The sequence below is a fragment of the Pseudomonas sp. NFR09 genome, from assembly GCF_900111535.1.
GTDB lineage: Bacteria > Pseudomonadota > Gammaproteobacteria > Pseudomonadales > Pseudomonadaceae > Aquipseudomonas > Aquipseudomonas extremorientalis.
In genome coordinates, this window is sequence record NZ_FOIH01000015.1 from 56722 (window position 1) to 113395 (window position 56674).

Sequence of the window (56674 nt, forward strand, 5' to 3'; positions counted from 1 at the left end):
GAGGGCTGAAAATGAATGGTGCGCAACTGATAGTGAATGCGGCTGCGGCAAGCGGTATCGAGTACTGCTTCGCCAATCCCGGAACCACCGAAATTCCATTGGTGGCGGCGATGGCCAGCGCACCTGCACTCAAGCCGGTGTTGTCGTTGTTTGAAGGGGTCTGCACCGGCGCGGCGGACGGCTATGGCCGGATTGCCGGCAAACCGGCCATGACCCTGACCCATCTGGGGCCCGGGTTCGCCAACGGCATCGCCAACCTGCACAACGCACGGCGCGCCAACACTCCCATCGTCAACGTGATCGGCGATCACGCCTCCTGGCACGTCAACTACGACCCGCCGCTGGCCAGTGACATCCAGGCCCTGGCAGGCGCGGTCTCCGGCTGGGTGCGCACCTCGCGCACGGCGTCGGGGGTGGGCGAGGATCTGCAGGAAGCCATGCGCGCGGCCTGGCAGGCCAAGGGGCAGATCGCCAGTTTGATCCTGCCCATGGACCTGCAAGCCCATGCCGTGACCCACAGCGGTGTATTCGCCCCGATCCGCCCGCCGGTCCGGCGCTTTGCCGGCGACCGCATCGAGAGCGTGGCCAAGGCCCTGCGTGACGGCCTGCGCCTGGTGTTTATCGTCGGCGACGAAGGCTTGTCGGTTGCCGGCCTGGAAGCGGCGGGGCGCCTGGCGCAACTGCCGGGCGTGCGTCTGTTCGCCGAGACCTTTCCACGCCTGAGCTACCGTGGCGGTGGCCTGCCGGACCTGGACCGCCTGCCGTACTTCCCGGAAGTGGCGATTGAAATCCTCGAACAATACGACCTGGTGGTGTGCGCCGGCGTGCCGGAGCCCATCAGCTACTTCGGCTACGAAGGCATCCCGTCGCGCCTGGCCGAACGTGAGCGCCTGCTGGCGTTGGCCGATGTCGGTGACGATGTGGCCGGCGCGCTGACGGCATTGGCCGACGCCCTGGATGCACCCGCTTATGTGCCGACGCCCCAGGGCATCGAACTGCCGCCCGGTCACGCCGAGCTGACCCCACAGTCGGTGGGCCAGTTGCTGGCTGCCGCCCTGCCGGACGACAGCATTGTCTCCGTGGAAGGCGGCACCTGCGGCTATCCGTTCTTCACTGCTTCGGCCCGCGCCGCTCGGCACCGGGTACTGACCAACACCGGTGGCGCGATCGGCCAGGGTATCCCGGTGGGCTTCGGCGCCGCCCTGGCCGAGCGCGGCAACCGCGTGTACTGCCTGCAATCGGACGGCAGTGCCCAGTACACCATTCAAACCCTGTGGAGCATTGCCCGCGAGCAACTGCCAGTGGTGATCCTGATTGCCGCCAACCACCGCTACGCGATTCTGCAGAACGAGTTGCGTCGTTTCGGCATGACCGAACTGGGACCCGAAGCCCTGAAGCTGACGGTGCTCGACAGCCCGCGCATTGACTGGAAAGCCCTGGCCAAAGGCTACGGCGTGCCAGCCAGCACGGTGCACACCAATGCCGAACTGCAACGGGCGCTGGCCAATGCAAATGCCGACGGCGGGCCTTGCCTGATCGAAATGGCGCTGTGAAGGAGTCGACCATGAAGCTGTTTGAAGTACTACCCGCCGTCCAGGCTTTTCTGTCCCAGCCGGGGCGCCTGTTTATCGGTGGCAGTTGGCAGGATGCTGCCGATGGCCGCCGTTTTGCGGTGGAAAACCCGGCCACCGAAGACACCCTGACCGAAGTGGCCCAGGGCGGTGCACGGGACGTGGACGCCGCCGTTGCCGCCGCGCGTTCGGCGTTCAACGGCGCCTGGTCGTTGCAGTCACCGGCCCAGCGCGGCCTGCTGCTGTTCCGCCTGGCGGACCTGTTGGACCAGCACCGCGAAGAACTGGCGCAGCTGATCACCCTGGAAAACGGCAAGCCGATTGCTGCAGCGCGCGGTGAAGCGGCCAGCGCCGCCACCATCCTGCGTTACTTCGCCGGCTGGCCGACCAAGATCGAAGGCAGCACCTTGCCCGTTTCACCGGCCAGCGGCGCGCCGATGCTCAACTACACCCTGCGTGAACCGGTGGGGGTCTGCGCGCTGATCGTGCCGTGGAACTTCCCGCTGAACATGTGCGTGTGGAAGCTCGGCCCGGCGCTGGCCACCGGTTGCGTCGCGGTGCTCAAGCCTGCCGAACAAACGCCGCTGGTTGCGATCCGCCTGGTGCAGTTGATCGAGGCGGCGGGGTTCCCGGCCGGCGTGGTCAACCTGGTCACCGGCCTTGGCGCCGAAACCGGTGCGCCGCTGGCGGAGCATCCCGATGTGGACAAGATCGCCTTTACCGGCTCGACCCAGGTCGGCCGGCTGATCGCGCAAGCGGCCACGCGCAACATGAAAAAGGTCTCGCTGGAACTGGGCGGCAAGTCGCCGAACATCATCCTGCCCGACGCCGATATCGTGCGCGCCGCCAAAGGCGCCGCCGATGGCATTTTCTACAACCAGGGCCAGGTGTGCACCGCCGCTTCGCGGTTGTACGTGCACGCCAGCGTGCTGGACCAGGTCCTCGAAGAACTCGAACGGCACGCCGCCGCCCATGTCCTCGGCAATGGCCTGGACCCGGCCAGCAGCATGGGCCCGCTGGTTTCCGGGCGCCAGCTGGCGACGGTCAAGGGCTACCTGCAACGCGGCCAGGAAGAGGGCGCCGAACTGATCTGCGGTGGCGGGCGTCCGGCCCACCTGGAGCGTGGCCACTTCATTGCGCCCAGTGTGTTCCTGGATCGCGCCGAGGCGGCCTGCGTCGCCCGCGAAGAAATCTTCGGCCCGGTGCTGACGGTAATGAGCTGGACCGAAATCGATGACCTGGTGCTGCGCGCCAACGATTCGCCCTATGGCCTTGCGGCCGGCCTGTGGACCCGCGACCTGCGCTCGGCACACCGCGTGGCGGCGCAACTCAAGGCGGGCTCGGTGTGGGTCAACTGCTGGAACGTGGTCGATGCGGCCTCGCCATTCGGCGGCTACAAGCAATCCGGCTGGGGCCGGGAAATGGGTAAGAACGTGATCGATGCCTACACCGAGACCAAAAGCGTGTTTGTCGATCTGGCCTGAACTGAATAATCACACGAGGTAATTGTTATGGATCTGGAATTGAAAGGCCGCGTGGCCATCGTTACCGGTGGCGGCATGGGCATCGGCAAGGAAGTCGCACGTTTTCTCTCCGAAGAAGGCTGCAAGGTGGTGATCTGCGCGCGCCGCATGGCGTTCCTGCAACTGGCCGCCGAAGAGATCAGCGCCCAGACCGGCAACGAAGTGCTGCCGCTGTTCTGCGACACCAATGAGATGTCCGCCGTGTCGGAAATGGTCGAAGCCGCCTACAAGCACTTCGGCCGCATCGACATCCTGGTCAACGGTGCCGCTGCGCCGTCTGGCGTAGTGCGCAATGACATCGAACACGCCGGTGACGATGAGCTGCTGTCGGACCTCAACACCAAAGTGATCGGCTACTTCCGTTGCGCCAAGGCCGTGACCCCGCACATGAAGGCCGCCGGCTTCGGTCGCATCATCAACATCGGTGGCCTCACCGGACGCAGTAGCAAGGTGCTGTCGGGCATGCGCAACCTGGCCATCGCCCACATGACCAAGACTCTGTCCGACCAGCTTGGCCCCTCGGGCATCACGGTCAACCTGATTCACCCAGGCGTTGTGGATACCCCGCATATCCAGGAGCTGTATGACCGCGAAGCAGTCAAGCAAGGCAAGACCGCGGAGCAGGTCGAGCAGGCTTACATCGACGCGACGCCGATTCGCCGCACCCTCGCCCCGATTGAAATGGGCTGGCTGATTGGTTTCCTGGCGTCGCCCAAGGCCGGCGCGGTGACCGGCGAGTCCATCGGCATCGACGGCGGTTTGACCCGTGGTATCTATATCTGAGGAGCATCTGTGATGAGTAACGGAACCCTTTTGGTGGCCACCGTCGGGCAAGCGGTGATCCGCAGTGCCGACGATGGCCGTACCTGGCATCGCCTGGGCCTGGGGCAGGACCTGGAATTCGATGCGATCACTCGCTCACTGAGCCTGCACCCCGACGCGCCCGAGGTGATTTATGCCGGCACCGACGTGGGCTTGTGCGTCAGCCGTGACACCGGCGGCCATTGGCAGCGCGTCGATTCGCCGTTCAACGGGCAGACGGTGTGGAAAGTTGCGGTGGACCCACGGAACGCACAACGGATTTTCGTCGGCACCGGTGCACCTTCCCGCGCTGTGTTGTGGCGCACCCTGGACGGTGGGCTGAGCTGGGATCGGGCACCGGTGGAAATTCCGGAGTTTTGCGACGGCGTCAGTCGCCCACGCCTGCTGGCGTTTGCCTACGACCCGACCGACCCCGACCAGCTGTGGTTCGGCCTTGAAGAGGGTGGGTTGTTCCACTCCCGCGACGGCGGCGACAGCTGGACCCGCGTCGATGACCGCCTGTTGTGGGAGTTCAACTCGGACGTGCACAACATCCTGGTACTGCCCAACCATGGCCAGAAAGTCATCGTGGTGGTCTGCGTCAACGCGGTCTACCGCAGCCTGGACGAAGGGCTGACCTGGACTGGCATCATCGGCCGCGAAGCCTTCGGCCTGTATTACATCCGCGCCATGAACGCGCCGTTGGGCTCGCAAAGCGACCTGTACCTGAGCATTTCCGATGGCACGCCGGGCACCACCAGCAAGATCCTGGTGTCCCGCGATGCGGCGCTCAGCTGGGAAGTGCTGCCGCTTTCCCAGCAGCCCAATTCCTGCGTGTGGGCGATTGCCTTCAACCCGGCCAACCCCCGGCAGATCGTGGCGGGCACCAAGTACGGGCATCTGTTCACCTCCGACAACGGCGGTGACGGCTGGCAGAAACAGTGGCGCGACTTCAGCGAGATCGCCGATGTGCTGTGGACGCCGGCCGTGGCGCAGATCAAGGCCGGGCATCAATCCATCGTCAAGAAGCACTGAGGTATATCGCCATGAAAGTCGAGATCCTGCGTACTCACTTATCGCTCTGGGTCAGTGACCCGGACGTGTCGGCGCGCTGGTACGCCGACATCCTGGGCATGCACGAAAGTGCCCGGGGCGAGAGCTGGGTCATGATGGCGTTTGGCGGCAAGCACCACGACATCGCCTTGATCCGCGCCGACCCTGGCGCCCATCAGGGTGGGCTGGGGTTGCAACACTACGGCCTGGAAATCGACGGAGACATGACCACCCTGCGCCAGCTCTACGGCATGTTGCTGGGCAAGGGTGTCGAGGTGGTCAAGATCACCGACCACGAAATCGGCCATGGCGTGTACTTCAACGACCCCGACGGCAACCGCATGGAATTCTTCCTCGAGACCGAGCATGACGATGCGCGCGGCAAGGCCCGGTTCAAGGCCGCTGGCGCACCGAGCCGACATTTCAACCTGGACCCACTGGACCCACTTTGAGGCAACCCCGATGAAAACCGCGAATTTTGCTAGCTATCACATCCGCAAATGGTACAGCTTTGTCGAAGAAACCCTGGCCAACGAAACCGGCCAACTGGCCGATGGCGAGCCACTGTTCAAATATGCGATTGCCGCCGTGATCGCCAACCCTTATGCCGGTCGCTACAGCGAGTCGCTCGCCGAACTGGTCGACCCTTCGCCGCTGCTGGGCGAAGAGTTTGGCCGGCGCATCCAGGCACTGGCCGGTGCCCGTGAGATTGTCAGCTATGGCAAGGCGATCCTGGTGGGCAGCGAGGGCGAGTACGAGCACGGTAACGCATTCCTGACCAACCCGGCAGCCGACCCGATCCGCGTCGCGCTGGGCGGCGGCAAATCCTGGGTACCGTCCACCGGCAAGCGTGGCGGGCCGGGGTCGACCATCGACGTACCGCTGGCGCACAAGGATGCCCTGTACGTCCGTTCCCACTACGACAGCATATCGCTGATGTTTGGCGACGGGCCTGCGCCCGACGAGGTCGTGATCATCTGGGCCTTCGCTACGCGTGGACGCTTGCATGCGCGCCTGGGCGGCCTGCAGGCTAAAGACGTCAAAGGCCTGGATGGGCTGCACTGACAGCAGGCGTGCGCCTTGAGCTGTACCGGATTACAACCACAACAAGAAAGCGGTGATGAGCGATGAAGCAGGAGAAGACCCAAGTTGTCATTGTCGGCGGCGGTCCCAATGGGATCACGGCCGCACACTATATGGGGATGTACGGTGTCGACTGCGTCGTCCTTGAACTGGCTGATTGCATCCTGCCTTACCCGCGTGCGGTGGGCATGGACGATGAAGCGCTGCGGGTGTTGCAGGGCATCGGCGTTGCCGAACTGGCCGCGCGGGACATGATCTGCGACGTGCCGTTGCGCTATTACAACGCACGTGGCGTGTGTTTCGCCGAGGTCAAGCCGAGCACCGCCCACTACGGCTGGCCGATGCGCAACATCTTCATGCAGCAGTTGCTCGAAGGCACGCTGCGCGAAACCCTCGGCCGGCATGCCGGCGTCGAGTTGCGCCAAGGCCACGAAATGCTCGAATTGGAGCAGGACGGCGAGGGCGTGACCTTGCAGGTGCGCGATGCCCGGGGCGAGGTCTATGAATTGCGCGCCGATTATGTGATCGGTGCCGACGGCGGCCGCTCCACCGTGCGTAAAAAACTCGGGGTCGAGTTGCTGGGGCTGACCCATGCGCGCAAGTGGGTGGTGGTCGACACCGCCAATGACACGCTGGACGCGCCTTACACTGCCTTGCATGCCGACCCGCAGCGACCGTTCGTGTGCATCTATTTGCCTTACCAGCAGCGGCGTTGGGAGTTCATGCTGATGGAGGGCGAGGACGAGGCGAAGATGTGCGACGAAAGCACCATCCGCGACCTGATCCGTGGGCATATCGGCGATGCGGTCGACCAGTTGGACATCATCCGTATCCGCGCCTACACCCACCATTCACGGGTCGCGGCGCGCTTTGTCCAGGGCCGCGTGGCGCTGGTGGGCGATGCGGCGCACATCTCGCCGCCCTGGGCCGGGCAAGGGCTCAACTCCGGACTGCGCGACGTGGCCAACGTGGCCTGGAAACTCGCGGCGATCATCCAGGGGCGTGCCGCCCATGGGATTCTCGTGAGCTACGACCAAGAGCGTCGCGGGCACGCCACCGAGCTGGTGGCGCTGGCCGACAACATGGGCGCGGTATTGGGCTTGACCAACCCCTTGATGGCCGGCGTGCGCGACTGGTTGTTCCAGGCAGTGAACAGCGTCGACAACCTGCGCTCGCACCTGTTGGAGTTCAAGTTCAAACCCAAGGCCACCATCACCAAGGGCCTGGTCTATCACGAACGTGCCGAACTGCGTGAGGACGACCTGGTCGGCCAGCTGTTTGTGCAGCCCTATATCGAAGACGCCAAGGGTCAGCGTCGGCGCCTGGATGACGTGTTGGGGCATTCCTATGCGGTGTTGGGTTACCGGGTCAACCCGCGCGAGCAACTCAGTGACGAGATGGCGACATTCTGGGCGCGCTGGGACACACGCTTCATCCAGGTCAATCGTTCGCGCAGCGGCCTGGGCCGTCACCAGCCGTTGACGGCGATGGACGCCATCAGCGTGGAAGACGTGGATAACCGCCTGGGCGAGTGGTTCTCCAAGGTGCGCGATTGCATCGTAGTGGTGCGGCCGGACCGTTTTGTCGCCGCGATCACCACGCCCGAGCGACTGGATGGGGTACTGCGCAAACTGGCGGAGCAACTGTCATGAGCCACAACAACGAACTGCTCAACCGCTTGCACCAGGCCACCCTGACCCGGCAGGCCCTGCCGCCGCTGCCCGCCGAGACGCTGGATCCGTATTCCGGTTACGCGCTGCAACGCCTGGGGCTGGACGCCCGCCTGGCGGCCGGCGAGCGCCTGAGCGGGTGGAAGATCGCCTTCGCCGGCAGCGCCGCGCAACAGCGTTTTGGCCTCGATCAGCCGGTGTACGGCGCGTTGACCGAGAACATGAGCGTCAAGCCGGGCACGACGGTGGCCCTGTCACGGTTGATCCAGCCCAAGCTGGAGATTGAAGTGGCGGTGGTCATCGGGCGCACCCTGGCGCCCGGTGACTACAGCGACGAGGACATCCTGGCGGCCATCCGTGACGTCGCGCCTGCCTTCGAAATCGCCGACTGCCGCTGGCAAGCCTGGACCTTTGGCGCCGGCGCGTTCCTGGCCGACAACGCCGCGGCGGGGCTTTATTGCATCGGGCCACGGACGCCGTTTGATCCAGCCCTGCACCTCAATGCAACCTACCGCCTGGAGTGCGCCGGTGCGCTGTACGGCGACGGCAATACCCTGGAGCGCGAAGACACACCGCTGGCCAACCTGTGCTGGCTGATCCGGCGCCTGCTGGCCGACGGTCAACCGGTGGAGGCGGGACAGGTCGTGCTGTCCGGGGCGTTGCTGGCGCCCATGAGCATCCAGCCGACCACCTATCGCCTGCAGATGTTTGGCACGGAACTGGCTTTGGTTTTCACCGCTGACACCGTGCCGGTGTAAACCCACGTGCGGTCAAGGATGACAGCGTCCCTTTCAGGTCGATGAAGACACCAGGCCACCGAGGAACGACAACCATGCTCGCTGAAGCGCGAACCTTCAATGACCCTCAACAACACGCCGGGTCTATCCACGGCTGGCGCCAAGTGTATGACCAGCTTGGCCGTGGTTGCCTGACGAGTGAGCTGCGGCAATTGTCCGCCGATCGCTTCCAGGTGTTCCAGGAGGTGTTGGACAAACGCGTGGTCCAGCGCGGTTACGCCCCGAAAGGGCGGCTGTGCGCAGCCATGTCGCTGGGCCCCACGCCGGTGGTGCAAGGCCAACAGGTGGGCACCCACAGCGTGGTGCTGTTGCGCGATGGCGAGGAGTTTGTGTTGCATGCGCCCGAGGGCACGCACTTTTTTGCGTTCAATATCGACGCGGTGCGCTTCGCCAAACTGGCGGCCTTCGAATTGTCCAACGAGCAGCTCAAGCGGCTGAAGACCACTTCTCAGTTGAGCGTGGACGATGCGTTACTCTTGCGCATTCGCCAGCGTATCCATCCCCTGTTCTGTCACCTGGTGGAACAGTCCGAGGCGGTCAGCCCAGCGGCTGAAAAAATGCTTGAAGACGAATTGCTCAACGCCTTCCTCGATCTGTTCAGCAACGCCACCGATGAGGTGCGTTGCCGGCGTGGCAATGTCACTGTCAGTGCTTACCTGGTCAAGCGTTGCCAGGAGTTGATCGACGCCAGTGGCGACACGCCCCTGAGCATTCTTGATCTGTGCGAACACCTGCGGGTCAGTCGGCGCACCCTGCAGAACAGTTTCCAGGCCGTGACCGGCATGCGCCCGGTCGAATACTTGCGCAACCTGCGTCTGAATGCCGTGCGCCGCCGCTTGAACAGCACCTCTGCCTGCTCCCAGAACGTTGGCGAAATTGCCGTGGCGATGGGCTTTTTTCATCTGAGCCATTTTGCCGGGCATTACCGGGAACTGTTTGGCGAGTCACCCTCCGAAACCCTCAGGGCGACCCGCTAGGGCGCCCTTTCTCAGGCGTAGCTGATCCGCTCGGCGTAGGCGTTCTGCAGCATTTTGCGCTGGTAGTCGCAGGGCGTGGTGCTGACCAGTTGCTTGAAGTCGCGCAGGAAGTGCGACTGGTCGGCAAAACCCAGGTCGAGCGCCAACGCCGAGAACGACACGTCCCGGCAGGTATTGAGGGTGTCCAGGGCGGCCTGGCAGCGGATGATCCGGCAAAAGGCCTTGGGCGACATGCCGGTATCCTGGCTGAACTGGCGGTGCAGCGTGCGGCTGGTGTAGCCGCTGAGGTCTTCAAGCTGGTGGATGCGAATAGACCCGCGATGTCGCATGGCTTGTTGAATGACCAGGGCGGTCAGCGGTGATGCCTTGCCCATCAGGCGGGGTGCAAGATAATCATTGAACAGGCGCATTTGCTCGCTCAACTGCGGCGCCTGCACGATGTTGTCGAAGATGCGCCGGGCAAACGTCGAAACCTCCAGCAAGTCGAGCTCCCGCTCGGTCAATTCTTCCGCCAGCACATTGATGAAACCGGGAATGACGCCGGGTGAAAAACGCACGCCGAAGTAATGGTGGTTCGGGTTCAATTCGACCGCCTTGGCGGCGAGCGGCGTCCCGCAGATCTTGGCGCTCGGACGCACGGCATCACAGTCGAAGACGATGTCCACGCACCCATCCGGAACGGCCAGTACCTGAGTCGATTGAGCCGCATCGAACGCATAGAAGTGCGAGATCGCCGGGTGGTCGGAGGGCATGACCGAATACCGTGACGAATTGAGAACGAACCAGGGTTGTTCGTTTGCCGTGTGGTGCCGTGGAGTCGAGATCATAGGTGCACTGTCGAGAGGCTCAGAGGCGCGATTTTTCACGCAGGATTCGCGCCAACTCTGGCGGTAACACAAGGCCTGGCGTGTCCGAAAACTACAATACGACCCGGCCCCGTGCCCTCGATACTCGACCTCGACAGCGTGGCGCTGCGCCTACCGCAGCGGTATCACCTTCGACCCGAGAATAACTATGTCTACGACTACAAAAATCGACTTTATCTACCTCTCCGAGCCGGACATGATCCGCGCGGGCGTGACCGACATGCTGGCGTGCGTGAATACCATGGAAGAGATGTTCAGCCTGCTGTACGCCGGCGACTACCGCATGGCCGGGCCGAACAATGATTCCCATGGTGCGATGGTGATTTTCCCCAAGGATTCGCCGTTCCCGAACATGCCCAAGCCCACGGCCGACCGGCGCATGATGGCCATGCCGGCCTACCTGGGCGGCAGCTTCTGCACCGCTGGCGTGAAGTGGTACGGCTCCAATATCGCCAACCGCGAAAAGGGTCTGCCGCGCTCGATCCTGATGTTCACCCTGAATGATCCCGACACCGGTGCGCCGTTGGCACACATGTCGGCCAACCTGCTGTCGGCGTATCGCACCGGGGCCATTCCCGGTGTGGGCGCACGCCACCTGGCGCGCAAGGACTCGAAAGTCGTGGGCCTGCTGGGGCCGGGCGTGATGGGCAAGACCACCTTGGCGGCGTTCATCGCGGTCTGCCCGCACATCGATACGCTGAAAATCAAAGGCCGTGGCCAGAAGAGCCTGACCGATTTTATTGCGTGGGTTGAAGCGACCTATCCGCAAATCACCACGATAAAGGTGGTGGACACCCTGGAAGAGGTGGTCCGCGATTCGGACCTTGTTACTTATTGTAGCTCCGGCGAAACGGGCGACCCCTCGAACTACCCAATTGTGCGGCGTGAATGGGTCAAGCCGGGCGCATTTCTGGCGATGCCGGCGGCCTGCTCGCTCGATGAAGGCATGGAGCAGGCGGACGTGCGCAAGGTGCTGGATAACACCGGTCTTTACCAGGCCTGGTTTGAAGAGTTGCCCAAGCCTGCGCATCACTGCGTGCCGGTGATTGGCGTGCGCTTCATGGACATGATTGCCGAAGGCACCTTGCGCCTGGAAGACGTCGAGGACATCGGCAAGATCATCGCCGGCGCCGCCCCTGGCCGCAGGACCGATGAGGAAATCATCATCATGTCGGTCGGCGGCATGCCCGTGGAAGACGTGGCCTGGGGCACGGTGGTGTACCGCAATGCGATCAGGCGAGGCATCGGCGTCAGCCTGAACCTGTGGGAAACCCCGGTACTGCGTTAAGTCACTCAACCCCTATTCTGACGAGGCATTCGACATGACAAACATCATCAAGCTCAAGACCGGCTCGCCGTTCGAAGACCAGGCCAGCTATTCGCGCCTGGTGGTCGTCGACAACTGGATCTACGTGTCCAACACCGCAGGTCGCAACCCACAGACCAAACTGATCCCGGAAGACGTCCTGGAGCAGGCCCACCAGGTCTTCGCCAACATCGAAACCGCCCTGGCGGCGGTGGATGCAAGCCTGGCCGATGTGGTGTGTTCGCGGGTGTTCATCCAGGACCCCAAGGACGTGCCGGCGGTGATGGGCCTGATCGGCGAGAAGTTTCGCGGCGTCGACCCGGCCAGCACCGTCACGTGCCCGCCACTGGGGTCGACGGTCTACAAGGTGGAGCTGGAAGTGACGGCCTATCGCAACGCCTCCAAGGCGCAGGTCGAAGTCATTCGTCTGTCGCAGTGACCGCCAGCGGTTGCTCCTATTTGCCCATCAGCGAGTCTTGATCATGGCACCGACTATTGCGCCTGTGAACACATCCGCCGCGTTTCCTGCCGCCACCAGCGTTGTCATCATTGGTGGCGGAATTATTGGCTTGACGGCGGCATTGACCCTGGCCGAACGCAACATCGCGGTGGTGGTGCTGGAAAAAGGCCGCATCGCCGCCGAGCAGTCGTCGCGCAACCTGGGCTGGGTACGCAAGACCAGCCGCCACGCCGCCGATATTCCCCTGGCCCTCGCGGCCGACCGGTTATGGGCCAAGATGCCCGAGCGGGTTGGCGCGGATGTCGGCTATCGCCAGGAAGGCATTATGTTTGTCGGCCGCACCCCGGCGCAGATGGCGATGCATGAAGGCTGGCTCAAGTCCGTGGAGCATCTGTCCCTGGATTCACGGCTGCTCAGCAAGCGTGAGATCGATGGGTTGGTGCCCGGCGGCGTGGGCGATTGGGCGGGTGGCATCTTTACGCCGTCTGACGCCCGCGCCGAACCGACCCTGGCCAGCAGCGCCATCGCCAAGGCGGCCATGGCGCTGGGCGTGGTGATTGTCGAGCAGTGTGCGGTGCGTACGTTGCAAATGTCTGCCGGGGCCGTGAGTGGCGTGGTCACCGAGCGAGGTGAAATCCGCTGCGACCACGTATTGCTGGCGGGTGGCATGTGGTCGCGGCGCTTCCTGGGTAACCTGGGGGTGTCGTTGCCGACCCTGCCGTTGACCTGCTCGGTACTGCGCACCCACCCCATGGAAGGGCCGACGCAGATTGCCGTCGGCGCGCCGGACTTTTCGTTCCGCAAGCACAAGGACGGCGGTTTCATCGTCACCCAGCGCGGCAAGCTGGACGCCTTCCTGACCCTTGATCACCTGTTGCTCGCCAAGCAGTACATGCCGCAGTTCCGGGCGCAGCGCCATGTGCTCGATGTATCGCTGGGCAAGCCGTTCCTGCACGATCTGAAGCTTGCACGGCGTTGGCACTCCAGCAGTGTGAGCCCGTTCGAGCGCGTCCGGGTGCAGGACCCTCCGGCCAACCCACGGCTGAACGGCGATGCGATGAACAACCTCATCGCCGCCTGGCCGGTGTTCGAGCAGGCGCGCATCGCCCAGGCCTGGGCCGGTACGATTGATGTCACGCCGGATTCGAACCCGGTGATCGGGCCGGTTGCGCAGATCCCCGGGCTGACCGTGGCCACGGGTTTCTCCGGGCATGGCTTTGGTACGTCCCCTGCAGCGGGTCATCTCGCGGCAGACCTGGTCAGCGGGCATACACCGATCATCGACCCAAGCCCTTATCGCTTCGATCGTTTCTAGAGGAACACACCGATGCTTGCTGACAGTTGTTTCTTCACCAACCGTTGCGGCCTGCGCCTGCATTTTTTGCACTGGGGCAAGCCGGGTGGCCTGCCGCTGGTGCTGCTGCATGGCTTGCGCGCTTATGCGCAAACCTGGGATTCGCTGGTGCAGTCCCTGGGCGCAGGCTATTGCATCTATGCCCTGGACCAACGCGGGCGGGGCCTGAGTGATTGGGCCGCGCCCGACACCTACCACACGCAGTCCTATGTCGAAGACCTCGCTGACTTCGTCGCCCATGTGGGCTTGCAGCGGTTTGTCTTGCTGGGGCATTCATTGGGCGGCGCCAACGCCCTTGAATATGCGCGGCAGCACCCTGGTCGGCTGATGGGGCTGATGATTGAAGACATCGGCCCTGGTTCTTCAAGCCAGGGCGATGGCGCTGCGCGCATCCGTCGCGAGATGAGCCAGACACCGTTGCAGTTCGAGAACTGGGAGCTGGCCCGTGCGTTCTGGCAGGCGTCACGCCCCGGTCTGTCGGAGCAGGGCCTGAACTCCAGGCTGGCGCATTCGATGAAAGAAAACGACGCAGGGATCACCTGGCGCCATGATCAGCAGGGGATTGCCCAGGCGCGCCTGAGCATCGAGCCGACGGATTTGTGGCCGGCGGTGCGTGCATTGGATTGCCCGACCCTGTTTATTCGCGGCGGCCGCTCGGACTTCCTGCCGGCAGCAACATTGGAAGCAATGACCGCGAGCAACCCGCATATTCGGACCGTGGAGGTGGCCGACGCGAGTCACTATGTGCATGACGACCAGGGCGAGGTGTTCAACGCATTGGTTTGGGCATTCCTCAGGGAACTTGCGCCTGAGTGTTCCTAGGGAACTCGTTGGCCGCGTTGATCTTCAAGGCTGCTTGCTGCCGAATGCCCGGGGCCTGGCCTGCTACCTCAGGCTGCCGGCCTCACCCGGAAGGCCAGGAACACCGGGCCGCCTGGAAACGTGCTGAGCTCCAGCTCATCCAGGGGGCTCAGCGTGCGTGTACGGCTTCCCGCATTACTGTAGAGCGTGTGGTCGCCCGATGCGACGATGTTGATCTTGCCTGCCGCCGCCTGGATCAACGTGGCCCTGAACCCTTCCGTCACATCATCACCCAGCGTCAGGGTCACGTCCGTGTTGCTCAGGACCAGAATCGACTTGCCTGAATCCGCCATGCTCAGGGCCCTGCTGCCGGTGATCGAGATATTGGTGTGTACATGGCCCCCGGCGTGATAACTGACCATCCTGGGGTCGGCGAAGACACGGGCGAAGGCCCCGACGTAGTTGACGCTGGCACGCATGTCATCGAACTGTTCCACGACGTAGGTGCCGATGCTGCCGGTATTCGCTGTGTCGGCGTCCATTGCCCATTTGCGTCCTACCATCAGCCCTATCTGGGTATTGGCGCCTACGCCCGCACGCACCTCTTCGAGAAACAGCGTGCCGATCTGGCCACCCCCATTCCCCTGGACGTAGGTCAGCCGTGCAATGGAGTGGCTGTCACCGGCGGGGCTGCCCCGGGAGGTATCGACCCGATAGTCGACACAATCCGCCGAGACGATGGTGTTCGTCGTGTTGGCGTCAGGCGCCCAGGTGAAATCCAGTGCTCGACCGGTCTTAGCCTGCTCGAATGAGGTGGTCGGCTGTGCGGTGGTGGTAGAACCTGCCTGCTTCAAATCTTCATTCATGATGCTCATCCTCAACTACGTTGCTGTATGTATGTACAGTAGTCTGGATTTTTTCTTTGTGCGGTTTTACCGACGAACTGCACGCAGGGAAGGGGGCGTGTAAAGTGACCGGCATTTCCCAGGCAAAGGTGACCCCCCCGATGGCTCAATCGGCAAAACCGAGAGGCAAGAACCAGGACACGGGCTGGCGAGGCTCGGTCGATGTGTGGCTGGACGCCGCCTACGCGGCGTTGAAAGAGTCCGGCATCGACGCCGTGCGCGTGATGCCGCTGGCCAAGCAGCTGGGCTTGTCGCGTACCAGTTTCTATTGGTTTTTCGAGGACCGCGAGCAACTGCTCGCCGCCTTGCTGGCCCGCTGGCGCGACAAGAACACCGGCAACCTGGTGTTCCAGTGCGAGCGTTACGCCGAAAGCATTTCCGAGGCGATTCTCAACGTCTTTGAATGCTGGCTGAACCCGGAGCTGTTCGACTCGCAGTTCGAATTTGCCGTGCGCAGTTGGGCCATGCAGTCGGCAGAAGTCAGCGCGGAAATCGCCCTGGCCGATGACACCCGTATCAACGCCCTGACCGGCATGTTCCGGCGCTTTGGCTACGATGAGGAGGCTGCCGATGTGCGCGCGCGGACCATCTACCTGACGCAGATCGGCTACATCTCGATGAACACCAGCGAGGACGTGGTGGTGCGCTTCCGGCGCATTCCTCAGTACGTCAGCGTGTTCACCGGCAAGGCCTTGAAGCGGCGCGAACTGGACCGCTTCTTTGGGGCGTTTGGCTACGCCGAGACCGCACCGGGGGTGTTCGAGCCGCTTTAGAGATCCTTGACCAACCGCAGCGCGTCGTAGATCGCCGCATGGGTGTTGCGTGCGGCCACCGCATCGCCGATGCGGAACAGTTGGAAGCGGCCCTCGGGGTTGGTCACCAGGTGCTGCGCGTTGCCGGCGATCAAGTCGTGCTGCTCGACCGCGCCGCCGTTGCTGGAATGCCCCCGCAGGTCGAAGTACAGGTCATCCAGGGGCAGGGTGCCGTGGTTGACCACCACCTGGTCCACCACCCGCTGCTTGTGCACCGCGCCGTAGTCACTGCCGAAAGTGACCAGCAGCCGACCGTCGCGTTTCTCCACCGTTTCGACCCGATAGGTCACGGTAAAGGTCACGTCCAGGTCCTGCAGGCTGCGCATGTAGGGCACCAGGTTCATGGCCATGACTTCCGGCGCGAACGAGCGGTCCGGCGTGACGATTTCCACGCTGGCACCACTCTGCGCAATCACCTCGGCCGCTTGCAGGGCGGCGTGGTCACCGGCGTCGTCGAAGATCAGCACATGGCGCCCCGGCTTGACGTCGCCGGAAATGATGTCCCAGGTCGACACCACCAACTCATTGCCCTGGGCCAGCACCTCGGTATGCGGCAGGCCGCCGGTCGCCACGATCACCACATCCGGCTCCAGCGCCAGCACGGCCTCGGCCTCGGCCCAGGTGTTGAAGTGGAACTTGACACCCAGGCGTTCGCACTGGCTCATGCGCCAGTCGATGATGCCGATCATTTCGCGGCGCCGCTCGCTCAGGGCGGTCAGGCGGATCTGCCCACCGGGCCGGTCCGCCGCTTCCAGCACCGTTACATCATGCCCGCGCTCACCGGCGACCCGCGCCGCTTCCAGCCCGGCAGGTCCCGTGCCGACAATCAGCACTTTGCGCGGCACCGCTGCCTTGGGAATGTCATGGGGCATGCTGGTTTCGCGACCGGTGGCGGGGTTTTGGATGCAGTACGCCGCACCGCCCTGGTAGATGCGGTCCAGGCAGTAATTGGCGCCGACGCAGGGCCGAATGTCTTCTTCACGCCGCTCGATGATCTTGCGCACGATATGCGGGTCGGTCATGTGGGCGCGGGTCATGCCGACCATGTCCACCTTGCCTGATGTGATGGCGTAGCGCGCCGTGGCGACATCGGGGATTTTTGCCGCATGGAAGGTGGGGAACCCGGTAGACGCACGGATCTCACCGGCAAACTCCAGGTGCGGCGAGTTGCGCATGCCCTGGATCGGGATCACATCGGTGAGGCCCGCATCCGTATCGATATGCCCGCGCACCACGTTGAGGAAGTCCACCAGGCCGCTGTCCTTGAGCAGGTGCGACACCTGCAAACCTTCGCTGGCATTGAACCCGCCCGGCAGCGCCTCGTCGCCGGTGTAGCGCACGCCCAGCAGGAAGTCTTCACCGACCCGCTGGCGAATGCCGCGCAGGACATCGAAGGTAAAGCGCATGCGGTTTTCCAGCGGGCCGCCGTACGGGCCATCCAACGCGTTGGTGAGCGGCGACCAGAATTGGTCCATCAAATGCCCGTAGGCTTGCAGCTCCAGGCCATCCAGCCCGGCGGCCTGCATGCGCTCGGCCGCGTCGACGTAGTCTTTGATGATTCGCTCGATGTCCCAGTCTTCCAGCTTCTTCGGGAAGGAGCGGTGCGAGGCCTCGCGCCGGTGCGAAGGCGACACCACCGGCAGCCAGTCGGCCTTGTCCCAGCGTGTGCGACGGCCCAGGTGCGTCAACTGGATCATCACCGCCGCGCCATGTTCGTGGCACTCGTCGGTCAAATCCTTCAGCCAGCCGACCACTTCATCCTTGTACGCCAGCACATTGTTGAACACCGGCGGGCTGTCCCGCGACACCGCGGCGGAGCCTGCGGTCATGGTCAAGGCCACGCCAGCCTTGGCGCGTTCGACGTGGTAGGCGCGGTACAGCGCCTGCGGCATGCCGTCCACCGGGTAGGCCGGTTCGTGGGCCGTGGTCATGATCCGATTGCGCAGGGTCAGGTGCTTGATCTTATAGGGCTGCAGCAGGGGATCGCTGGACATCAGAGTGTGCTCCGTCGTGGGCATCATCAGGCTTGGCGATTTGAAATTAGGATAAATGTACATATACGTCAACAAATCTCGACATGCATGTACATTTTAATTTCGACCTGCTGATGTTCTCCAAATGATGCAGGCGCGCGGGAGCACGGTGGACAACACGCGGTTTGAGGGAATGTTCAGGCTGTGTGCTGAGTGGACGTGCTGTGGTGAGCAGGCTCAGCAGCAGCGACCACGGGCTGTATTCAATAAATCGCGCACGGCATCGGTGCGCAACAGCAGGGTCATCTGCGCCTCGTCGATCACGATTTCCGCGATGATCAACGCACAGATCAGCGGCGCGGTCACGAACCAATGGCACCAGCATTGAGTCGCCAGCGACACGGCTACGCCGATGATCCATAGCGCCAATACCCATTTGGGCGCGCGCTGTTGCAACGGCACCCAGTAACGCTGCAGCCGTTTCAGCCGGGCAGTGTGCAGTTTCAACGACTCTTCAAGGGGTGATAAGGACGAATTCATTTCTCACGCTCGCTGAGCTATCCGGGCGCGGCTGGGAAAGGGGTTGCCCAGCCACGACAAGTTGATGCATTCAACTTCGATCCAGTGCCCGTTTCCGGGCAGTGCTGCACAGCTTTTGAATGCAACGCACGTACCCTCGGCGTCCAATAAGACAAAGCATCGATAGCGCCGGGTTGTTCTGAACATCATGGAAAAGATGCGCATGGTGGGGCCTGGGTTACTTAAAGATTCCAACTGAGTTCAAACAGCGTTCCGCCGTTTTCCATTTTCCGGCACGTCACCGCACCGCCGTGGGCGAGGGCAATCGCGCGCACCACCGCCAGGCCCAGGCCGCTGCCGCCCTGGGCGCGGGAACGTGAGTTTTCGCCGCGCTGGAAGGCATCGAACAGGTGCGTGGCCAGGTCCTCATCGATGCCGGGGCCGTCGTCGCGTACCCTCAGGTAATGCATGCCATCGCGGGTGCTCAGGTGCACGTTGACGTTGCCGGGCGTGGCGTGCCGACGCACGTTGTCGAGCAGGGCCAGCAGGGCCTGGCGTATCCGGGCGGGGTCGCAGCGCAGGGTCCGGCGTTGCAGGTCCAGTTGCAGGGTAAAACCGGCGGCGACCAGGCTCGGTTCGAACAGCCGCACATCCTCTTCAATGCCGGCGGCCAGGTCGGCGTCCTGCACATTGAGTTCGAGGTAGCCGCTGTCGCCCAGGCCGACTACCCGCAGGTCCTCGATCATCCGCGCCAGCCCTTCGACCTGACCGAGCAGGCTGTAGAACTGCGCCGTGTCCGGTTCGAATACACCCTCGGCCAAGCCTTGCAGGCGGCCGCGCAGGATGGTCAGCGGCGTGCGCAGTTCATGGGCAATCGCCGCATTCCAGAATGCCTGCTCCTGTGCCATGCGCTTCAAGCGCTGGGCCATGCTGTTGAAATCATCCACCAGGATCGCCGCTTCGCCGATGGACTGGTCAGCGGCGACGGCTTGCACATCGAGGTCGCCATCCGCCAGTTTGCGCAGGTTCTCGGCCACCGAGTTCAGCGGCATCAGGATCCGCCGCGACAGCCGCGTGGCCACGAAGGCACCCACCGCCAGGCTGGCGCAGGTGGTCAAGGCCATCCACGCCCACTCGACATTGGCCGGCAGCCAGGCATCGGCCTGCTCGTCCGAGAGCGGCCAATAGGTCCATAACAGCGCATAAAACACGTAGGAGCCGATCACGGCCAGGGCGATCACGCAGAGCACCACCGCCGACATGGCGGCAATGATCTGGCGGCTCAAGCCATTGAGCTTCTTCACACGCCACTCCCGAACCGGTAGCCCACGCCGCGAATGCTCGCCGGCACGCCTTGCAGCCCCAGGTCTTCGATCTTGCGGCGCAACTTGCTGATATGGCTGTCGACCGTGCGTTCCAGGCTGTCGCTTTCCGGTGAGCACAGCGCCAGCAATTCGGCGCGGCTGAACACGCGTTTCGGAGCCCGGGCCAATTGCGCGAGCAGTTTGAATTCGGTGACGGTCAGCAGCAGCGGCAGGACCTTGCCCTCGATATTCACCGTGACCTGATGGCTTTCGATGTCGATTTCAAAACCTTCGACCCGCAACACATTGGCGCCGGCGGCATATTTGTAGGCGATGGAGCGTCGCAGCACGGCCTGGGTACGCGCCACCACCTCGGCCGGGTTGAACGGCTTGACGATATAGTCGTCGGCACCGATGCGCAGGCCCATCAGCTTGTCCATGTCCTGGTCCTGGGCGGTCAGCATGATCACCGGCGTATTGCCGCGATGACGCACCTCGGCCAGGACTTTCCAGCCATCGACCTGGGGCATCAGTACATCCAGCAGCATCAGGTCGGGCTTGAGGGCCTGGTGCAATTCCAGGGCGCGCCGGCCGTCGAGGGCGTGGGCGGTACGAAAGCCGCTGCGCTTGAGATAGGCAATCAGGATGTCGGCGATCTCGGGCTCGTCTTCGGCGATCAGGATCAGCGCCTGGGTGTCTCGGACGCTGTTCGGAAGGGGCGAGGATGCAACGGGAAAATCGTTCATAGTCTGCTCGGTGAATAAGCCTTGTCGTGTTTGCCGCTCCCTGGCCACGCTTGCAAGTGTTGATCATAGCTTCTGGGTGAGGGCGCCCAACATCTGGTTGGCGGTGGAAATCACTTTGGAGTTCATTTCATAGGCCCGTTGCGTGGTGATCATGTTGACCATCTCTTCAACGGTGCTCACGTTGGAGGTCTCCAGGGACCGTTGCAGGGTGGTGCCAAACCCGTTGAGCCCCGGCGTGCCGACCTGGGGCGCGCCGCTGGAGGCGGTTTCCAGGAACAGGTTGTTGCCGATTGCCTGCAAGCCGGCGGGGTTGATGAAGTCGGCGGTTTGCAGGTTGCCGATCACTTGCGCAGCGGGGTTGCCGGCCACGGTGATCGACACCGTGCCATCCTGGCCCACGGTAAAGGTCTTGGCGTTATCCGGCACCACGATGGCCGGTTCCAGTGCAAAGCCGCTGGCCGTCACCACCTGGCCATTGGCATTCAGGTGAAAGGTGCCGTCGCGGGTATAGCCGGTAGTGCCGTCCGGCTGCAACACCTGGAAAAAACCGCGCCCGTTCACCGCCAGGTCCAGCGGTTGCCCGGTGGTTTGCAGGCTGCCGGCGCTGAAGTTTTTCTGGGTGCCGACGATCTGTACGCCGGTGCCCAGTTGCAACCCCGACGGCAGCGCACTGTCCTGTGTCGACTGCGCGCCCGGCTGGCGCTTGATCTGGTAGAGCAAGTCCTGGAACTCGGCGCGATCACGTTTGAAACCGGTGGTCGAGACGTTCGCCAGGTTGTTGGAAATTGTCGTCAGCTGCGTGTCCTGCGCCGACAAGCCGGTTTTTACGACGTACAGGGCTGGAATCATGCCGTTCTCCGTGTGAACCCGGTCGACCGGGCACTCTGATGAAAGCCATTGTGCGCAACGAACGTGCGCATTCAGGGGAGGTTTTGTGGAGGAATGATGGAGAGCGGCATTTTTTGTTGGCCCTGATCACTTCAATCCGGGTTCGATCAGGCCGGCTACGCCACGTCCGATGACTTCCGGGTAGCTGTGTTCGGCATCCAGGTTGGTCAGCACCACCACCGTCAACCGGTCGTCGAGGTAGCGCGAGATGGACGAGGTAAAGCCTTGCCAGGAGCCGCCGTGCTCGATCACGGGGTGGCCGTTGACTGTGCGGATTTCCCAGCCGAACCCGTAGCCTTGCGCCCGTTGTTTGCCGGCGTAGGGGTAGGGCGTCCACATCCGTTGCAGCGAGGCTTGTGTCAGCAGGGTTTCATCGTAGAGGGCGCGGTCCCAGCGCTCCAGGTCGCGGACGCTGAAATAGAGCGTGCCGTCGGCCGTGGCATTGAAGGTTGGCGACACCCATTCCTGGTTCCTCAGCTCACCGTCGACCCTTTCGTAGCCCGACGCCCGGTTGGGCACAATCGCGAGGTCCGAGATGACCCGTGTCGAGCGCATGCCCAGCGGTGTGAAGATACGCTGCTGGAGAAACTCGCCATAAGGTATCCCGCTGACACGCTGGATCAGGATGCCGAGCAGCACGAAATTGGTGTTTTCGTAGGCCCAGTTCTGCCCGGCCTTGAAGTCCAGCGGCAGCTTGGCAATCGCCTTGGCCAGCTGCGCTTCGGTGAAGTCGCGGCGTATATCCAATGGGCCACCAGGCTTTTGCAGCGCTGGCGTGTCGTAGGCCGACAAGCCGGACGTGTGGGACAACAGATGGGCGACCGTGATCGGCGCCCAACTTGCCGGCGCCTCGGGGAAGTACTGGCGGATGCTGTCGTCCAGGCCGACCTTGCCTTGCTCCACCAGCATCATGACGGCCGTTGCGGTAAAGGATTTACCCACCGAGCCGGACTGCAACACGCTGTCGGCGCTCATGGGCACGTTGAGTTCCACATTCGCCAGGCCATAGCCCTTGGCGAGCACGGCCTGGCCGTTTCGGAAGATACCGAGGGCCAGGCCCGGCAACTGCTGACGGGTTATTTCTGCGTTGACATAGCGGTCGATGGCCGAGCGTTGTTCGTCCGTGAGCGGGGTGGCTATAGCCAGGGGCGCGGACATCAGCAGGACACTCGCCGCAAGGGTTCGGAACATGGGCACCTCTGAAGCGTTTTTGCGGTTTCAGGAGGTGCCAGTGTGCGCGAGGGGGGTGGATGTTTGCGGGAGGTTCGATGGAGGCGGCGTGGAGCTGATGAGGCCAGCACTCACAGGGGGTGGATGAATTTCACATACACCCGCTCAGGGTCGTGATCGTCAAGGTTTTCGATGTGCCCGCTCGGCACGAACCCGGCCTTTGCAAACAGCGCCTGGGCGGCGGTGTTCGACGCATTGGTTGAAGTAAACAGCTTGGGCGTCTTGCACGCTGCTTGTGCCGCCGTCAGCAACCGCAGCGCAACACCTTGGTGCTGATAAACCGGCGACACAACCACCAGTGCCACGAAGCCATGATCGAAAAAATCATGGGTCAGCACCAGGTATCCCACACACCGGCCAGCGCTATCGACGGCGACGAGGCAGTGTTGGCGAACCACCGCATCATGGATGAATACGCGGCGGTGGGTATGGGCCGTGGCGTAAGCATCCAGTTCGATCAGGGCGTGCACGTCGTCGGGCGTGGCCTGGCGGATGTTTATCGAGCGTGTAGGCAAGTGATTACCTCAGCGGAGTGGGTTTAGCCTTTGGTTTGGTCGGTTTTGGTGTGACTAATACTCGATTCAACTCTCCGGCGAGCGCGATCAGCTGCTGTTCCAGCGCTTCGACTTCGCAAAGGCTGATTCCCTCCTTGATGACTTGCAGGGTTTTGGCTTTTCTCGTCAGTGCGGATCCGAGGTTATGCGCGTCTTGGGAAACCAACACTTGGCGCAGTAGGTTGTTGATCACGGTTTGATAACCGGTACCTGCATTTTCCGCTCGCTCGCGGGCGGCTGCAATCACCGCATCATCCAGCATGATAGTGATTCGGGTTTTGCCTTTGTTGCTGGCGACTGCACCGCGCTTGCCGGAGCTGAAGTCGTATTCGTCTTTCATGGTTCAAGCCTCCAAGTACTGGCGCCGTTCATTTTTGGATGCGCGCCTGGCACTGATAATCCGTACAAAATTTGGATCGCGGTAGGTGTAGGCCACTACCAATACGCGTCCCTTTGCGTCCGTACCCATGATTATCCAACGCTCTTCGTCGTGATCATTGTCTTGTATGGTTAGAGCGGTCTCGTCGTAAAACACCGGTTCTGCATCGGCAAGGCTCACGCCCTTGTGCTTTTGCTGATTAGTGATGCTTTTTGCTTTGTCGTATTGAATCCTGAAAGTTCTCATTATGCATATTTTATATGTATATAAAAGCAATTGGACAAAGCGACAGTCAGGGCATTGGTTCAGCGTCTGCGGGTCCCGATTCGGGTACGCACATCCCTACCTATCAGTGAGGGATCGATTTTGAGGAGGGTGCCCGCGTATGTCCGTGCGTAACCGGTGATCCGTTAAGTAGTCAGATTCCGATTCCATAGCCAGATAAGGTCTTATGTCGATATCAGACCAACCCCCGCCGTTTTCAGGCTATTTTCGCGCCAGTCAGCCCGCGTAAGGTGACCCATCATTCAAAAATGACGATCGCCTGACCCTCCAGTCAGTCCTCACGCCGGTCACCGAGAACAACAAAAACAATGAATAGCCTCAATTCCAACGACTCGAACGGCCAGTTGGCGCAAGGCTTCAAGCCGCGCCATGTCACCATGCTTTCCATTGCGGGGATTATCGGCGCGGGGTTGTTTGTCGGGTCCGGGCATGCGATTGCGGCGGCGGGGCCGGCGGTGCTGCTGGCCTATCTGTTTTCCGGCCTGCTGGTGGTGCTGGTCATGCGCATGCTGGGGGAGATGGCGGTGGCCAACCCGGACACCGGCTCATTCTCGACCTACGCCGACCAAGCCATCGGCCGCTGGGCCGGCTTTACCATCGGCTGGCTGTACTGGTGGTTCTGGGTGCTGGTGATCCCCATCGAGGCCCTGGCCGCCGGGCATATCCTCAACCAGTGGTTCCCGCAGATCGACGCTTGGCTGTTTGCCTTGTTGTCGATCTTTTTGTTGGTGGTCACCAACCTGTTCAGCGTGTCCAAGTACGGCGAGTTCGAGTTCTGGTTCGCCATGGCCAAGGTGATCGCGATCATCGGTTTTATCGGCGTGGGCTTTGCGGTGCTGATGGGCTGGGTGCCGGAACGCGAGGCCAGTGGGCTTGGCCAGTTGATGCAGGACCATGGCGGGTTTGCGCCCAACGGGCTGTCGGCGGTGGTCGGCGCCTTTATCACCATCATGTTCAGTTTTATCGGCACGGAGGCCGTCACCATTGCGGCGGCCGAGTCCAGCAACCCGGTGCAGAACATCGCCCGGGCCACGCGCTCGGTGATGTGGCGCATCGGGGTGTTCTACCTGCTGTCAATCTTCGTGGTGATCTCCGTGGTGCCATGGGATGACCCGTTGCTGGCCTCGGTCGGCTCTTATCAGCGTGCACTGGAATTGATGAACATTCCCCACGCCAAGCTGTTGGTGGATGGGGTGGTACTGATCGCCGTGGCCAGTTGCATGAACTCTTCGATCTACATTGCCTCGCGCATGCTGTTTTCCCTCGGCAAGCGTGGAGATGCACCCGCACTGATGAAAAAGACCTCGGCGGCGAGTGTGCCGAGGGCGGCGGTGATCGCCAGCACCATCCTGGGCGCGGGCGTGACCCTGCTCAGCTACTTCATGCCGGCCGGGCTGTTCCAGTTCCTGCTGGCCAGTTCGGGGGCCATCGCCTTGCTGGTGTACCTGGTGATCGCGGTTTCGCAGTTGCGCATGCGCAAGACCCTGCGCCAGCGCAAGGTCACGCTGAGCTTCCAGATGTGGCTGTTTCCGTGGCTGACCTGGCTGGTCATCGCGTTCATCTGCGCGGCCTTGACGGTGATGCTGGTCACGCCCGAACACCGTTTCGAAGTCTCTTCGACCCTCGTCCTGGCCCTGATGATTTCCTTGATCGGCTTGCTCACCGCCCGGCACCCGGAACCCACGCAAAAACCGGTGGCCGCAGTTTCGCAATCATGAGTGGCCGCCCGGTCGGCAGTATTGTTTTCCTGCTGCTGGACCAGTTCACCCTGATGTCGCTGGCGGCAGCGGTCGAGCCGTTGCGCATGGCCAACCAGTTGTCGGGCCAGGAGCTTTACAAGTGGCACACGGCAAGCCCGGACGGCAACCCGGTGTGGGCCAGTGACGGTGTGCCGATCACGCCCGACGGTTCGATCCTCAGCGTGCCGCCCGCCGACATTGTGATGGTGTGCGGCGGCATCGGCATCCAGGGCACCGTGACCGGCGAACTGGTCAAGTGGCTGCGCAGCCAGGCGCGTTATGCCAAGCGACTGGGTGGGATTTGCACCGGCAGCGTTGTGTTGGCGCGGGCTGGCTTGCTCGACGGGTATGAATGCAGCGTGCATTGGGAATGGTTGGCGGCGATGCAGGAGGCGTTTCCACGGGTGACCGTCAGTTCCAGCCTGTTCACCCTCGACCGCGACCGGCTCACCAGTTCAGGCGGCACGGCGCCCCTGGACATGATGCTGCACCTGATCGGCCGTGAGCACGGGCACGAATTGTCGGCGGCCATCTCGGACATGTTTGTCTACGAGCGCATCCGCAACGAGCAGGACCACCAGCGCGTACCGCTCAAGCACATGCTCGGCACCCAGCAGCCCAAGCTGCAGGAAGTCGTGGCATTGATGGAGGCCAACCTGGAAGAGCCGATCAACCTGGATGAACTGGCGGCGTATGTCGCGCTGTCGCGTCGCCAGCTTGAGCGCATGTTCCAGAAGTACCTGCACTGTTCGCCCTCGCGCTACTACCTGCGGCTGCGGCTGATCCGCGCGCGGCAGTTGCTCAAGCAGACACCCATTTCAATCGTCGAATTGGCCGTGCTCTGCGGCTTTGTGTCCACGCCGCATTTCTCCAAATGCTATCGCGAGTACTTCGGCGTGCCCCCCAGTGACGAGCGTTCCGTCACGGACAGCGAGCGGTCCATCATGCTCAAGCCAGCGTTGCACACATTGCCGGCGCCCGCACCAATGAATGTATTGGAGCAGGCGCGGGGCGAGGCAACATTTGCCAGTGTGAAAAACCTGAAGTCCTGAACTCAGCGCATATGCAAGATGATCGGACTGCTGCTCGCCGGGTCGGTATGCCCGCGCAACTTGCCCACCGCCTCCACATCCACCGCACCGCCGTTGTTACCCCAGGTGCCGCGCACGTAGCTGAGCACCTCGGCGATTTGCTGGTCGGTCAGTTGCTCGCGGAACGCCGGCATGCGATAGGCGTCCGGCACGCCGGCGGCTACCACGCGTTGCGAACCGTTGAGGGTGATGTTGATCGCCGAGGCGCTTTCCTTGGCCAGGGCCGAGGTGGCGCCGGCCAGGGGCGGCATCCATTCGGGCTGGCCCTTGCCGTCGAGGCCATGGCAGGAGGCGCAGCGGGTGGCGTAGGTGTGGGCGCCGGGGGCGTCCGGGTTGGTGGCGGCCGCCTGATACTGCCAGGAAGTGCCGTCGCGCTGCGGGTCACCGGGCAGTGACTTGAGGTAGCGGGCGATGGCGGCCAGGTCGTCGTCCTGCATGAACTGCGTAGAGTTGTTGAACGCTTCGGTCATCGAGCCGTAGACCACCGCATGGGCATTGCGCCCGGTCTTGAGGAACTGCACGATCTGCGCCTCTTCCCAGCGGCCCAGCCCGGTGTTGGGGTCCTGGCGCAGGCTCGGTGCATACCAGCCGTCGAGCAGGGCACCGGCGAGGAACGGCGCACCGGATTCGTCCAGCGCCTTCTCGTTGAAGGCCAGCCCGCGCGGCGTGTGGCAACTGCCGCAGTGGCCGGGGCCTTGGACGATGTAGGCGCCGCGGTTCCACAGCGCATCCTGGTTGGGTTTGGCTGCATAAGTTGCAGTGGGCGCGAACACGCCGTTCCACAGCGCGATGGGCCAGCGCATATTCAGCGGCCAGGGAATATCACTGGGGATATTCGCCTGGTTGGCCGGTTGCACGCCTTGCATGAAGAACGCGTACAGCGCTTTCACGTCATCGTCGCTGAGCTTGACGTAGGACGGGTAGGGCATCGCCGGGTACAGCCGTCGACCACCCGGCGCCACGCCGTGGCGTACCGCACGGTCGAAGTCGGCCAGGCTGTAGCTGCCGATCCCGGTGGTTTTGTCCGGCGTGATGTTGGTGGCATGGATTGCCCCCAACGGCGTGGCCATTTCCAGGCCACCGGCGAACGGCGCCTTGCCCGGCAAACTGTGGCAGGCCACGCAGTCGCTGAGACGCGCGACATATTCGCCGCGGCTGACCAGGGCCGGCTCGAAGGTGGCGGTGGCCGGCGCTTGTGCAAACGGTGTGGCGGGCTCACGGGTGACGTACCAGGCCAGCAGGCCTGCCGCGACCAGGCAGGGCAGCGCCAGCCAGCCTGCGGTTCTTGCGAATCGACGGTTGTTCATGGGCATTTCCTGAAAGTCAGCTGAAGGTGTGTCGGCTCAAGGGCAGGCTGCGAACACGCTGGCCGGTCAATTGCGCCACCGCATTCGCCACGGCCGGTGCCACGGCAGGCAACGGCGGCTCGCCGATACCACCCATCTTTTCGCCACTCTCGACGACCCGCACATGCACCCGCGCCATCTGCGCCGGCGCCAGGATCGGGTACAGGTCGTAGTTGCGCGCCCGTGGCTTGCCGTCCACGTACACCGCTTCTTCCAGCAAGGTCTGTGACAAGCCCAGCGCCACCGCGCCATTCACCTGAGCCTCGACAATCGCCGGGTTGACGATGCTGCCCGGGTCGATGGCCTGCCAGATATCGTGCACCCTGACCTTGCCATTCTCGATGGACACCTCGGCAATCGCCGCCGTGTGGGAACCGAACGGCGAGGCCATGGCCACGCCGCGTGCACGCCGGCTGCCGTCTTCGGCGGTAAAGGGGCCGCGCTTCCAGCCGCCGGACAGTTCAACCGCCGCTTGCAGCAAGGTGGTCAGCCGTGGGTTGTCGCGCAGCAGGTGCAGGCGCAGTTCATAGGGGTCGTGTTTGCCCTTGTCCGCCAGTTCGTCGAGGAACGACTCGTAGAAAAAGTCATTCAGCGAATTACCCACCGAACGCCAGTAACCGAGCATGGGCGCGCCTTTGACGTAGATCTGTGCGATGCGTTTGTTGGGGATGGCGTAGGACTTGCCCGACAATCCTTCCAGTGCCGTAGGGTCGATCTTGTCGCCCTGTTTGCCGGCGAGGGCTTCGGTCGGGCCTTCGGTGGCGCTTACCGCTTCGATGGCCACCGGCAGGCCTTTGTCATCCAGTGCGGCGCGGAACTTGACCACGGCCACCGGGCGCAATACATCGCGCAGGAACTCTTCTTCTCGGCTCCAGATCAGCTTGACCGGACGACCCACCGCCTTGGCGAGCGCGATGGCCTGCGGGTAGGGGTTGGCTGAGTCATACAGGAAATGCCGGCCGAAAAAACCGCCGAGCAACGGTGAATGCAGGTTGATCTGCGCAGGGTCCAGGCCGGTGCGCTTGGCGATATCGGCGCGGAACATGTCCGGCGCCTGGTTGGGCAGCCAGATATCCAGGGTGCCATCCGGGTTGAAGCGGGCCAGGGCGGAGGGCGGCTCCAACTGGCCGTGGTTGAGGTACTGGTTGTGATACGTCGCTTCGACCTGGGTCTTGGCGCCTTTCAGCGCGGCGGCCACGTCGCCTTCGTTTTCGTCATCACGGGCCGGGCCCTGCTGGGCGGCGAGGAACTCGAAATGCTTGTCGCTGGAGAAGTCCGCCGGCATCACGCGCAGCGTCGAGCCGGCCGCCGCTTCCTGCCAGTCGACCTGGACCGCTTCCACCGCACGCTTGGCGTGCCACCAGCGTTCAGCCACCACCGCCACCGCGCCCGGCAGCACGTGTACCGAATGCACGCCCTTCATGCCTTCGACCTGCGCCTGGTTGCGCAGGCTGCCCACAGTCATGCCCAGACGTGGCGCATGCTGGACGGCGGCGTGGAGCATGGTGTCGACTTTCAGGTCGATGCTGTAGAGCGCCTTGCCGGTGGATTTGTCGTAGGCGTCCAGGCGCTTGACCGGCTTGCCGATCCAGCGGAACTGGCTCGGGTCGCGCAGGGTAATGCTGGCAGGATCGGGCACTGGCATGTCGAGGGCGCTGCTGGCCAGTTCGCCATACCCCAGCGAACGGCCGGATGCCGCGTGCACGACTCGGCCAGGTTGGGTGGTCAGTTCGCCCACCGGCACGCCCAATTGTTTGGCGCCGGCCTGCAGCAACATGGCGCGGCCGAGGGCACCGAGACGGCGCATGGTCGGGTAGCTCATGCGCACCGACATGCTGCCGCCGGTGATGCGCATACCGTTTTCCATCACCACATAGGCTTCGCCAGGCGGGGCGGCCTCGACGATGAAGGTGGCGGGGTCGGCATCCAGCTCTTCGCCGACGATCTGCGCCATGGCGGTATGGGTGCCTTGCCCGCCTTCCATGAACGGGCTGAGCAGGCGCACCGTGCCGTCCGGGCGAATCTCCAGAAACGCCGGCACCTGGGTGCCGCGTTCAGCGGTAGTGGCGGCTTGTACCCGGCCCGAGCCCAATGGCAGGCCGAAACCGATGACCAGCGCACCTACGGCGGTACTCGCCAGAAAGCGGCGGCGTGACAGGTTGACCGGTGCGTCGAGCAGTTCGTCGAGGATGTTCATCACGCGCCCTCCTGCTTGGCCAGGGCGTCGACGGCCGCATGGATGGCGTTGTAGGTGCCGCAGCGGCACAGGTTGACCATGGCGGCGTCGATCTGCGCCTTGCTCGGCGCGGGGGTGTGCTTGAGCAGCGCAGTGGCCGCCATCACCTGCCCGGACTGGCAGTAGCCGCATTGCGCCACCTGTTGCTCGACCCAGGTCGCGACCACACGCTTGCCGACCTCGTCGTCTTCAATCGCCTCGATGGTGGTGATTTCACGCCCGACCACCCCGGCCACCGGCGTGACGCAGGAGCGCACCACATTGCCGTCCACCAGCACCGAACAGGCGCCGCACTGGGCCAGGCCGCAGCCGTACTTGGTGCCGGTCAGGCCCAGGTCATCGCGGATCACCCACAGCAATGGCGTGTCCGCGTCGGCATCGACCTGATAGGCCTTTTGGTTGATTCGTAATTCCATGGCTCACCTGCTGATCATCGGTAGGTGCGGCCTGTTTTAGATGTGAACGCAGTGGCCGCTTATTGTCGAACTCTAGACCAGCGCGCAAGGGCTATCTATCCGTTAATCGATAAGTCGGAGGATCAGGCAAGTATTCAAGAGAAATGAGCCAATCTGGTGTTATCGAAGCGGCGATTGACCCAGGTCAATACAAGCTCGAATCGGGGGCCACGAATGGGCATGGCGAGCGTAGAGCGGTGTGTAGCGGTGATATCATGGCGCCACTATTCTGGCGCGGTGCGTCATTGCGATCCATGGAAATGAGGCTTTAGGCAAATGCTCAAGAATGCACCACTGCGTCTGAAACTGTTGTTGATCCTGCTGCTGCCCATGCTCGGGTTCCTGACATTGGCCGGCGTGTTCGTGGTGGACAACTACAAGACGCTGCGCGACATGGACGCCACGGTGACGGCCAGCGCCACCGCGCAGAAGCTGAGCCGACTCATCACCACGCTACAACGTGAGCGTGGTGCCAGCGGGGTTTTCCTGGGCAGTGGTGGCCAGTCGATGGGCGACAGGATGTTGCAGATGCGCCAGGACTCCAGCGCGGCGGTCGAGGTGGTACGCGGCTTGAGGGCGTCGGGTGGTGCGAGCCTGGATGGCGTGCAGCGTGCCTTGGACCAACTGCCGGCGACCCGTGCACAGATCGACAAGCTGGGCATCAATAGCACCGAATCCGGCGCGCGCTACACCGAGATCATCCAGGCCCTGGTGGGGTATACCCATTCCCTGGAGGCCAGCGTCAACAACGCAACCCTGGTCTATGCCCTCGGCGCGTTGAACCAATTCATCGAAATGAAAGAGCGCGCCGGACGCGAGCGCGTGATACTGGGGCTGGTATTCAATCAGGATCGCTTTGATGCGACGCTGCTGTCACGCTTCAGCCGTAACCTGGGTGAGTTCAATGCCTACTACGATGCGTTCCGCCGCAAGGCACCGGTAGCCACGCTTCAACAGTTCGATGAGCAGATGCAAAAACCCGCCGCCGTGGAAGTCGGCAAACTGCAACGCCTGGCATTTGAGGTGCCGATGGGGCAGGCGCTGGGCATCAAGCCAGAGGCGTGGTTTGAAACCTCCACTCGACGCATCGACCTGATGAGCCAAGTGGAAGAAACCCTGGGCCAAAGTGTCAGCGACCTGGCGAAGCATGAACGCGATGCCGCCAGTCGTGCCCTGTGGTTGACCCTGGGCGCGGTGGTGGTGGCGCTGTTGGCGGTTGTGGTGTTGTCCTGGCTGATTATCCGCATGATCGGCTCGGCGGTGCGCGACCTGAACCGGGTGCTGAACGACCTGGCGCAGCGCGACCTCACGGCACGGGCGACGTACCAGAGCCGCGACGAATTCGGCCAGATCTCACACAACCTCAACCGCATGGCGCAAGAGATCAGTGGCGTCGTGCAGGAAATCGGCAACGCCACCGCCCAAGTGGCGACGGCGGCGGAGGAGTCCTCCACGGTCACGATCCAGACCAGCCAGAGCGTCGAGCAGCAACGCCAGAGCACCGAGCTGGTGGCGACGGCGATCAACCAGATGAGTGCCACCGTGCGCGAAGTGGCGCACAGCACCAACGATGCGGCGCAGATGTCGCAACGGGTCAATACCAGCACCGCACAAGGGCGTGCCGAAATAGAAAGCACCATCGCACTGATCCGCCAGCTCTCGGGGCAGGCCGAGGAAACCGCGCTGATCATTGGCGATCTCAAGCAGGAAAGCGACGGCATTTCCACTGTGCTTGACGTTATTCGGGGCATCGCCGAGCAAACCAATCTGCTGGCCTTGAATGCGGCGATCGAAGCGGCGCGGGCCGGGGATCACGGCCGTGGGTTCGCGGTGGTGGCGTCCGAAGTCCGTGTGCTTGCGCAGAAGACCCAGGAGTCCACGGGCAGTATTCAACAGATGATCAGCAACCTGCAGACCGGCTCCGACCGTGCGGCCACGTCCATGCAAGAAACCCTGGGCAAGGCGCAGGACGGTGCGAGCAAGGTGGAACGAGCGGGTGAGTTGCTGCAAGAGATCGCCGAAGGGGTGTCGGGGATCAGTGATCGCAACATGCAGATCGCATCGGCCGCCGAAGAGCAGAGTGCGGTCTCGGAGGACATCAACCGCAACGTCAACGAGATCAATGACCTGGTGATCCAGGTCAGTGCCGGGGCTGAACAGACGGCCGCTACCAGCCAGGAGCTGGCGCGCCTGGCCGAGCAGCAGCAACGCCTGGTCAATCGTTTCAAGGTGGCCTGATCGACTGGCGTGCAGCGCGCCCCGCCGAGTGCAGCCACCTGCATCACGGGGCTTTGGTTAAGCGAAATCTTCCTCGAAGTGTTCCCGCTCGCCACGCGTATCGCCCTGGCGCCGCACCACCTCCATCTGGCGCAACTCCACGCGGCGGATCTTGCCGGAGATGGTCTTGGGCAGTTCGCTGACGAACTCGATACGCCGCACCCGTTTGTACGGCGCCAGGTGCTCGCGGGCAAAAGCCAGGATGTGCCGGGCCAGCTCGGCGTCGCCCGCAGCATCGTGGGCCAGGATCAGGAACGCCTTGGGCACCGCCAGGCGCAGCGGGTCTGGGCTCGGCACCACGGCCACTTCCATGACCGCCGGGTGTTCGATCAAGGCGCTTTCCAGCTCGAACGGGCTGATGCGGTAGTCGGAGGCCTTGAACACATCGTCGGCGCGACCGACGAAGGTGATGTAGCCGTCGGCGTCGACCTGCGCGGTGTCGCCGGTGCGGTAGTAGCCGTCACGCATGACCTCGGCGGTTTTCTCCGGGCTGTCTTCGTAGCAGAGCATCAGCCCGAGAGGGCGCACGTCCAGGGGCAGGGCGACTTCGCCTTCGCTGCCGGGATTGCCATCCGGGTCGAGCAAGGCCACCTTGTAGCCCGGCAGCGGACGGCCCATGGAACCGGGCTTGAGCACCTGGCCTGGGGTATTGCCCACCAGCGCGGTGGTTTCCGATTGGCCGAAACCGTCGCGCAACGGCAGGCCCCAGGCGTGCTGGATCTGCTCGATGATTTCCGGGTTCAGCGGCTCACCGGCGCCTACCAATTCGCGCAGGCTCAGGCGCGATTTATAGCTGGCAAGATCCTCCTGGATCAGCATGCGCCATACCGTGGGCGGCGCACACAGGCTGGTCACGCCGTAGCGTTCCAAGGCACTGAGCAGGGCCGGCGCGCTGAACCGCGCGACGTTATGGATAAAGATGCACGCACCGGCATTCCAGGGGGCGAACAGGCAACTCCAGGCATGCTTGGCCCAACCGGGCGAGGAGATATTCAGGTGCAGATCGCCCGGCTGCAGGCCAATCCAGTACATGGTCGACAGGTGGCCCACCGGGTAACTCTGGTGGCTGTGCAGCACCATCTTCGGTTTGGACGTGGTGCCGGAGGTGAAATAGAGCAGCATCGGGTCGGTGGCCAGGGTGCGGCCTTCGGCCTCGAAATGATCGGGGTATTCAAAGGCGGCGTTGTGGGCGACCCAACCCTGCGGTGCCGCGCCCACACAGATGCGGTTGCAACCGTCTGCCAGCCCGTCGAATTTAGGTACGTGGGCCTCGCCGACCACCAGATGGCGCACCTGCCCGCGCTCGATGCGGTCGCGCAGGTCGTCGGGGTTCAGCAGGGCGGTGGCGGGAATGACCACGGCGCCGAGCTTGAACGCGGCGAGCATGGTGTCCCACAGCGCCACATCGTTGCCGAGCATCAATAGCACCCGGTCACCGCGACGTACACCGAGTGCGCGCAAGTGATTGGCCACCTGGTTGGAGCGCGTGGCCAGTTGCTGGAAGCTGTAGCGTTGCTCACTGCCGTCTTCCTCGACGATCCACAGCGCATGCGCCGCATTGCCCTCGGCCATCGTGTCGAAATAGTCCAAGGCCCAGTTGAATGCATCCAGTTGCGGCCAACGGAAGTCCCGGACGGCAGTGGCGTAGTCGGTGCGGTGAGCGAGCAGAAAATCCCGAGCGGCCAGGAAGGGCTGGGTCATGGTGGCTGTCCTTAATTATTGTTGTGGGGACTGACCCTCGGTTTAGCCGAGAGGCTGGACCGAGTATAGGCACGCATAAATCAGAGCAGAACGCCCAAAAACACCGGTGCGTTGTGCAAAAAAGTCATGGGTGTCGCGCCAGGCAGCAGTGAGATTGACGATTGAGACGTAAAAGTCCAAGATGGAATTATAAGTACAAAAGTGCACGATTCATCTCTTTCTCACTCTTGCCAAACCAACAACAACTTGCGAGACCACGATCATGCAGAAACGCTCCCTCATTACCGCCCTGGCCTTGAGCCTGCTTGCATCCGGCCCCTTGGTCGCCGCCGAGAAAACCCTGCGCATCGGTATCGAGGCGGCTTACCCACCGTTCGCCTCCAAGACCCAGGAAGGCAAGATCGTCGGGTTCGACTACGACATCGGCAATGCGCTGTGCACGCAGATGAAGGTCAAGTGCGTGTGGGTCGAAGGTGAGTTCGACGGTCTGATTCCGTCCCTCAAGGTCAAGAAAATCGACATGGCGCTGTCGTCCATGACCATCAACGAAGACCGCAAGAAGTCGGTGGATTTCACCCACAAGTACTACTTCACCTCATCGCGCCTGGTGATGAAGGAGGGGGCGGTGGTGGATGACCAGTACGCCAGCCTCAAGGGCAAGACGGTGGGGGTGCAGCGTGCGACCACCACGGATCGCTACGCCACCGAGGTGTTCGAGCCCAAGGGCATCAACGTCAAGCGCTATGGCAATAACGAAGAGATCTACATGGACCTGGCTGCCGGGCGACTGGATGCGATCTTTGCCGACACCATCCCCTTGAATGATTTCCTGCAGATGCCCCGTGGCAAGGGCTACGCGTTTGTCGGCCCGGAACTCAAGGACCCGAAATACGTGGGCGAGGGCGCGGGCATCGCGGTGCGCAAGGGCAATACCGAATTGGTCAGCCAGTTGAATGCGGCCATTGACGGCATTCGCGCCAGTGGCGAGTACCAGAAGATTTCGCAGCAGTACTTCAAGGCCGATATCTACGGCGATTGAGAGGTACACGCGCGCTGTCGCGCGGCCAATTAGAACCCCTGAGGCCAACGGACTTGTTGTGGCGAGCGGGCTTGCCCCGCGTTGGGTTGCGAAGCGACCCCAAAGATGGGCCTGCTACGCAGTCCAACGCGGGGCAAGCCCGCTCGCCACAAAATGCGGTCGTGCGCACCTCAGCCCTTCAGTTCCTTCAGATGCTTGTAGACCGTCGCCCGCCCCATGCCCAGCACATTGGCCACATAGTTCGACGCGCTCTTGCCCTTGAACGCCCCCTCGGCGTGCAGGGCCAGCACCAGCTCACGCTTGTGGTCGCGGGTCAGCACATTCAGGCTCAACTGCCGCTCGCGCATCCAGGCATGCAAAAACGTGTTGATGCGCTCCTGCCAGTCATCGCGAAACAACGAGTCCGGCTGCGGGATCAGCTTGCTCGGCGACAGGAACAGGTCCAGCGCCGCCTTGGCGTTTTCAAACAGTGAAATATTCAGGTTGATGCACAGCACCGCCAGGCGTCGGCCCTTGTGGTCGTGCAGCACGGTGCTCAGGCTGCGGATTTTCTGGCCATCCCAGTTGAGCTTTTCGTACGGGCCGATATTGACCTCGCTGACGTCGGCGTCGAGCATGTCCTCCAGCGCCGAGTCATCGCCGATGCTGCGCTTGGACAGGTTATTGGCGATGTAATCGACTTTTTGCGAGCGCAGGTCATGCAGCACCGCTTCGGCGTGGGGGAAGAACAGCGTGGCGATGGCGTCGGCCATCGCGCGGAAGTTCTGCATGACGGTGTCTTGTTCAGCGGTGTTCATCAATGGGGCTCCAGGCGGGCAGGGGAGAGCATACCAGCGTCGAGGCCGAAGCGTGTCAGCGCCTCCGGCAGCGCTGCGCCGCGCACCAGTGCGGCACTGGCCTGGCCCATGGCCGGTGAGGTCTGGATGCCATAACCGCCCTGTGCCGCGACCCAGAACAGCCCCGGTACCACCGGATCAAAACCCGCGAGCAGATCACCGTCGTGCACGAAGCTGCGCAGGCCGGCCCAGGTGCGGGTCGGGCGGCGGATGGTCAGGGTGGTGGCTTCTTCGATCTGGTAGATGCCCATGGCGATGTCCAGCTCTTCGGGCTGAATATCCTGAGGCGCCACCGGGTCGGCATTGGCAGGGGAGCCGAGGAACATGCCGGCGTCGGGTTTCATGTAGAAGGATTCGTCCAGCGCCACCAGCATCGGCCAGCGGTGGCTGTCGACGCCGTCGGGGCCGGCGAAGATGAACGCCGAACGTCGCTTGGGCTGCAAGCCGATGGACGCGGCCCCGGCGAGACCGCCGATGTGGTCGGCCCAGGCGCCGGCGGCGTTGATGATGACCGGCGCGGTGTAGGTTGTGTCCTGGGTTTGCACCTGCCAGACGCCGTCGCTGTCGCGGCTCAAGCCGAGTACGTGGCTATCGGTATGCACCTGGCCACCGTTGCGGCGGATACCGCGCAGGTAGCCCTGGTGCAGGGCGTCGGTGTCGATGTCGCTGGCGGTGGGGTCATACAGTGCACCGTGGACTTTTTCCCGGCGCAGGATCGGCAACTTCGCACAGGCCTCGTCGGCGCTGAGCAATTCGACCTCGGCCACGGTGGCCTTGGCGCTCTGGTACTGGGTGTTCAACTCGGCCGCATCGCCGATGAAGTCCACGGTCATTTCGCCCCGGGGCGTGAGCAACGGGTGTTCGCAGAAACCGGGCGGCGGGTTATCGAAAAACGCCCGGCTGGCCAGGGTCAGCGCCCGCACCTGCGGGGTGCCGTAGGCGGCGGTAAACAGTGCCGCCGAACGTCCGGTGGAGTGATAGGCCGGGTGGCTTTCGCGCTCAAGCACCCGCACCTTGCCGTGCTGCGACAACCAGAACCCCGTGGAGGCGCCGGCAATACCGCCGCCGATGATGATGAAATCTGCGTGGTTCATAGCTCTCTCCAGAGGGCATTGGCCAGGGCGATGTCTTCCAGGCCCAGGCCGATGGAGCGGAAGAATACATGACGGTCGTAGGTCGGAGGTTGCACCCATTCGCTGAGCAGTTCGGGCAAGTCCCCCACGATGGCACGCGGGTCCCACCCGTGTTGCTCGGCGGCGATCAGCATGTCACCCGCCGCGCCCGGGGTGGTCTGGCGATAGTCGCAGAACACCTGCATCGCGTTGAGGCTGTGGGGCGGCACTTCATGGGCGCGGGGCGCATTGGTGCTGATCGAGGTAATCAGCGCCGGTTTGCTCAAGCGGGCAGGGTCGAGCACCGGCCCGGCCGACGAGGTGCACAGCAGGATCACATCGGCGTCGTCCACGGCCGCCTCGCAGCTGTCGGCGATGACCACCCGTGGGTCCAGATTTTTGAGGTGGGCGATAGCCTCGGCGCTGGCGTGGGCCAGGCTGGGGGAAAACAGGCTGATGTGCTGCCAGTCACGCAGTTGCTTGATGTAGTGCAAATGCGCCTGCGCCACCTTGCCGCTGCCAATGATCGCCAGGCGCCTTGCTGATAAAGGCGCCAATGCTTCCACCGCCAGCGCTGTGGTGGCCGCAGTGCGGGCCGTGGTCAGTTCGGCCGCATCGCACAACAGCAGGGGTTGGCCGGTCTGCATCGACATCAACAAGGTCCACGCGGTCACCAGTGGCCCTTGCTCACCCACGATATAGGGCGAGGTCTTGACCCCGTACACCCCATCCTCGGCCAGCACGCCCAGGTAGTTGATAAAGTCGCCGGCGGCGTGCGGGAACTCCACCAGTTGCTGCGCTGGCTGCACGGCTTGCCCGGCCGCCAGGTCCTGGAACAGCTTGCGCAGGATCTGCGGCACATCGACTTTTCCGAGCAATTCGCGGGCCTGGGCCTGGTGGATCACATGGGGTGTGCTGGACATGGGGATCTCCGCAAGTAAACTAATTTGTCTATTATGGACTTTTAGTTTCGTTGGGCAAGCGTAAAAGATCACCCCGTAAAGCGAAACCCACCCGACAATTCAGTTTTCAGAAACCCCACCAACGCACTCACCGCCTTAGGCACATGGGGCGAATACGGTCGGATCAGGTAGATCTCGTTGGCGAATGCGCCCTTGAGCGTCCAGCCCTTGAGCACCTGCACCAGCTTGCCGCCGGCCAGGGCGGCGTGGGCGCTGAAGTCGGGGAGCAGGGCGATGCCCAGGTGATTGAGGGCCGCATCGCGCAGGGCTTCGCTGTTGTTGGTGGCGAAGCTGCCGGCGATGGGCACGGTGAGGCGTTCGACGTTTTTAGTGCCACGCTCGAAGGTCCAGGCCGGCTGGTCGGCGCCGCGAGGGTAGAACAGGCAGTTATGGGCGCACAGGTCATTGGGTTCGCGAGGCTCGCCGTGGCGTTGCAGGTATTCCCGGGTGGCGACCAGCACCGAGCCGGTGTCGCACAGCTTCCAGGCCACATGGGTTTCCGGCACCTGGAAGCCGTGGCGCACGGCCAGGTCGTAGCCTTCGGCGGCCAGTGAACTCAGGGCGTCGGACACGTCCAGTTGAATGCGCACCTGCGGGTACTGTTGCAGGAATTCCGACAAGTGCGGCACCAATTGCTGACGGGCGAACGCCACCGGCGCGGTCAGCCGTACCAGCCCGCGAATCTCGCCGACCGAGTCGCGTACCGAGGAAAAGCTGCGGGCGATCTGCTCATAGGCGCTGCGCACTTCACGGGTCAACGACAGCCCCGCATCGGTCAGCCTGACGCTGCGCGTGGTGCGGGTGACCAGCCGCGTGCCGGTGGCTTTTTCCAGGTCGGAAATACGCTGGCTCACCGCCGACTTGCTCACGCCCAGGCGTGCGGCGGCGGCGGTGTAGGTGCCTTGTTCCTCCAGCACCGACAGCCAGTGGATATGGGTCCACAGCCCTTCGATCTCGGATTTTTCCATGGGTGGATTGTTCGCTATGCTGGACAATAAGTTCTGGATTCTGCTCTGGTTTGGAACAAATCGAAAGCCTATCGTGGTCCCCAACGCTATCCACCTGGGATCTACTGCCATGACCACCACCATCGAGCACTACATCAACGACCAGCGCGTGTCCCGCGACGATCGCTATCAGGACGTCTACAACCCGGCCACCGGCGAAAAGACCGGCCGCGTCGCCCTGGCCAGCCGCCAGACCGTGTCCGAAGCCGTCGCCGCCGCCCAGGCCGCGTTCGCCGGTTGGGCCGACACTCCGCCGATCCGCCGTGCCCGCGTGCTGTTCGAATACCTGCACCTGCTGCGTGAGCGCAAGGACGACCTGGCGCGCATCATCGTCGCCGAACACGGCAAGGTCTTCACCGACGCCCAGGGTGAAGTGGATCGTGGCATCGATATCCTGGAGTTCGCCTGCGGCATCCCCAACCTGCTCAAGGGCGAGCATTCCGACCAGGTATCCCGTGGCATGGACAACTGGACGATGCGCCAACCGCTGGGCGTGGTGGCGGGTGTCACGCCGTTCAACTTCCCGGTGATGGTGCCGATGTGGATGTACCCGATCGCCATCGCGGCGGGCAACACCTTCATCCTCAAGCCAAGCCCCACCGACCCGAGCGCCTCGCTGTTCATGGCCGAACTGCTGCGCGAAGCCGGCCTGCCCAAAGGCGTGTTCAACGTGGTGCAGGGCGACAAGGAATCGGTGGATGCGCTGATCGAGCACCCGGACGTCAAGGCCGTGAGCTTTGTTGGCTCCACGCCGATTGCCCAGTACATCTACGAGACCGGTGCGCGCAACGGCAAGCGCGTGCAAGGCCTGGGCGGCGCAAAAAACCACATGGTGGTAATGCCCGACGCCGATCTCGACAAAACCGTCGACGCCTTGATGGGCGCCGCCTACGGCAGTGCCGGCGAACGCTGCATGGCCATCTCCGTGGCGGTGCTGGTGGGCGATGTGGGCGACAAAGTCATCGCGGCGCTGACCGAGCGCGCCAGGCACCTGCGCATCACCGACGGCCGCGACCTCAAGGCCGAGATGGGCCCGATTGTGTCCCGCGCCGCCCTGGAGCGCATCAGCGGCTACATCGAACAAGGCGTGCAGGCCGGCGCGCAGTTGCTGCTCGATGGGCGCGACTATGTGCCCACCGAGGCCGGCCTGGAAAATGGCTTCTGGCTCGGCGCGACCCTGTTCGACCACGTGACCCAAGAGATGAGCATCTACCGCGAAGAGATCTTCGGCCCGGTACTGGCGTGCGTGCGCGTGAATGACTTTGCCGAGGCGATCAAGCTGGTCAACGACCACGAATTCGGCAACGGCGTCAGCTGCTTTACCCGCGACGGCCACATCGCCCGCGAATTCGCACGGCGCATTGAAGTGGGCATGGTCGGCATCAACGTGCCGATCCCGGTGCCGATGGCCTGGCATGGCTTTGGTGGTTGGAAGAAGAGTCTGTTCGGCGACATGCACGCCTATGGCACCGAGGGCGTGCGCTTCTATACCAAGCAAAAGTCGATCATGCAGCGCTGGTCGGAAAGCATCGAGCAGGGCGCGGAGTTTGCGATGCCGGTGTCCAAATAACGGCCAAAAGAACACAGCAGGGCAAATGTGGGAGGGGCTTGCCCCCTCCCACTTTCGATTGTTTTCCACTTGAGGGTTGACGGTCGTGCGAATGCACAATACTGTATATAAACACAGTGTTTAAGCGCTGATCGACCAACACCGGCAACCTCAGTCCTGCCAGACACTGTGTGCAAGTTAACGGATTAACTTGATGCACAGGCTCGTCTTACCGAGCCATTTTTATTGATAGAGAGGGAACTCATGTCCTACCCAGAAAGCAGACTCACCGGTCTGATCGGTTTCGCCCAAGCGGCAAAAGTGACAGGTGGCTGGTCCGGCCCCGTGGTCAGTATCACCACGCTCGATCAACTCAAGGCCAATATCGGCGACACCACCCCACGGGTACTGGTGATCAACAGTAATATCTCGGCGTCGAGCCTGACCAAAGTCAACATGGGCGCCAACAAGACCCTGATTGGCTCGTTCCAGAACCGCACCCTGGAGAATATTCACCTGCGTGCAACGGCGCAGTCGCAGAACATCATTCTGCAGAATCTTATCTTCAAGCACTCGGCAAGTATCAAGGCCAATGACGATATCCAGGTCTACTTGAACTACGGCAGCAAGTATTGGATTGACCATTGCTCTTTCGTCGGGCACAGCTGGTCCACCACTGACGGCAGCGAAGATAAACTGCTGTATATCGGGGAAAAGGCCGATTATGCCACCATCAGTCACTGCTTCTTTGGCAGTCATAAGTATGGTCTGATCTTCGGTCACCCGGCGGATGATAATAATGCCGCGTTCAATGGCTACCCACGCCTGACACTGTGCCATAACCGCTTCGACAACATGGAAGTGCGTGCGCCTGGCTTGATGCGTTACGGTTATTTTCATGTGTACAACAACTACATCAATAACTTCCACCTCGGTTTTACCCTGGCACAAAATGCCAACATCCTTTCTGAAAGTAATTACTTTGGCGAAGGCAGCCAGAATAAAGGCATGTTGGATGACAAGGGCACCGGGACCTTCACCGACATCAACAGTGTGCCGCCAATCACTAATCAGAAGTCGCCCAAGGCGCAGTGGACGGCCTCATCCAACTATGGCTATACCTTGAAGACCGCCGCACAAGCCAAGGATTTTACCCAGAAGAATGCCGGCGCCCAGTCGGTTGCACTGGTCTTTGGTAGTTGATTAGCTAGCTTTCTACTTAGTGATCAATTAATGCGAGTGCCACTGTATTTATATCAAGGATATAAATACAGTGATGGCCTTTCTAATCTAAATAATTCTTCATGTTGCGACAGGCAGGCTTCCATGTTAAACCTTGTTTCGCACTTGCAGAGCCAACTATCCCTTGCTCTTTCAGCCACTATCAAGTTGTTGGCTGTCATGTGCTATTTAATCTTCGCTTGTCACTTAAGCGTCAGCAAAAGGACATCATCATGAAACATGCGAATCACACACCCACTCGCTGGACACGGGCCGATGCGCTGAAAGTTAATGAGAATGACCCGACGACGACACAGCCGTTAGTGAGTCCTGACTTTCCTGTCATGAGTGACACGGTCTTTATCTGGGACACCATGCCCTTGCGTGAACTGGATGGTACGGTGGTATCGGTCAATGGCTGGTCAGTGATCTTCACCCTGACGGCTGATCGTCGCCCCCATGATCCACAATTCATCAACGCCGATGGCCGTTACGACATCAAGCGCGACTGGGAAGACCGCCATGGCCATGCGCGTATCTGCTACTGGTATTCGCGCACCGGCAAGGACTGGATCTTCGGCGGTCGTGTCATGGCCGAAGGGGTTTCGCCGACCACGCGGGAATGGGCAGGTACACCGATCCTGCTGAATAACAACGGCGATATCGACCTGTATTACACCTGCGTCACACCGGGCGCCACCATTGCCAAAGTCAGGGGCCAGGTGGTCACCTCGGATACCGGCGTGACCCTGCGGGGCTTTGATCAGGTCAAATCGTTGTTTGATGCCGACGGTATCTATTACCAAACCGAAGCGCAAAATTCGACTTGGAACTTTCGCGATCCCAGCCCCTTTATCGATCCAAAAGATGGCAGGTTGTACATGGTGTTCGAAGGCAACGTTGCCGGCGAGCGCGGGACACACGAAGTAGGCCCGAATGAAATAGGCCTGGTGCCGCCCGGGCATGAAGATGTCGGCGGTGCGCGTTATCAGGTCGGCTGCATCGGCATTGCGGTGGCCAAAGACCTCAACGGTGACGAATGGGAGATTTTGCCACCGCTGGTGACCGCCGTTGGTGTGAACGACCAGACCGAACGGCCGCACTATGTGTTCCAGGACAACAAGTACTACCTGTTCACCATCAGTCACAAGTTCACCTACGCGGACGGCGTGACGGGCCCGGATGGCGTGTATGGTTTCGTCAGCGACCGGCTGTTCGGCCCTTACACACCGATGAACGCCTCCGGCCTGGTGCTCGGCAATCCGCCTTCGCAGCCCTTCCAGACATACTCCCACTGTGTAATGCCCAACGGCCTCGTGACATCGTTTATCGACAGTGTGCCCACCACTGGCGATGACTACCGTATCGGCGGCACCGAAGCGCCGACGGTCAGGATTGTGTTGAAGGGCGATCGTTCGTTTGTGCAGGAGGCTTATGACTATGGCTACATCCCGGCGATGCGCGATGTAGTGTTGAGCCAGTGACTGCCGTGCAATCGTCAGCCTGATCATCTGGTGTAAACCGATGCAAAAGTGGGAGGGGGCTTGCCTCCTCCCACTTTTTTAACCGCAATCCAGTTCGGTGGCCGAAGCACTGTCGAGCAAGCTGGCGGTGTAGAGCAGGGTGTGTCAGTGCGAGCATGTTTAATTGATGAATAAATAAACTAATGGATGGTTTAATTGGTGATGGGAATTTCCTTCGGATGGTATTCGTCTTACAAACGCAGCCTACAGTATTATCGGTAGGACTTAGTTGCTGGTTTGCTGGCGGTTTTTTTTATCGTGCAGGAACGCTCTACAGTGAGCGTTTAAGATGTGTGATACAAAATCATGAGGTGTTTTGGCTTGACAAATTTATGTGCGGATAAATAATTTAATCGCTTGCTTTAAAAGGTGTGAAATCATTTTTTATAAAAACAAGGATGAAAATGATGGATGCTCAAAATTCAGTAAAAAACAGATCAAATGAAAGGCTCTCTAAGAATGAGATTTATAGAGTGTGCGAGGCCGGTTACAACGAGGTGGCTAATGCAATTGTCCGGCATGCCGCGCTTAGGGAACTTGAAAAATTCGGCGAGATTATCTCTGCTCGTCCTCTGACGCATCAGGGTATGGCCTTGTTTTTTGGCACCCTTTGGGCTTTTTTTAAAGACGTGCCTGCGGGAATCGTTGCGTTGGCTGCACGTGTTACGGATGAATGGATCAAGGAGGATATGTGGAATGGCACAGCCAAGGCTGCGCATATTCTTTATGCTTCGGTTGATGAGTATGGTCTGCACCAGCATAGTAAACATATGCTGCCTACCCATCATCAGATGTTTAAACAACTGACGACTCATCTGGGGCTTTCCGATGCTGATCTGTTTAATCCGTCTAACGTACTCCCAGAGGGTACTGCGATGGGGAATAACACGCATAGGATGTACCGCTCCGAGTTTTTGGGCGAAGCGTTGGGTTTTCATTTGGCTTCGGAAATGACCTCGTCCAGAGAGTTTCAGTACTTTCTTGAAGGGTTTAAAAAATACGCCCGTGAGTATGGCTTGGTGGATGAGGAAGACCCGGTCTTGGCGTTCTTCGCTATCCACTGCGAAGTCGAACCCATGCACGTAGCGACCGGGCGGGAGATCGTAATTTCATACTTGGAGAAAAACCCAGGTATCGCTCCACAAGCCATGCGCGGTGCGATGGCATTCATGGACGGTTTTGAACATATGTTTTCGGCACTTAATCGTCGCCTTGCCGACCCGCAGAGTCTTTGAATTCTGGAGATTGTCTACATGTATAAGTCTTATGAGTGTCAGATCTGTCACTACGTTTATTCCGAGGCATTGGGTGAGCTTCTAGTCGACGTTGAGGCAGGAACAAGGTGGGGCGAGCTAGACGACAATTTTCAGTGTCCGCACTGTCGGGCAAAGAAAAAAATGTTCAGAGAGATTGTGAGGTAAATGCACGACTTTCTGAGTGCAATGCTATTTTCGACACTGCTTTCAATAAGCGTTGGACCGATAGCCTTGATCATTCTAAGGCAGTCCATCGTCTTTGGCTTTCGCAGTGCATTGCCCGCAGCCCTGGGGGCGGCAGTTGCCGACGCGGTATTTGCAGCTGTCGCCTTTACAGGCTTGAAGGTGGTCGAAGCATTTTGGGTCGCCAATCATCAGCTATTGACGTGGGGAGCGATTGCCTACCTCCTTTATCTTGGTGTTACCACATTCAAGAACGCTGCTGGCACGATGCAGATAACGTGCACCGCAGGATTTGTACCGGTCTTTTTACTGACGTTGACTAGCCCGTTCACCATTGCGGCGATTTCTTCCTATGCCATCGCCAGCGGCGCCCAGCTTCAGGGGCAGGGAATCTACTGGAATTTGCTGGGTGTTCTAGTGGGCTCGTTTCTCGGGCAAATGTTGTATGCAGCAGGGGGTGGGGGGATGAAGAAGCTGTTTGCTGAACGTTCAGGTTTTGGTGTGCTCAATCGAGCGAGCGGGGTGTGTCTGATTGGATTTGCGGGCTGGCAGATGGCTTGTGCTCTATCGCTATAGGCTTGCCCCCGATGGCGGTGGATGAGTCAGCTACAGGTAAGCTGACTCATCCACCGCCATCGGGGGCGAGCCACCTCCCACATTAATCTTGCGTTCCTAGCGCCGACCTGTGCGGGTACTCACATCCACCCAAACCGCCAGCACCAGAATGCTGCCCTTCACGATCATCTGCCAGTAACTGTCCACATCCAGCATCGACATGCCGTTATCCAGGCTGGTAATCACCAACGCCCCGAGCAACGCGCCATACACCGTGCCCGAGCCGCCGCGCATCGATGTGCCGCCGATAAAACACGCGGCTATGGCATCCAGCTCACCCATGTTACCCGCCGACGGCGAGCCGGCAGCCAGGCGAGCGGTGTTGACCAATCCGGCGAGCGCGCACATCACGCCCATGATGCCGAAGATCCACAGTTTCACTGCCTGCACGTTGATGCCCGACAGGCGCGTGGCTTCCATATTGCTGCCCACCGCGTACACCCGGCGGCCGAACACGGTCTGGCTGGTGACGTAGCTGAATACACCGAGCAGTACCAGCAACAGCAGCACCGGCACGGGGATGCCGTCGTAGCTGTTGAGGGTGGTGACAAACCCGGCCAGCACCGCGCCGATCACTACCACGCGCAGCACATCACGCACCAGTGAATGCGCAGCCAGGCCATGCAGTGCGCGGTTGCGCCGTTGTTTCCAGGTGAGGAACAGGGTCAGGGCAAACAGTAAGACACCGAGGCCGATCCCGACCGAATGGGGCAAATACCCTTGGCCCACATACACCAAGGAAGGCGACACCGGCGCAATGGTGGTACCGCCCGTGATCCCCAGGAGAATCCCGCGAAACGCCAACATCCCCCCCAGGCCAACGATAAACGACGGGATACGCAGGTAGGCCGTCATGTAGCCGTTGGCCAACCCGATCATCAAGCCGCACAGGGCAACCAGGCTCAGGTTCGCCAACAGCGGCACGTGATACACCACGTCCAGGATCGCCGCCAACCCGCCCAGCAAGCCGAGCAACGAGCCCACCGACAAATCGATCTCGCCACTGATGATCACCAGCACCATGCCGCACGCCAGGATCCCGGTGATCGACATCTGCCGCAGCAGGTTGGACAGGTTGCGCGGTGTAAGGAAGCCCCCCTCGGTCTGCCAACTGAAAAACAGCCAGATCACCGCCACGGCGATCACCAGGGCAAGCATTTTGTAGCGGGTAAACAGCTGTTTGAGCTGATTCATCTACGCGGTCTTCCGATCATTATTATTGTGTTGGCTGAGCGCCGCGGCGAGCACCTGTTCCTGGGTGAGCCCGTCATTGATGAAGTCGCCGCGCAACTGGCCGTCGCCGATCACCAGCACGCGGTTGGATACGCCGAGCACTTCGGCCAGCTCCGAGGAAACCATGATGATCGACACTCCCTCGGCCGCCAGCGCGCCCATCAATTTGTAGATCTCATACTTGGCGCCCACGTCCACCCCGCGTGTGGGCTCATCGAGGATCAGCACGCGAGGCCTGGCCATCAGCATTTTCGCCAGCACGGCCTTTTGCTGGTTGCCACCGGACAGGCTGGTGATCGGCAGGAACGGGCTGGCGGTCTTGAGGTGCAGGCGTGCAATCTGCTGGTCGATGCTGCCCAGTTCGGCTTCGGCGTCGATGCGCGTCAGATGCGCGTAGGTGTCGAGTACCGCCAGGGTGATGTTCTGGCCCACGCCGAAGTCGGGAATGATGCCCTGGCGCTTGCGGTCCTCGGGCACCATGCACAGCCCGGCGCGGATCGATTTGAGCGGGGTGCGCGTGTCGATCACCTGGCCGTCCAGCCACACCTCGGCGCTGTAGCGACCGGGGTAGGCGCCGAACAGTGCCGACACCAGCTCTGTGCGCCCGGCACCGACCAGCCCGGCAATGCCGAGGATTTCCCCGCGCTTGAGCACAAAGGACACATCGTCCACGCGCTTGCGCCTGGGGTTGTCGACGTCATGGCAGGTGACGTTGCGTGCCTCGAAAATCACCTCGCCCACCGCATGGGGTGCGGTGGGGTAGAGGTTGCTCATCTCGCGGCCGACCATCTGGGTGATGATTTGTGCGATGTCCATGTCGGCCATGGCGGTGGTCGCGATGTGCTTGCCGTCGCGGATCACCGCAACGGTGTCGCACACCGCCGCCACTTCATCGAGCTTGTGGGAGATGTACACGCAGGCCACGCCCTTGGCCTTGAGGCCGCGGATGATGTCCAGCAGCACCTCGATTTCCGAGCGGGTCAGGGCCGAGGAGGGCTCGTCGAGAATCAGCAGCCGCGCCTGTTTGTTCAGGGCCTTGGCGATTTCCACCAGTTGCTGGTGGCCGCCGCCGTACTGCGACACCGGCAGCGCCACGTTCATGTCCGGCACCTTGAGCTCGCGCATCAAGGCTTCGGCGCGGTGGAACATCGCCGGGTAGTTCATCCGCCCGCCCGGCAGGGTCAGTTCATGACCCATGAAGATGTTTTCGGCCACCGACAGGTCGGGCACCAGGGTCAGTTCCTGGTGGATGATCACGATACCGGCCGCTTCGGTTTCGCTGATCGACTGGGCCTTGAGCGGCTGCCCGTCCCAGAGAATTTCGCCGTCCCAGGTGCCGTGGGGATACACCGCCGACAGCACCTTCATCAAGGTGGATTTACCGGCACCGTTCTCGCCGCACAGGCCGACGCATTCTCCCGGCCGCACCTTGATATCTATGCCGTTCAGCGCGTTGACCCCGCCAAAGCGTTTGACGATGCCGTTCATTTGCAGCAGGTAGTCGGCCATGGCGCTTACTGCCCGGCCATCTGCTCTTTGGTGTAGAACCCGTCTTTCTCCAGCAGGTCGATGTTCGCCTTGGTCAGCGGGGTCGGGGTGAGCAGGATGGTGTCGACCTTTTTGCTGCCGTTGTCGTACTGCGAGCTGTAGGTGGGTTGCTCATTGCGCGCCAGTTGCACCGAGAGTTTGGCGGCTTCGCTGGCGATCAGCTTGAGCGGCTTGTACACGGTCATGGTCTGGGTGCCGTCGATCACGCGCTTGACCGCCGCCAGGTCGGCATCCTGGCCGGAGATCGGCACCTTGCCCGCCAGTTTCTGCGCGGCCAGGGCCTGGATCGCACCGCCGGCGGTGGCGTCGTTGGAGGCGACGATGGCGTCGATCTTGTTGTTGTTCCGGGTCAGGGCGTTTTCGACGATGCTCAGGGCCTCGGTGGGGTTCCATTCCTTGACCCACTGCTGGCCGACCACCTTGATATCGCCCTTGTCGATGGCCGGTTGCAGCACTTTCATCTGGCCTTCGCGCAGCACCTTGGCGTTGTTGTCGGTGGGCGCGCCGCCGAGCAGGAAGTAGTTGCCCTTGGGCGCCGCTTGCAGCACGCCGCTGGCCTGCATTTCGCCGACCTTTTCGTTATCGAAGGAGATGTAGGCGTCGATGTCCGCATTCAGGATCAGGCGGTCATAGGACACCACCTTGATCCCGGCTTTCTTGGCTTCGGCGACGGCGTTGGTGAGCACGGTGGCGTTGAACGGTACGATGACGATCACATCGACGCCGCGGGAAATCAGGTTTTCGATCTGGGAGATCTGTTTTTGCTCGTTGGCATCGGCGGATTGCACGAAGACTTTGGCGTCGAGTTTCTCTGCGGCGGCGACGAAGTAGTCGCGGTCGCGGGACCAGCGTTCCAGGCGCAAGTCATCGATGGAGAAGCCGATCTTCGGGTGGGCCGAGTCGGCCAGCACCGGCAGGGCGAACAGGGCAAGGGCAGTGGCGATGAGGGTGCGTTTCATGGTTATGCGTCCTTTTATTGTTGTTGGAAAGACTCTAGGCAAACACCGTACTTGTGGCGATGAAGCGTGTTGTGGCAAGTGAGCTGTTGTGGCGAGCGGGCTTGCCCCGCGTTGGGGCGCGAAGCGGCCCCTTTCCTGGCGACATGTTTTCACCTGACACACCTAGGCGCCTGGTTCTGGGGCTGCTTCGCAGCCCAACGCGGGGCAAGCCCGCTCGCCACAACAAGCCCGCTCGCCACAAGAAAATCCCGCATGTCACACAGTCAACGGTAGATAAAGCGATTCACAATACCTTCCAGCATCTCTTGCCGACCACTCACCGCCTGCGGGTTCAGCTCATGGGCAAAGGCATGCTCGGCCAGGGATTCCAGGCTGAATTCCCCCGCCAGCACCGCCTGGCCCAGCGGCTGCTGCCAGCCGGCGTAACGCTGGTCCTTGAACTGCTGCAACCGGTCGTTCTCGACCATGGCCGCCGCCCGCTCCAGCGCCAGCGCCAACACATCCATGGCCGCCACATGCCCGTGGAACAGGTCCACCTCATCGAGGCTCTGGCGGCGTACCTTGGAATCGAAATTGTAGCCGCCATTCTTGAAACCCCCGGCCTTGAGGATTTCATAAGTGGCCAGGGTCATTTCCTCGACGCTGTTGGGGAACTGGTCGGTGTCCCAGCCGTTCTGCGGGTCGCCACGGTTGGCGTCGATGCTGCCGAAAATCCCGAGGGACACGGCGGTTGCGATCTCATGATGAAAGCTGTGCCCGGCCAGGGTCGCGTGGTTGGCCTCAATGTTGACCTTGATCTCATGCTCCAGGCCGAACTCATGCAGGAAGCCGAACACGGTGGCGCTGTCGTAATCGTATTGATGTTTGGTCGGCTCCTGGGGCTTGGGCTCGATCAGCAGGTCGCCCTTGAAGCCGATCTTGTGCTTGTGCTCTACCACCATGCGCATAAAGCGTCCGAGCTGTTCGCGTTCGCGCTTGAGGTCGGTGTTGAGCAGGGTTTCATAGCCTTCACGGCCGCCCCACAGTACATAGTTGGCGCCTTTGAGCCGCAGCGTCGCGTTCATCGCGCTGAACACCTGGGCGGCGGCGTAGGCAAACACCTCCGGGTCCGGGTTGCTCGCGGCGCCGGCTGCAAAGCGTGGGTTGCTGAAGCAGTTGGCGGTGCCCCACAGCAGTTTGATGCCGGTCTGTTCCTGATGGCGTTCCAGGTGGTCGACCATCTGCGCAAAGTGATTGCGGTATTCCTTGAGCGAGCTGCCTTCGGGGGCGACGTCCGTGTCGTGAAAGCTGTAGTAGTCGATGCCCAGCTTGGTGAAAAACTCGAAGGCCGCATCGGCCTTGCCGATGGCCAGATCCATCGGCTCACCACTGCGTTGCCATGGCCGTTTGAAGGTGCCCACGCCAAACATATCCGCCCCTGGCCAGACGAAGGTGTGCCAATAACAGGCGGCCATGCGCAGGTGTTCGCGCATGGGTTTGCCGAGGATGATTTTATTGGCGTCGTAATGGCGAAAGGCGAGGGCAGAGTCGCTGCTGGGGCCTTCGAAGCGAACCTTCTCGACACCGGGGAAGTACGGCATGGCGTTTTCCTTATTGTTCTTGGCGGTGCCCCGATACTAGCAACGGCCAATGGGCTGCCGATTATGAAAATCACCAAGGGAGGGTGCGATTTTGAGTGGCAGGGTCTAGGCTGTTGCGACCGGCCCCAGGACAACAACAATGAAAACCCTACCGCCCGTGCACCGCATCGCCTTGCTGTTCAACGGCAGCAAAATCTACGACCGTGGCATCATCGCCGGGATCGGCAATTACCTGAGCAGTACCCGCGCGTCCTGGGACTTGTTCCTTGAAGAGGACTTCCTGTGCCGCCTCAAAGGCATTGAGCGCTGGCAGGGCGACGGCATCATCGCCGACTTCGACGACCCGCTGATCGGCGAGGCGCTGGCCGGCAGCAAGGTGCCGGTGGTGGCAGTGGGCGGTTCTTATGAGGATGTGCGCGCCTACCCCAAGGGCATTCCCTATGTGGCCACCGATAATGCGGCCTTGATGAAGCTGGCCTATGAACATTTGATCGAGGCCGGTGTGACGCGGTTCGCCTGTTTCAGCCTGCCCGAAGCCCAGGCCAATCGCTGGGCCCAGGAGCGCGAAAAGGCCTTCAAGCGCTTGCTGCAACGCGATGGCTTGCCAGTGCAGATCTATCGCGGCCTGGGCACCAGTGCGCCGCTGTGGGACAGCGCGGTGGAGCAGCAGATCGCCTGGCTGCAGAGCCTGCCCAAGCCCATCGGGATCATTGCGGTCACCGACGCCCGCGCCCGGCAACTGCTGCAAGCCTGTCTCACCGCCGGCATCGCGGTGCCGGAAGAGGTGGCGCTGATCGGTATCGACAACGACCCACTGACCCGCACCCTCACGCGCGTGCCGTTGAGTTCGGTGATCCAGGGCACCGAAACCATGGGCCGCACCGCCGCCGCGCTGTTGCACCAGATGCTGCATGGCAAGCCTTGCACCGGCACGCAGGTGCTGGTGCCGCCGGATGCGATCAACGTGCAGGCGTCGAGCCTGCACCAACCCTTGGGCAACCCCTATGTGATGCAGGCGTTGCTGTTTATCCGCCAATACGCCTGCCAGGGCATCAAGACGGCGCAGGTGGCGGCCTATGTCGGCGTGTCGCGTTCATCGCTGGAGTCGCACTTTCGCAAGGCGCGCGGGTGCAGCGTGCACGACGAGATCCTGCGCTTCAAACTCGCCAGCGCCGCCAAGGGCTTGCAGGGCAACCACCTGGCGATTGCCGACATCGCCCAGCAGTGCGGCTTCAAGTCGGCGCAGTACCTGCACACCGTGTTCCGCCGCGAGTTCGGCTGCACGCCACGGGAATACCAGCACAGCCATTAGAAACTTTGCAGGCATCGCCCATTCGCCGCTGGACTTGCACCGTACAGACTAGGGAGAATGGTTTTTTGTGGCGTAAATGGAAGCTCCCATGACCGACAGTGCCCAGCGTGCCGCCAGCGACATCGACCTGATGACCGAAGTGGCCATGCTTTATTACCTCGACAACATCACCCAGGAAGCCATTGCCAAGCGCTTCGACCTGTCGCGGGTCAAGGTCAGCCGCTTGCTCAAGCGCGCCCGTGATGAAGGGGTGGTGGAGGTGCGGGTGTTGCAGCATCCGGCCCTGAACACGGAGTTGGAGCAGGCGCTGGTCGAGCGTTTCCAGTTGGACCGCGCCTTGATCGCGGTCGACCACGGCGACCCCGACACCCAGCGCTCGGCCGTGGCCAGCCTGGTGGCCAACTACCTGAACAAGACCCTCAGCGACGGCATGATCGTCGCCGTCGGCATGGGCCGCAACGTGGGCGCCGTGGCCGAGAACGTGTTCCTGCCGGTGACGCGCAACTGCACCTTCGTTTGCGCCATCGGCGGCTCGCTCAAGGCCGGCGAATACATGAACCCCGACCATATCTGCCGGCGCCTGGCCCTGCGTTTCGGCGCCGAGAGCGAAACCCTGTACGCCCCGGCCCTGGTGGCCAACCCGGAACTGCGCAGCGTGCTGATCAACAACGACACCGTGCGCTCCACCCTCGACCGTGCGCGCCGCGCCGATATCGCTTTGATCGGCATCGGCGACATGAGCGAGAACAGCAACATGGTGCGCATGGGCTGGTTCTCGCCCCAGGAAATCGCCCAGGCCCGGGTGTCCGGTACGGTCGGTGACATGATGGGCTACGACTTCATCGACATCCACGGCCAGCCGGCGGTCAACGCCATGCAGGGCCGGGTGATCGGCCTGTCGGTACAGGAACTGGTGCGCATTCCCGACGTGGTAGCGATTGCCAGCGAAAACACCAAGGCGGCGGCCACCCTCGGTGCGTTGCGCTCCGGGGTGATCAACACCCTGGCGACGACCGTCTCGAATGCCTACACGATCCTTGCCCTGGATGATGCAACGCGCCGCTAGGTGACATCTTGTATGTGGTGAGCCCGCTTGTTGTGGTGAGCGGGCTTGTTGTGGCAAGCCCGCTCGCCACAGAAAGCCCCGTCCACCAAAGAGGCTGTGTAGGGCAAACCCGCTCCCACACCTAGGCCACCAACCGCGCCTCAACCGATTCGGCAAGGTTGGTCAGGATCAGGCAGCACGACACTGCGCCCGCATCCAGTACTCCCAGGGAGCGCTCCCCCAGGCGGCTGGCGCGGCCGATCTTGGCCACCAGGTCGCGGGTGGAATCACGGCCCTGGGACGCGGCGCTTTTCATCCGGTGCAACGCTTCGCGGAACGTCGCGCCGCTGGCCTGGGCCTGTTCGAACGCCTCGACCGCTGGAATCAACGTATCCATCAGGCACTTGTCACCCACGCCGGCGTCGCTGATGTCTTGCAGTGAGGTCAGGCCGCCACGCAGCAGCCTGGCGAAGGTCGCCCCATCGATGCTATCGCGGCCGCGCACTTCGTCGGCCATGCCGATAAACAGGCTGCCATACAGCGGGCCCATGGAGCCGCCGATGCCTTCCATCAACGCCAGGGTCAGTTCGTCCAGCGCCTCGGCCAGGGACAGTTCGCGGCCCTCCAGGGTCTTGCCGCAGCGCGAGAATCCCTTGGCCATGTTGATGCCGTGGTCGCCGTCGCCGATGGCGCCGTCCACTTCACTGAGGTATTCGCGGTTGGCGACGATGATCGACACCAGGTTGGTGACGATGGCGCTGCCGGTGTTGCTCGGGAAATGTTCGCTCATGCTTCACTCCGACTGGGTCATGCCGATGGAGCGGCAAGGTTGGTCGATCAAACGGCTCAGCTCGGCGTCGAGGCCAAGCAGGGTCAGGGTCACGCCCATCATTTCCAGGGACGTGAAGTAGTTGCCCACGTAACAGCGGTGTATGCGCAGGCCCTTGGCGCGCAGTTGGCGCTCGACCTCGGCGTAGAAAATATACAGCTCCATCACCGGCGTGGCGCCCAGGCCCGAGACCAGCACCACCACGCTCTGGTCCTGGGTGAAGTCGCGGTCGGCCAGGATCGGCGCAAGCATGCGCTCGGCCATGGCGGCGGCGGACTCCACCGGCACCACTTCGATACCGGGTTCGCCATGGTGGCCGATGCCCAGTTCCATCAGACCGTCAGCAATCTGGAAGTTGGGTTTGCCTACCGCCGGAATGGTGCAGGGCGTGAGCCCCACGCCGATGGAGCGGCAATGGTCCACGGCCTTCTGCGCCACGCGGATCACGCCGTCAAGGTCGTAGCCCTGGGCGGCGGCGGCACCGCCGATCTTCCACATGAAGATCTCGCCGGCCACGCCACGCCGCTTGGCGATTTCGGCGGGCGGGGCGGAGGCCACGTCGTCGTTGGCCACCACGGTGCGGATGTCCATGGCTTTGCTGGCGGCCATTTTCATCGCCAGCTTCACGTTCATGTTGTCGCCGGCATAGTTGCCATACAGGCACGCCACGCCTGCGCCCTGGTCGGCGGCACGGAACGCGTCGAAGAAGCTCTTGGCGGTGGGTGAAGAGAAAATCTCGCCCACCGCCACCGCATCCACCAGCCCCGGGCCGACATAGCCTAGAAACGCCGGCTCGTGCCCCGAACCGCCGCCGGTGACAATACCGACCTGGCCGGCCGGTGAGGACGTGCGTTTGCGGATGACCCGTGGGTTGCTCTCGTACTGCACCAGTTCCGGGTGCGCCAGGAGGATGCCCGCGAGCATGTCCTCGACCACCAGGTCCGCATCATTGATGACTCGATTCATTGGGTGTTTCCTTGTTCTTATTCGTCTGGAATCGGCTTACTGAATGCTGTAGCCGCCGTCGATCACTACGTTTTCCCCGGTGATCATCCTGGCCGCGTCGCTGACCAGGTAGAGCACCAGGCCGGCGATTTCTTCCGGCTGGGCGAAGCGCCCCACCGGGATCTGCAATTTGGCCCGTTCGCCCAGTTCGCCCGTCCAGGCTTTCTTGCCCAGGGCGGTCTCGACGATGGTCGGTGACACGGCGTTGACGTTAATGCCGTGGGGCGCCCATTCCATGGCCAGCACCTTGGTCATGCCGACCACGGCGGCCTTGCTCGCGCAGTAGGCCACATGACGGTCCAGGCCGATGACGGCGGCCTGGGAGGCAAGGTTGACGATACGCCCGCCGCCTTGTTCGATCATGTAGCGGGCACAGGCCTGCGCCACGAAGAAGCTGGCCTTGAGGTTGATGTCCAGGGTGGTGTCCCAGGCGTTTTCATCCACGTCCAGGGCCTTGTCGAGCAGCGCGACCCCCGCGCTGTTGACCAGGTAATCGATGCGCCCGAGCCCGGCAGCGGCCTGGTCGACGACGGCCTGCAGCGAATCGAGCTGGCGCAGGTCAGCCACCAGCCCCACATGACCCGCGCCGAGGCTGGCAGCCACTTCGACCACCGCCGGGTCACGGTCCAGCAACGCCACCCGGGCGCCGCGCTCCACCAGCAACTGGGCACAGGCCAGGCCGATACCGGCGGCGCCCCCGGTGATCACGGCGCAACGGCCGGTGAGGTCGAACGCCTGGTTCCAGAAATTGGACATTGCACACACTCCACTTAGCGTTTTTTCTTGCGCCAGACATCAATCAACACCGCAAGCACGATGATCAATCCCTTGGCCACTTGTTGGTAATACGACGACACCCCGAGCAGGTTCAAACCGTTGTTGATCACACCGATCAGCAGCGCGCCAAACAACGTGCCGACAATGCTGCCGGTGCCACCCGACAGACTGGTACCGCCGATCACCACCGCCGCAATCGCATCCAGCTCATAAGATACGCCCGCCTGGGGCAGGGCCGAGGTGGTGCGCGCCGCCAGCACCACACCGGCCAACCCCGCCAGCAGGCCGGAAATCACATACACCGAGAACGTGACCTTGCGCACGCCGATGCCGGAGGTGCGCGCGCTTTTTTCGTTGCCGCCCACGGCGTACACGTAGCGC

At 62.1% G+C, this 56674-nt stretch carries 53 protein-coding genes (1 of these 53 cut by a window edge); 26 read left to right on the forward strand and 27 right to left on the reverse strand.

Features of this window, described 5'->3' with window-relative positions; all coding sequences use genetic code 11:
* Nucleotides 1-11: 11 nt before the first annotated feature.
* From BMX59_RS27045 to BMX59_RS27085, 9 genes are all read left to right on the forward strand, one after another.
* Nucleotides 12-1553, forward strand: coding sequence for an acetolactate synthase large subunit (locus tag BMX59_RS27045; RefSeq protein ID WP_093127886.1), 1542 nt, complete (start codon nucleotides 12-14; stop codon nucleotides 1551-1553).
* 11 nt (nucleotides 1554-1564) lie between these two features.
* Nucleotides 1565-3055, forward strand: a complete 1491-nt coding sequence (locus tag BMX59_RS27050) for an aldehyde dehydrogenase family protein (RefSeq protein WP_092246166.1) — start codon at nucleotides 1565-1567, stop codon at nucleotides 3053-3055.
* Between the two features lie 27 nt (nucleotides 3056-3082).
* On the forward strand, nucleotides 3083-3877 hold the full coding sequence (locus BMX59_RS27055; RefSeq protein WP_071491533.1) for an SDR family NAD(P)-dependent oxidoreductase: 795 nt from the start codon (nucleotides 3083-3085) through the stop codon (nucleotides 3875-3877).
* 12 nt (nucleotides 3878-3889) lie between these two features.
* On the forward strand, nucleotides 3890-4930 hold the full coding sequence (locus tag BMX59_RS27060; RefSeq protein ID WP_071491532.1) for a beta propeller repeat protein: 1041 nt from the start codon (nucleotides 3890-3892) through the stop codon (nucleotides 4928-4930).
* 11 nt (nucleotides 4931-4941) lie between these two features.
* Complete coding sequence (locus tag BMX59_RS27065) at nucleotides 4942-5400, forward strand: VOC family protein (RefSeq protein WP_071491531.1); 459 nt, start codon at nucleotides 4942-4944, stop codon at nucleotides 5398-5400.
* A gap of 10 nt (nucleotides 5401-5410) precedes the next feature.
* Nucleotides 5411-6013, forward strand: coding sequence for an amino acid synthesis family protein (locus BMX59_RS27070; RefSeq protein ID WP_071491530.1), 603 nt, complete (start codon nucleotides 5411-5413; stop codon nucleotides 6011-6013).
* A 62-nt stretch (nucleotides 6014-6075) separates the two neighbouring features.
* On the forward strand, nucleotides 6076-7683 hold the full coding sequence (locus BMX59_RS27075) for a bifunctional 3-(3-hydroxy-phenyl)propionate/3-hydroxycinnamic acid hydroxylase (RefSeq protein WP_093127892.1): 1608 nt from the start codon (nucleotides 6076-6078) through the stop codon (nucleotides 7681-7683).
* Complete coding sequence (locus tag BMX59_RS27080; RefSeq protein WP_093127896.1) at nucleotides 7680-8459, forward strand: 2-keto-4-pentenoate hydratase; 780 nt, start codon at nucleotides 7680-7682, stop codon at nucleotides 8457-8459. Before BMX59_RS27075 ends, BMX59_RS27080 begins: the two co-directional genes overlap by 4 nt.
* A gap of 74 nt (nucleotides 8460-8533) precedes the next feature.
* Nucleotides 8534-9475, forward strand: a complete 942-nt coding sequence (locus BMX59_RS27085) for a helix-turn-helix domain-containing protein (protein ID WP_093127901.1) — start codon at nucleotides 8534-8536, stop codon at nucleotides 9473-9475.
* 11 nt (nucleotides 9476-9486) lie between these two features.
* On the opposite strand, the gene BMX59_RS27090 is transcribed toward BMX59_RS27085, so the two are convergent.
* Nucleotides 9487-10302, reverse strand: coding sequence for a helix-turn-helix domain-containing protein (locus BMX59_RS27090; protein ID WP_071491526.1), 816 nt, complete (start codon nucleotides 10300-10302; stop codon nucleotides 9487-9489).
* Nucleotides 10303-10489: 187 nt separating this feature from the next.
* Here BMX59_RS27090 and BMX59_RS27095 point away from each other — a divergent pair, with 187 nt between their 5' ends.
* From BMX59_RS27095 to BMX59_RS27110, 4 genes are read left to right on the forward strand one after another with little or no spacing between them, the layout of a single operon-like run.
* Complete coding sequence (locus tag BMX59_RS27095; protein ID WP_092246154.1) at nucleotides 10490-11629, forward strand: ornithine cyclodeaminase family protein; 1140 nt, start codon at nucleotides 10490-10492, stop codon at nucleotides 11627-11629.
* 34 nt (nucleotides 11630-11663) lie between these two features.
* A complete protein-coding gene (locus BMX59_RS27100) occupies nucleotides 11664-12086 on the forward strand; it encodes a RidA family protein (protein ID WP_092246152.1) in 423 nt (140 codons plus the stop codon).
* 43 nt (nucleotides 12087-12129) lie between these two features.
* Nucleotides 12130-13422 (forward strand): NAD(P)/FAD-dependent oxidoreductase, encoded by a 1293-nt coding sequence (locus BMX59_RS27105; protein WP_092246149.1) that lies wholly within the window; start codon nucleotides 12130-12132, stop codon nucleotides 13420-13422.
* Nucleotides 13423-13434: 12 nt separating this feature from the next.
* Nucleotides 13435-14283 carry an alpha/beta fold hydrolase gene (locus BMX59_RS27110; RefSeq protein ID WP_093127910.1) on the forward strand — a complete coding sequence of 283 codons (849 nt, stop codon included), beginning with the start codon at nucleotides 13435-13437 and terminating at the stop codon, nucleotides 14281-14283.
* A 68-nt stretch (nucleotides 14284-14351) separates the two neighbouring features.
* Here the strand turns inward: BMX59_RS27110 and BMX59_RS27115 are convergent, their stop codons facing one another.
* Nucleotides 14352-15128: a hypothetical protein gene (locus BMX59_RS27115; protein ID WP_175486719.1), complete on the reverse strand. Its 777-nt coding sequence runs from the start codon at nucleotides 15126-15128 to the stop codon at nucleotides 14352-14354.
* 140 nt (nucleotides 15129-15268) lie between these two features.
* Here BMX59_RS27115 and BMX59_RS27120 point away from each other — a divergent pair, with 140 nt between their 5' ends.
* Complete coding sequence (locus tag BMX59_RS27120; RefSeq protein ID WP_093127919.1) at nucleotides 15269-15940, forward strand: TetR/AcrR family transcriptional regulator; 672 nt, start codon at nucleotides 15269-15271, stop codon at nucleotides 15938-15940.
* Here BMX59_RS27120 and BMX59_RS27125 read toward each other — a convergent pair.
* From BMX59_RS27125 to BMX59_RS27170, 9 genes are all read right to left on the reverse strand, one after another.
* Nucleotides 15937-17973: an NADH:flavin oxidoreductase gene (locus BMX59_RS27125; protein WP_093127923.1), complete on the reverse strand. Its 2037-nt coding sequence runs from the start codon at nucleotides 17971-17973 to the stop codon at nucleotides 15937-15939. The two genes, BMX59_RS27120 and BMX59_RS27125, sit on opposite strands and share 4 nt — an antisense overlap.
* A 216-nt stretch (nucleotides 17974-18189) precedes the next feature.
* Complete coding sequence (locus tag BMX59_RS27130; RefSeq protein WP_092246136.1) at nucleotides 18190-18492, reverse strand: hypothetical protein; 303 nt, start codon at nucleotides 18490-18492, stop codon at nucleotides 18190-18192.
* 221 nt (nucleotides 18493-18713) lie between these two features.
* A complete protein-coding gene (locus BMX59_RS27140) occupies nucleotides 18714-19775 on the reverse strand; it encodes an ATP-binding protein (RefSeq protein WP_093127930.1) in 1062 nt (353 codons plus the stop codon).
* Nucleotides 19772-20521, reverse strand: coding sequence for a response regulator (locus tag BMX59_RS27145; RefSeq protein WP_093127933.1), 750 nt, complete (start codon nucleotides 20519-20521; stop codon nucleotides 19772-19774). Before BMX59_RS27145 ends, BMX59_RS27140 begins: the two co-directional genes overlap by 4 nt.
* Nucleotides 20522-20584: 63 nt before the next feature.
* Entirely contained in the window at nucleotides 20585-21370 is a 786-nt protein-coding gene (gene flgG / locus BMX59_RS27150) for a flagellar basal-body rod protein FlgG (RefSeq protein WP_093127937.1), read from the reverse strand.
* 126 nt (nucleotides 21371-21496) lie between these two features.
* Nucleotides 21497-22600 (reverse strand): serine hydrolase domain-containing protein, encoded by a 1104-nt coding sequence (locus tag BMX59_RS27155; RefSeq protein WP_093127942.1) that lies wholly within the window; start codon nucleotides 22598-22600, stop codon nucleotides 21497-21499.
* A 110-nt stretch (nucleotides 22601-22710) separates the two neighbouring features.
* Nucleotides 22711-23154, reverse strand: a complete 444-nt coding sequence (locus BMX59_RS27160; protein ID WP_093127945.1) for a GNAT family N-acetyltransferase — start codon at nucleotides 23152-23154, stop codon at nucleotides 22711-22713.
* A gap of 4 nt (nucleotides 23155-23158) precedes the next feature.
* On the reverse strand, nucleotides 23159-23533 hold the full coding sequence (locus BMX59_RS27165; protein ID WP_058427066.1) for a BrnA antitoxin family protein: 375 nt from the start codon (nucleotides 23531-23533) through the stop codon (nucleotides 23159-23161).
* 3 nt (nucleotides 23534-23536) lie between these two features.
* A complete protein-coding gene (locus BMX59_RS27170; RefSeq protein WP_058427065.1) occupies nucleotides 23537-23818 on the reverse strand; it encodes a BrnT family toxin in 282 nt (93 codons plus the stop codon).
* Nucleotides 23819-24165: 347 nt separating this feature from the next.
* Here BMX59_RS27170 and gabP point away from each other — a divergent pair, with 347 nt between their 5' ends.
* Both gabP and BMX59_RS27180 read left to right on the forward strand, forming a co-directional pair.
* Nucleotides 24166-25575 (forward strand): GABA permease, encoded by a 1410-nt coding sequence (gabP, locus tag BMX59_RS27175; RefSeq protein ID WP_093127948.1) that lies wholly within the window; start codon nucleotides 24166-24168, stop codon nucleotides 25573-25575.
* Nucleotides 25572-26648 carry a choline metabolism transcriptional regulator GbdR gene (locus BMX59_RS27180; RefSeq protein WP_092246113.1) on the forward strand — a complete coding sequence of 359 codons (1077 nt, stop codon included), beginning with the start codon at nucleotides 25572-25574 and terminating at the stop codon, nucleotides 26646-26648. Before gabP ends, BMX59_RS27180 begins: the two co-directional genes overlap by 4 nt.
* 2 nt (nucleotides 26649-26650) lie before the next feature.
* On the opposite strand, the gene BMX59_RS27185 is transcribed toward BMX59_RS27180, so the two are convergent.
* Genes BMX59_RS27185 through BMX59_RS27195 form a run of 3 tightly spaced genes read right to left on the reverse strand, consistent with a single transcriptional unit; the run spans nucleotide 26651 to nucleotide 30685 of the window.
* Nucleotides 26651-27994, reverse strand: a complete 1344-nt coding sequence (locus tag BMX59_RS27185) for a c-type cytochrome (RefSeq protein ID WP_093127952.1) — start codon at nucleotides 27992-27994, stop codon at nucleotides 26651-26653.
* Between the two features lie 16 nt (nucleotides 27995-28010).
* The gene (locus BMX59_RS27190) at nucleotides 28011-30230 is read right to left on the reverse strand and encodes a xanthine dehydrogenase family protein molybdopterin-binding subunit (RefSeq protein WP_093127955.1); all 2220 of its coding nucleotides are present in this window, start codon (nucleotides 30228-30230) and stop codon (nucleotides 28011-28013) included.
* On the reverse strand, nucleotides 30230-30685 hold the full coding sequence (locus tag BMX59_RS27195; protein ID WP_058427060.1) for a (2Fe-2S)-binding protein: 456 nt from the start codon (nucleotides 30683-30685) through the stop codon (nucleotides 30230-30232). The genes BMX59_RS27190 and BMX59_RS27195 overlap by 1 nt, the downstream gene beginning before the upstream one ends.
* A 432-nt stretch (nucleotides 30686-31117) precedes the next feature.
* Between BMX59_RS27195 and BMX59_RS27200 the strand changes: the two genes are divergently transcribed.
* On the forward strand, nucleotides 31118-32962 hold the full coding sequence (locus BMX59_RS27200) for a methyl-accepting chemotaxis protein (protein ID WP_371914394.1): 1845 nt from the start codon (nucleotides 31118-31120) through the stop codon (nucleotides 32960-32962).
* A gap of 57 nt (nucleotides 32963-33019) precedes the next feature.
* Here BMX59_RS27200 and BMX59_RS27205 read toward each other — a convergent pair whose 3' ends face one another.
* Nucleotides 33020-34702 carry an AMP-binding protein gene (locus BMX59_RS27205; RefSeq protein ID WP_093127960.1) on the reverse strand — a complete coding sequence of 561 codons (1683 nt, stop codon included), beginning with the start codon at nucleotides 34700-34702 and terminating at the stop codon, nucleotides 33020-33022.
* 262 nt (nucleotides 34703-34964) lie between these two features.
* Between BMX59_RS27205 and BMX59_RS27210 the strand changes: the two genes are divergently transcribed.
* Entirely contained in the window at nucleotides 34965-35741 is a 777-nt protein-coding gene (locus tag BMX59_RS27210) for an ABC transporter substrate-binding protein (protein ID WP_092246099.1), read from the forward strand.
* A 170-nt stretch (nucleotides 35742-35911) separates the two neighbouring features.
* On the opposite strand, the gene BMX59_RS27215 is transcribed toward BMX59_RS27210, so the two are convergent.
* From BMX59_RS27215 to BMX59_RS27230, 4 genes are all read right to left on the reverse strand, one after another.
* Nucleotides 35912-36538 (reverse strand): helix-turn-helix transcriptional regulator, encoded by a 627-nt coding sequence (locus BMX59_RS27215; protein WP_071491497.1) that lies wholly within the window; start codon nucleotides 36536-36538, stop codon nucleotides 35912-35914.
* Nucleotides 36538-37671: an NAD(P)/FAD-dependent oxidoreductase gene (locus BMX59_RS27220; RefSeq protein ID WP_092246096.1), complete on the reverse strand. Its 1134-nt coding sequence runs from the start codon at nucleotides 37669-37671 to the stop codon at nucleotides 36538-36540. The genes BMX59_RS27215 and BMX59_RS27220 overlap by 1 nt, the downstream gene beginning before the upstream one ends.
* Nucleotides 37668-38612, reverse strand: a complete 945-nt coding sequence (locus tag BMX59_RS27225; protein ID WP_093127964.1) for an ornithine cyclodeaminase family protein — start codon at nucleotides 38610-38612, stop codon at nucleotides 37668-37670. The genes BMX59_RS27220 and BMX59_RS27225 overlap by 4 nt, the downstream gene beginning before the upstream one ends.
* 68 nt (nucleotides 38613-38680) lie before the next feature.
* Entirely contained in the window at nucleotides 38681-39619 is a 939-nt protein-coding gene (locus BMX59_RS27230; RefSeq protein ID WP_092246090.1) for a LysR family transcriptional regulator, read from the reverse strand.
* A gap of 109 nt (nucleotides 39620-39728) precedes the next feature.
* Between BMX59_RS27230 and BMX59_RS27235 the strand changes: the two genes are divergently transcribed.
* The 6 genes from BMX59_RS27235 (at nucleotide 39729) to BMX59_RS27260 (ending at nucleotide 45966) form a co-directional block, all read left to right on the forward strand.
* On the forward strand, nucleotides 39729-41228 hold the full coding sequence (locus BMX59_RS27235) for a CoA-acylating methylmalonate-semialdehyde dehydrogenase (protein WP_092246087.1): 1500 nt from the start codon (nucleotides 39729-39731) through the stop codon (nucleotides 41226-41228).
* A gap of 243 nt (nucleotides 41229-41471) precedes the next feature.
* Nucleotides 41472-42410, forward strand: a complete 939-nt coding sequence (locus BMX59_RS27240) for a pectate lyase family protein (protein ID WP_092246085.1) — start codon at nucleotides 41472-41474, stop codon at nucleotides 42408-42410.
* A 251-nt stretch (nucleotides 42411-42661) separates the two neighbouring features.
* Nucleotides 42662-43912, forward strand: coding sequence for a glycoside hydrolase family 68 protein (locus tag BMX59_RS27245; RefSeq protein WP_071491491.1), 1251 nt, complete (start codon nucleotides 42662-42664; stop codon nucleotides 43910-43912).
* 446 nt (nucleotides 43913-44358) lie between these two features.
* On the forward strand, nucleotides 44359-45186 hold the full coding sequence (locus BMX59_RS27250) for an iron-containing redox enzyme family protein (protein ID WP_058427036.1): 828 nt from the start codon (nucleotides 44359-44361) through the stop codon (nucleotides 45184-45186).
* Nucleotides 45187-45204: 18 nt separating this feature from the next.
* On the forward strand, nucleotides 45205-45372 hold the full coding sequence (locus tag BMX59_RS31235; RefSeq protein WP_081049337.1) for a rubredoxin: 168 nt from the start codon (nucleotides 45205-45207) through the stop codon (nucleotides 45370-45372).
* Complete coding sequence (locus BMX59_RS27260) at nucleotides 45373-45966, forward strand: LysE family translocator (RefSeq protein WP_071491489.1); 594 nt, start codon at nucleotides 45373-45375, stop codon at nucleotides 45964-45966.
* Nucleotides 45967-46062: 96 nt separating this feature from the next.
* Here the strand turns inward: BMX59_RS27260 and BMX59_RS27265 are convergent, their stop codons facing one another.
* From BMX59_RS27265 to xylA, 4 genes are all read right to left on the reverse strand, one after another.
* Nucleotides 46063-47199, reverse strand: a complete 1137-nt coding sequence (locus BMX59_RS27265) for a sugar ABC transporter permease (protein ID WP_092246075.1) — start codon at nucleotides 47197-47199, stop codon at nucleotides 46063-46065.
* Nucleotides 47200-48747: a D-xylose ABC transporter ATP-binding protein gene (gene xylG / locus BMX59_RS27270; protein WP_092246072.1), complete on the reverse strand. Its 1548-nt coding sequence runs from the start codon at nucleotides 48745-48747 to the stop codon at nucleotides 47200-47202.
* Between the two features lie 5 nt (nucleotides 48748-48752).
* Nucleotides 48753-49745: a D-xylose ABC transporter substrate-binding protein gene (gene xylF / locus BMX59_RS27275; RefSeq protein ID WP_071491486.1), complete on the reverse strand. Its 993-nt coding sequence runs from the start codon at nucleotides 49743-49745 to the stop codon at nucleotides 48753-48755.
* Between the two features lie 263 nt (nucleotides 49746-50008).
* Nucleotides 50009-51325, reverse strand: coding sequence for a xylose isomerase (gene xylA, locus BMX59_RS27280; RefSeq protein ID WP_071491485.1), 1317 nt, complete (start codon nucleotides 51323-51325; stop codon nucleotides 50009-50011).
* Between the two features lie 139 nt (nucleotides 51326-51464).
* Here xylA and BMX59_RS27285 point away from each other — a divergent pair, with 139 nt between their 5' ends.
* Nucleotides 51465-52637 (forward strand): XylR family transcriptional regulator, encoded by a 1173-nt coding sequence (locus BMX59_RS27285; protein WP_093127973.1) that lies wholly within the window; start codon nucleotides 51465-51467, stop codon nucleotides 52635-52637.
* An 88-nt stretch (nucleotides 52638-52725) separates the two neighbouring features.
* Nucleotides 52726-53703, forward strand: a complete 978-nt coding sequence (locus BMX59_RS27290; protein WP_071491483.1) for a sugar-binding transcriptional regulator — start codon at nucleotides 52726-52728, stop codon at nucleotides 53701-53703.
* A 121-nt stretch (nucleotides 53704-53824) separates the two neighbouring features.
* On the opposite strand, the gene dhaL is transcribed toward BMX59_RS27290, so the two are convergent.
* The 4 genes in view from dhaL to BMX59_RS27310 are tightly spaced (at most 36 nt apart) and all read right to left on the reverse strand, a layout consistent with a single transcriptional unit that may run on beyond the window.
* Nucleotides 53825-54472 (reverse strand): dihydroxyacetone kinase subunit DhaL, encoded by a 648-nt coding sequence (gene dhaL / locus BMX59_RS27295; protein WP_071491482.1) that lies wholly within the window; start codon nucleotides 54470-54472, stop codon nucleotides 53825-53827.
* Between the two features lie 3 nt (nucleotides 54473-54475).
* Nucleotides 54476-55477: a dihydroxyacetone kinase subunit DhaK gene (locus tag BMX59_RS27300; protein ID WP_071494915.1), complete on the reverse strand. Its 1002-nt coding sequence runs from the start codon at nucleotides 55475-55477 to the stop codon at nucleotides 54476-54478.
* 36 nt (nucleotides 55478-55513) lie between these two features.
* A complete protein-coding gene (locus tag BMX59_RS27305; RefSeq protein WP_093127976.1) occupies nucleotides 55514-56272 on the reverse strand; it encodes an SDR family oxidoreductase in 759 nt (252 codons plus the stop codon).
* A 14-nt stretch (nucleotides 56273-56286) separates the two neighbouring features.
* On the reverse strand, nucleotides 56287-56674 hold the final stretch of the coding sequence (locus BMX59_RS27310) for an ABC transporter permease (RefSeq protein ID WP_076954377.1). The gene runs 590 nt beyond the window's last position; only the last 388 of its 978 coding nucleotides appear in the window; the start codon falls outside the window, past its right edge; it ends in the stop codon at nucleotides 56287-56289.

Coding starts and splice junctions, on each gene's coding strand:
- BMX59_RS27045 (WP_093127886.1), top strand. CDS start 12: ATGAATGGTGCGCAACTGATAGTGAATGCGGCTGCGGCAAGCGGTATC.
- BMX59_RS27050 (WP_092246166.1), top strand. CDS start 1,565: ATGAAGCTGTTTGAAGTACTACCCGCCGTCCAGGCTTTTCTGTCCCAG.
- BMX59_RS27055 (WP_071491533.1), top strand. CDS start 3,083: ATGGATCTGGAATTGAAAGGCCGCGTGGCCATCGTTACCGGTGGCGGC.
- BMX59_RS27060 (WP_071491532.1), top strand. CDS start 3,890: ATGAGTAACGGAACCCTTTTGGTGGCCACCGTCGGGCAAGCGGTGATC.
- BMX59_RS27065 (WP_071491531.1), top strand. CDS start 4,942: ATGAAAGTCGAGATCCTGCGTACTCACTTATCGCTCTGGGTCAGTGAC.
- BMX59_RS27070 (WP_071491530.1), top strand. CDS start 5,411: ATGAAAACCGCGAATTTTGCTAGCTATCACATCCGCAAATGGTACAGC.
- BMX59_RS27075 (WP_093127892.1), top strand. CDS start 6,076: ATGAAGCAGGAGAAGACCCAAGTTGTCATTGTCGGCGGCGGTCCCAAT.
- BMX59_RS27080 (WP_093127896.1), top strand. CDS start 7,680: ATGAGCCACAACAACGAACTGCTCAACCGCTTGCACCAGGCCACCCTG.
- BMX59_RS27085 (WP_093127901.1), top strand. CDS start 8,534: ATGCTCGCTGAAGCGCGAACCTTCAATGACCCTCAACAACACGCCGGG.
- BMX59_RS27090 (WP_071491526.1), bottom strand. CDS start 10,302: ATGATCTCGACTCCACGGCACCACACGGCAAACGAACAACCCTGGTTC.
- BMX59_RS27095 (WP_092246154.1), top strand. CDS start 10,490: ATGTCTACGACTACAAAAATCGACTTTATCTACCTCTCCGAGCCGGAC.
- BMX59_RS27100 (WP_092246152.1), top strand. CDS start 11,664: ATGACAAACATCATCAAGCTCAAGACCGGCTCGCCGTTCGAAGACCAG.
- BMX59_RS27105 (WP_092246149.1), top strand. CDS start 12,130: ATGGCACCGACTATTGCGCCTGTGAACACATCCGCCGCGTTTCCTGCC.
- BMX59_RS27110 (WP_093127910.1), top strand. CDS start 13,435: ATGCTTGCTGACAGTTGTTTCTTCACCAACCGTTGCGGCCTGCGCCTG.
- BMX59_RS27115 (WP_175486719.1), bottom strand. CDS start 15,128: ATGAATGAAGATTTGAAGCAGGCAGGTTCTACCACCACCGCACAGCCG.
- BMX59_RS27120 (WP_093127919.1), top strand. CDS start 15,269: ATGGCTCAATCGGCAAAACCGAGAGGCAAGAACCAGGACACGGGCTGG.
- BMX59_RS27125 (WP_093127923.1), bottom strand. CDS start 17,973: ATGTCCAGCGATCCCCTGCTGCAGCCCTATAAGATCAAGCACCTGACC.
- BMX59_RS27130 (WP_092246136.1), bottom strand. CDS start 18,492: ATGAATTCGTCCTTATCACCCCTTGAAGAGTCGTTGAAACTGCACACT.
- BMX59_RS27145 (WP_093127933.1), bottom strand. CDS start 20,521: ATGAACGATTTTCCCGTTGCATCCTCGCCCCTTCCGAACAGCGTCCGA.
- flgG (WP_093127937.1), bottom strand. CDS start 21,370: ATGATTCCAGCCCTGTACGTCGTAAAAACCGGCTTGTCGGCGCAGGAC.
- BMX59_RS27155 (WP_093127942.1), bottom strand. CDS start 22,600: ATGTTCCGAACCCTTGCGGCGAGTGTCCTGCTGATGTCCGCGCCCCTG.
- BMX59_RS27165 (WP_058427066.1), bottom strand. CDS start 23,533: ATGAAAGACGAATACGACTTCAGCTCCGGCAAGCGCGGTGCAGTCGCC.
- BMX59_RS27170 (WP_058427065.1), bottom strand. CDS start 23,818: ATGAGAACTTTCAGGATTCAATACGACAAAGCAAAAAGCATCACTAAT.
- gabP (WP_093127948.1), top strand. CDS start 24,166: ATGAATAGCCTCAATTCCAACGACTCGAACGGCCAGTTGGCGCAAGGC.
- BMX59_RS27180 (WP_092246113.1), top strand. CDS start 25,572: ATGAGTGGCCGCCCGGTCGGCAGTATTGTTTTCCTGCTGCTGGACCAG.
- BMX59_RS27185 (WP_093127952.1), bottom strand. CDS start 27,994: ATGAACAACCGTCGATTCGCAAGAACCGCAGGCTGGCTGGCGCTGCCC.
- BMX59_RS27190 (WP_093127955.1), bottom strand. CDS start 30,230: ATGAACATCCTCGACGAACTGCTCGACGCACCGGTCAACCTGTCACGC.
- BMX59_RS27195 (WP_058427060.1), bottom strand. CDS start 30,685: ATGGAATTACGAATCAACCAAAAGGCCTATCAGGTCGATGCCGACGCG.
- BMX59_RS27200 (WP_371914394.1), top strand. CDS start 31,118: ATGGACGCCACGGTGACGGCCAGCGCCACCGCGCAGAAGCTGAGCCGA.
- BMX59_RS27205 (WP_093127960.1), bottom strand. CDS start 34,702: ATGACCCAGCCCTTCCTGGCCGCTCGGGATTTTCTGCTCGCTCACCGC.
- BMX59_RS27210 (WP_092246099.1), top strand. CDS start 34,965: ATGCAGAAACGCTCCCTCATTACCGCCCTGGCCTTGAGCCTGCTTGCA.
- BMX59_RS27215 (WP_071491497.1), bottom strand. CDS start 36,538: ATGAACACCGCTGAACAAGACACCGTCATGCAGAACTTCCGCGCGATG.
- BMX59_RS27220 (WP_092246096.1), bottom strand. CDS start 37,671: ATGAACCACGCAGATTTCATCATCATCGGCGGCGGTATTGCCGGCGCC.
- BMX59_RS27225 (WP_093127964.1), bottom strand. CDS start 38,612: ATGTCCAGCACACCCCATGTGATCCACCAGGCCCAGGCCCGCGAATTG.
- BMX59_RS27230 (WP_092246090.1), bottom strand. CDS start 39,619: ATGGAAAAATCCGAGATCGAAGGGCTGTGGACCCATATCCACTGGCTG.
- BMX59_RS27235 (WP_092246087.1), top strand. CDS start 39,729: ATGACCACCACCATCGAGCACTACATCAACGACCAGCGCGTGTCCCGC.
- BMX59_RS27240 (WP_092246085.1), top strand. CDS start 41,472: ATGTCCTACCCAGAAAGCAGACTCACCGGTCTGATCGGTTTCGCCCAA.
- BMX59_RS27245 (WP_071491491.1), top strand. CDS start 42,662: ATGAAACATGCGAATCACACACCCACTCGCTGGACACGGGCCGATGCG.
- BMX59_RS27250 (WP_058427036.1), top strand. CDS start 44,359: ATGGATGCTCAAAATTCAGTAAAAAACAGATCAAATGAAAGGCTCTCT.
- BMX59_RS31235 (WP_081049337.1), top strand. CDS start 45,205: ATGTATAAGTCTTATGAGTGTCAGATCTGTCACTACGTTTATTCCGAG.
- BMX59_RS27260 (WP_071491489.1), top strand. CDS start 45,373: ATGCACGACTTTCTGAGTGCAATGCTATTTTCGACACTGCTTTCAATA.
- BMX59_RS27265 (WP_092246075.1), bottom strand. CDS start 47,199: ATGAATCAGCTCAAACAGCTGTTTACCCGCTACAAAATGCTTGCCCTG.
- xylG (WP_092246072.1), bottom strand. CDS start 48,747: ATGGCCGACTACCTGCTGCAAATGAACGGCATCGTCAAACGCTTTGGC.
- xylF (WP_071491486.1), bottom strand. CDS start 49,745: ATGAAACGCACCCTCATCGCCACTGCCCTTGCCCTGTTCGCCCTGCCG.
- xylA (WP_071491485.1), bottom strand. CDS start 51,325: ATGCCGTACTTCCCCGGTGTCGAGAAGGTTCGCTTCGAAGGCCCCAGC.
- BMX59_RS27285 (WP_093127973.1), top strand. CDS start 51,465: ATGAAAACCCTACCGCCCGTGCACCGCATCGCCTTGCTGTTCAACGGC.
- BMX59_RS27290 (WP_071491483.1), top strand. CDS start 52,726: ATGACCGACAGTGCCCAGCGTGCCGCCAGCGACATCGACCTGATGACC.
- dhaL (WP_071491482.1), bottom strand. CDS start 54,472: ATGAGCGAACATTTCCCGAGCAACACCGGCAGCGCCATCGTCACCAAC.
- BMX59_RS27300 (WP_071494915.1), bottom strand. CDS start 55,477: ATGAATCGAGTCATCAATGATGCGGACCTGGTGGTCGAGGACATGCTC.
- BMX59_RS27305 (WP_093127976.1), bottom strand. CDS start 56,272: ATGTCCAATTTCTGGAACCAGGCGTTCGACCTCACCGGCCGTTGCGCC.